The 56396-nt window shown below is 72.8% G+C and carries 52 protein-coding genes, 2 pseudogenes and 1 riboswitch; of the genes and pseudogenes, 31 read left to right on the top strand and 23 right to left on the bottom strand.

Features of this window, described 5'->3' with window-relative positions:
* The first annotated feature begins 33 nt into the window (after positions 1-33).
* From ACFPZI_RS13740 to ACFPZI_RS13725, 4 genes are all read left to right on the top strand, one after another.
* Positions 34-1596 (top strand): S8 family peptidase, encoded by a 1563-nt coding sequence (locus ACFPZI_RS13740; RefSeq protein ID WP_381362827.1) that lies wholly within the window; start codon positions 34-36, stop codon positions 1594-1596.
* A 119-nt stretch (positions 1597-1715) separates the two neighbouring features.
* Positions 1716-3200, top strand: a complete 1485-nt coding sequence (locus tag ACFPZI_RS13735) for a CoA transferase (RefSeq protein WP_381362824.1) — start codon at positions 1716-1718, stop codon at positions 3198-3200.
* A 116-nt stretch (positions 3201-3316) separates the two neighbouring features.
* A complete protein-coding gene (locus ACFPZI_RS13730; protein WP_381362821.1) occupies positions 3317-4324 on the top strand; it encodes a CopD family protein in 1008 nt (335 codons plus the stop codon).
* Positions 4325-4660: 336 nt separating this feature from the next.
* Positions 4661-5647 carry a DEDDh family exonuclease gene (locus tag ACFPZI_RS13725; protein ID WP_381362818.1) on the top strand — a complete coding sequence of 329 codons (987 nt, stop codon included), beginning with the start codon at positions 4661-4663 and terminating at the stop codon, positions 5645-5647.
* A 29-nt stretch (positions 5648-5676) separates the two neighbouring features.
* On the opposite strand, the gene ACFPZI_RS13720 is transcribed toward ACFPZI_RS13725, so the two are convergent.
* Positions 5677-5928, bottom strand: a complete 252-nt coding sequence (locus ACFPZI_RS13720) for a hypothetical protein (protein WP_381362815.1) — start codon at positions 5926-5928, stop codon at positions 5677-5679.
* Between the two features lie 228 nt (positions 5929-6156).
* Between ACFPZI_RS13720 and ACFPZI_RS13715 the strand changes: the two genes are divergently transcribed.
* Genes ACFPZI_RS13715 through ACFPZI_RS13705 form a run of 3 tightly spaced genes read left to right on the top strand, consistent with a single transcriptional unit; the run spans position 6157 to position 9578 of the window.
* The gene (locus ACFPZI_RS13715; protein WP_381362812.1) at positions 6157-6975 is read left to right on the top strand and encodes an SURF1 family cytochrome oxidase biogenesis protein; all 819 of its coding nucleotides are present in this window, start codon (positions 6157-6159) and stop codon (positions 6973-6975) included.
* A gap of 60 nt (positions 6976-7035) precedes the next feature.
* Positions 7036-8817 carry a glycoside hydrolase family 15 protein gene (locus ACFPZI_RS13710; protein WP_381362809.1) on the top strand — a complete coding sequence of 594 codons (1782 nt, stop codon included), beginning with the start codon at positions 7036-7038 and terminating at the stop codon, positions 8815-8817.
* 5 nt (positions 8818-8822) lie between these two features.
* Positions 8823-9578, top strand: coding sequence for an SDR family oxidoreductase (locus ACFPZI_RS13705; RefSeq protein WP_381362807.1), 756 nt, complete (start codon positions 8823-8825; stop codon positions 9576-9578).
* A 310-nt stretch (positions 9579-9888) separates the two neighbouring features.
* On the opposite strand, the gene amaP is transcribed toward ACFPZI_RS13705, so the two are convergent.
* The 5 genes from amaP to ACFPZI_RS13680 all read right to left on the bottom strand — a co-directional run bounded on the left by amaP (position 9889) and on the right by ACFPZI_RS13680 (position 12238).
* Entirely contained in the window at positions 9889-10476 is a 588-nt protein-coding gene (gene amaP / locus ACFPZI_RS13700; RefSeq protein WP_381362804.1) for an alkaline shock response membrane anchor protein AmaP, read from the bottom strand.
* On the bottom strand, positions 10473-11102 hold the full coding sequence (locus tag ACFPZI_RS13695) for a DUF6286 domain-containing protein (RefSeq protein ID WP_381362801.1): 630 nt from the start codon (positions 11100-11102) through the stop codon (positions 10473-10475). Before ACFPZI_RS13695 ends, amaP begins: the two co-directional genes overlap by 4 nt.
* A complete protein-coding gene (locus ACFPZI_RS13690; RefSeq protein WP_381362799.1) occupies positions 11099-11473 on the bottom strand; it encodes an Asp23/Gls24 family envelope stress response protein in 375 nt (124 codons plus the stop codon). Before ACFPZI_RS13690 ends, ACFPZI_RS13695 begins: the two co-directional genes overlap by 4 nt.
* A gap of 14 nt (positions 11474-11487) precedes the next feature.
* Positions 11488-11673, bottom strand: a complete 186-nt coding sequence (locus ACFPZI_RS13685) for a hypothetical protein (RefSeq protein ID WP_381362796.1) — start codon at positions 11671-11673, stop codon at positions 11488-11490.
* A 70-nt stretch (positions 11674-11743) separates the two neighbouring features.
* Positions 11744-12238 carry an Asp23/Gls24 family envelope stress response protein gene (locus tag ACFPZI_RS13680; protein WP_381362960.1) on the bottom strand — a complete coding sequence of 165 codons (495 nt, stop codon included), beginning with the start codon at positions 12236-12238 and terminating at the stop codon, positions 11744-11746.
* Between the two features lie 88 nt (positions 12239-12326).
* Here ACFPZI_RS13680 and ACFPZI_RS13675 point away from each other — a divergent pair, with 88 nt between their 5' ends.
* Positions 12327-13112, top strand: a complete 786-nt coding sequence (locus ACFPZI_RS13675) for a nucleopolyhedrovirus P10 family protein (RefSeq protein WP_381362793.1) — start codon at positions 12327-12329, stop codon at positions 13110-13112.
* Positions 13113-13137: 25 nt separating this feature from the next.
* Here ACFPZI_RS13675 and ACFPZI_RS13670 read toward each other — a convergent pair whose 3' ends face one another.
* From ACFPZI_RS13670 to ACFPZI_RS13660, 3 genes are all read right to left on the bottom strand, one after another.
* On the bottom strand, positions 13138-13941 hold the full coding sequence (locus ACFPZI_RS13670; protein ID WP_381362790.1) for an enoyl-CoA hydratase/isomerase family protein: 804 nt from the start codon (positions 13939-13941) through the stop codon (positions 13138-13140).
* A 147-nt stretch (positions 13942-14088) separates the two neighbouring features.
* Positions 14089-14310 (bottom strand): helix-turn-helix domain-containing protein, encoded by a 222-nt coding sequence (locus ACFPZI_RS13665; protein WP_018567695.1) that lies wholly within the window; start codon positions 14308-14310, stop codon positions 14089-14091.
* A 353-nt stretch (positions 14311-14663) separates the two neighbouring features.
* Entirely contained in the window at positions 14664-16262 is a 1599-nt protein-coding gene (locus ACFPZI_RS13660) for an ABC-F family ATP-binding cassette domain-containing protein (protein WP_381362787.1), read from the bottom strand.
* A gap of 243 nt (positions 16263-16505) precedes the next feature.
* On the opposite strand from ACFPZI_RS13660, the gene ACFPZI_RS13655 reads away from it, so the two are divergent.
* Positions 16506-16919, top strand: a complete 414-nt coding sequence (locus ACFPZI_RS13655; RefSeq protein WP_381362784.1) for a VOC family protein — start codon at positions 16506-16508, stop codon at positions 16917-16919.
* Between the two features lie 195 nt (positions 16920-17114).
* Here the strand turns inward: ACFPZI_RS13655 and ACFPZI_RS13650 are convergent, their stop codons facing one another.
* The 3 genes from ACFPZI_RS13650 to ACFPZI_RS13640 all read right to left on the bottom strand — a co-directional run bounded on the left by ACFPZI_RS13650 (position 17115) and on the right by ACFPZI_RS13640 (position 20945).
* Positions 17115-18497, bottom strand: coding sequence for a hypothetical protein (locus ACFPZI_RS13650; protein ID WP_381362958.1), 1383 nt, complete (start codon positions 18495-18497; stop codon positions 17115-17117).
* 340 nt (positions 18498-18837) lie between these two features.
* On the bottom strand, positions 18838-19977 hold the full coding sequence (locus tag ACFPZI_RS13645) for an alpha/beta hydrolase (protein ID WP_381362781.1): 1140 nt from the start codon (positions 19975-19977) through the stop codon (positions 18838-18840).
* A gap of 227 nt (positions 19978-20204) precedes the next feature.
* Entirely contained in the window at positions 20205-20945 is a 741-nt protein-coding gene (locus tag ACFPZI_RS13640) for a class II aldolase/adducin family protein (RefSeq protein WP_381362778.1), read from the bottom strand.
* 227 nt (positions 20946-21172) lie between these two features.
* Between ACFPZI_RS13640 and ACFPZI_RS13635 the strand changes: the two genes are divergently transcribed.
* The 10 genes and pseudogenes from ACFPZI_RS13635 (at position 21173) to cobC (ending at position 32088) form a co-directional block, all read left to right on the top strand.
* On the top strand, positions 21173-22441 hold the full coding sequence (locus ACFPZI_RS13635; protein ID WP_381362775.1) for an inorganic phosphate transporter: 1269 nt from the start codon (positions 21173-21175) through the stop codon (positions 22439-22441).
* Positions 22442-22473: 32 nt separating this feature from the next.
* Positions 22474-22695, top strand: coding sequence for a hypothetical protein (locus ACFPZI_RS13630; protein WP_381362772.1), 222 nt, complete (start codon positions 22474-22476; stop codon positions 22693-22695).
* Positions 22696-22938: 243 nt separating this feature from the next.
* A riboswitch (cobalamin riboswitch) is annotated at positions 22939-23077 on the top strand.
* A gap of 125 nt (positions 23078-23202) precedes the next feature.
* A complete protein-coding gene (locus tag ACFPZI_RS13625) occupies positions 23203-24204 on the top strand; it encodes a cobalamin biosynthesis protein (RefSeq protein ID WP_381362769.1) in 1002 nt (333 codons plus the stop codon).
* Between the two features lie 20 nt (positions 24205-24224).
* Positions 24225-25760 (top strand): cobyric acid synthase, encoded by a 1536-nt coding sequence (locus ACFPZI_RS13620; protein WP_381362956.1) that lies wholly within the window; start codon positions 24225-24227, stop codon positions 25758-25760.
* Positions 25757-25936 (top strand): annotated as a pseudogene (locus tag ACFPZI_RS13615) (hypothetical protein); the annotation flags it as partial. The gene ACFPZI_RS13620 and the pseudogene ACFPZI_RS13615, both read left to right, overlap by 4 nt.
* Before the next feature lie 250 nt (positions 25937-26186).
* Positions 26187-28190: a putative cobaltochelatase gene (locus ACFPZI_RS13610; protein WP_381362766.1), complete on the top strand. Its 2004-nt coding sequence runs from the start codon at positions 26187-26189 to the stop codon at positions 28188-28190.
* Entirely contained in the window at positions 28190-28789 is a 600-nt protein-coding gene (gene cobO / locus ACFPZI_RS13605) for a cob(I)yrinic acid a,c-diamide adenosyltransferase (protein ID WP_381362765.1), read from the top strand. The genes ACFPZI_RS13610 and cobO overlap by 1 nt, the downstream gene beginning before the upstream one ends.
* Positions 28786-30258, top strand: coding sequence for a cobyrinate a,c-diamide synthase (locus ACFPZI_RS13600; protein ID WP_381362954.1), 1473 nt, complete (start codon positions 28786-28788; stop codon positions 30256-30258). The genes cobO and ACFPZI_RS13600 overlap by 4 nt, the downstream gene beginning before the upstream one ends.
* Before the next feature lie 5 nt (positions 30259-30263).
* A pseudogene (locus ACFPZI_RS13595) lies at positions 30264-30965 on the top strand (cobalamin biosynthesis protein); the annotation flags it as partial.
* A 55-nt stretch (positions 30966-31020) separates the two neighbouring features.
* Positions 31021-32088, top strand: coding sequence for an Rv2231c family pyridoxal phosphate-dependent protein CobC (gene cobC, locus ACFPZI_RS13590; RefSeq protein ID WP_381362762.1), 1068 nt, complete (start codon positions 31021-31023; stop codon positions 32086-32088).
* Positions 32089-32502: 414 nt separating this feature from the next.
* Here the strand turns inward: cobC and ACFPZI_RS13585 are convergent, their stop codons facing one another.
* The 5 genes from ACFPZI_RS13585 to ACFPZI_RS13565 all read right to left on the bottom strand — a co-directional run bounded on the left by ACFPZI_RS13585 (position 32503) and on the right by ACFPZI_RS13565 (position 37526).
* Positions 32503-33516 carry an SCO1860 family LAETG-anchored protein gene (locus ACFPZI_RS13585; RefSeq protein ID WP_381362760.1) on the bottom strand — a complete coding sequence of 338 codons (1014 nt, stop codon included), beginning with the start codon at positions 33514-33516 and terminating at the stop codon, positions 32503-32505.
* 236 nt (positions 33517-33752) lie between these two features.
* Positions 33753-34844: an amidohydrolase family protein gene (locus ACFPZI_RS13580; protein WP_381362757.1), complete on the bottom strand. Its 1092-nt coding sequence runs from the start codon at positions 34842-34844 to the stop codon at positions 33753-33755.
* 132 nt (positions 34845-34976) lie between these two features.
* The gene (locus tag ACFPZI_RS13575; RefSeq protein WP_381362754.1) at positions 34977-35837 is read right to left on the bottom strand and encodes an amino acid ABC transporter ATP-binding protein; all 861 of its coding nucleotides are present in this window, start codon (positions 35835-35837) and stop codon (positions 34977-34979) included.
* Positions 35834-36667 (bottom strand): amino acid ABC transporter permease, encoded by an 834-nt coding sequence (locus tag ACFPZI_RS13570; RefSeq protein ID WP_381362752.1) that lies wholly within the window; start codon positions 36665-36667, stop codon positions 35834-35836. Before ACFPZI_RS13570 ends, ACFPZI_RS13575 begins: the two co-directional genes overlap by 4 nt.
* Positions 36668-36671: 4 nt before the next feature.
* On the bottom strand, positions 36672-37526 hold the full coding sequence (locus tag ACFPZI_RS13565; RefSeq protein WP_381362749.1) for a transporter substrate-binding domain-containing protein: 855 nt from the start codon (positions 37524-37526) through the stop codon (positions 36672-36674).
* A gap of 253 nt (positions 37527-37779) precedes the next feature.
* Here ACFPZI_RS13565 and ACFPZI_RS13560 point away from each other — a divergent pair, with 253 nt between their 5' ends.
* The 5 genes from ACFPZI_RS13560 (at position 37780) to thpD (ending at position 43163) form a co-directional block, all read left to right on the top strand.
* The gene (locus ACFPZI_RS13560; RefSeq protein WP_381362747.1) at positions 37780-38895 is read left to right on the top strand and encodes a pyridoxal-phosphate-dependent aminotransferase family protein; all 1116 of its coding nucleotides are present in this window, start codon (positions 37780-37782) and stop codon (positions 38893-38895) included.
* Between the two features lie 917 nt (positions 38896-39812).
* Positions 39813-40319: a diaminobutyrate acetyltransferase gene (ectA, locus tag ACFPZI_RS13555; protein WP_381362744.1), complete on the top strand. Its 507-nt coding sequence runs from the start codon at positions 39813-39815 to the stop codon at positions 40317-40319.
* 95 nt (positions 40320-40414) lie between these two features.
* Positions 40415-41686, top strand: coding sequence for a diaminobutyrate--2-oxoglutarate transaminase (ectB, locus tag ACFPZI_RS13550; protein ID WP_381362742.1), 1272 nt, complete (start codon positions 40415-40417; stop codon positions 41684-41686).
* A 160-nt stretch (positions 41687-41846) separates the two neighbouring features.
* Entirely contained in the window at positions 41847-42245 is a 399-nt protein-coding gene (locus tag ACFPZI_RS13545; RefSeq protein WP_381210126.1) for an ectoine synthase, read from the top strand.
* Positions 42246-42251: 6 nt separating this feature from the next.
* Positions 42252-43163, top strand: coding sequence for an ectoine hydroxylase (gene thpD, locus ACFPZI_RS13540; RefSeq protein ID WP_381362739.1), 912 nt, complete (start codon positions 42252-42254; stop codon positions 43161-43163).
* Between the two features lie 140 nt (positions 43164-43303).
* Here thpD and ACFPZI_RS13535 read toward each other — a convergent pair whose 3' ends face one another.
* The 4 genes from ACFPZI_RS13535 to ACFPZI_RS13520 form a co-directional block, all read right to left on the bottom strand.
* Positions 43304-44356, bottom strand: coding sequence for an aminotransferase class V-fold PLP-dependent enzyme (locus ACFPZI_RS13535; protein ID WP_381362736.1), 1053 nt, complete (start codon positions 44354-44356; stop codon positions 43304-43306).
* 139 nt (positions 44357-44495) lie between these two features.
* On the bottom strand, positions 44496-45206 hold the full coding sequence (locus ACFPZI_RS13530; protein WP_381362733.1) for a DsbA family oxidoreductase: 711 nt from the start codon (positions 45204-45206) through the stop codon (positions 44496-44498).
* Positions 45207-45457: 251 nt separating this feature from the next.
* The gene (locus ACFPZI_RS13525) at positions 45458-46066 is read right to left on the bottom strand and encodes a DUF1349 domain-containing protein (RefSeq protein ID WP_381362730.1); all 609 of its coding nucleotides are present in this window, start codon (positions 46064-46066) and stop codon (positions 45458-45460) included.
* Positions 46067-46168: 102 nt separating this feature from the next.
* Complete coding sequence (locus ACFPZI_RS13520; protein ID WP_381362728.1) at positions 46169-47698, bottom strand: aldehyde dehydrogenase (NADP(+)); 1530 nt, start codon at positions 47696-47698, stop codon at positions 46169-46171.
* Between the two features lie 150 nt (positions 47699-47848).
* Between ACFPZI_RS13520 and ACFPZI_RS13515 the strand changes: the two genes are divergently transcribed.
* The 7 genes from ACFPZI_RS13515 to ACFPZI_RS13485 all read left to right on the top strand — a co-directional run bounded on the left by ACFPZI_RS13515 (position 47849) and on the right by ACFPZI_RS13485 (position 53883).
* Positions 47849-48622, top strand: coding sequence for an IclR family transcriptional regulator (locus tag ACFPZI_RS13515; protein WP_381362725.1), 774 nt, complete (start codon positions 47849-47851; stop codon positions 48620-48622).
* Positions 48623-48624: 2 nt separating this feature from the next.
* Positions 48625-49107 (top strand): GNAT family N-acetyltransferase, encoded by a 483-nt coding sequence (locus ACFPZI_RS13510; protein WP_381362723.1) that lies wholly within the window; start codon positions 48625-48627, stop codon positions 49105-49107.
* A gap of 83 nt (positions 49108-49190) precedes the next feature.
* Positions 49191-50219: a hypothetical protein gene (locus tag ACFPZI_RS13505; protein ID WP_381362720.1), complete on the top strand. Its 1029-nt coding sequence runs from the start codon at positions 49191-49193 to the stop codon at positions 50217-50219.
* A complete protein-coding gene (locus ACFPZI_RS13500) occupies positions 50216-51565 on the top strand; it encodes a sensor histidine kinase (RefSeq protein WP_381362717.1) in 1350 nt (449 codons plus the stop codon). Before ACFPZI_RS13505 ends, ACFPZI_RS13500 begins: the two co-directional genes overlap by 4 nt.
* Complete coding sequence (locus ACFPZI_RS13495; protein ID WP_381362714.1) at positions 51562-52224, top strand: response regulator; 663 nt, start codon at positions 51562-51564, stop codon at positions 52222-52224. Before ACFPZI_RS13500 ends, ACFPZI_RS13495 begins: the two co-directional genes overlap by 4 nt.
* Positions 52225-52531: 307 nt before the next feature.
* Complete coding sequence (locus ACFPZI_RS13490) at positions 52532-53107, top strand: SigE family RNA polymerase sigma factor (protein ID WP_381362712.1); 576 nt, start codon at positions 52532-52534, stop codon at positions 53105-53107.
* On the top strand, positions 53104-53883 hold the full coding sequence (locus tag ACFPZI_RS13485; RefSeq protein WP_381362710.1) for a hypothetical protein: 780 nt from the start codon (positions 53104-53106) through the stop codon (positions 53881-53883). The genes ACFPZI_RS13490 and ACFPZI_RS13485 overlap by 4 nt, the downstream gene beginning before the upstream one ends.
* Before the next feature lie 178 nt (positions 53884-54061).
* Here the strand turns inward: ACFPZI_RS13485 and ACFPZI_RS13480 are convergent, their stop codons facing one another.
* Both ACFPZI_RS13480 and ACFPZI_RS13475 read right to left on the bottom strand, forming a co-directional pair.
* Entirely contained in the window at positions 54062-55147 is a 1086-nt protein-coding gene (locus ACFPZI_RS13480; RefSeq protein ID WP_381362708.1) for a dienelactone hydrolase family protein, read from the bottom strand.
* On the bottom strand, positions 55144-56286 hold the full coding sequence (locus tag ACFPZI_RS13475) for a pectinesterase family protein (RefSeq protein ID WP_381362953.1): 1143 nt from the start codon (positions 56284-56286) through the stop codon (positions 55144-55146). Before ACFPZI_RS13475 ends, ACFPZI_RS13480 begins: the two co-directional genes overlap by 4 nt.
* Positions 56287-56396 lie beyond the last annotated feature (110 nt).

Genomic DNA, 56396 nt, shown 5'->3' with positions numbered 1-56396 from the left:
GCCGGTTTTGTTTCCGGATGATGTGGAGATCCCATGGCTCATCTGCGTTCCAGACGCCGGCTCGCCCTCGCCGTGCCCGTCGCGCTGTCCCTGACCGTCTCGCTCGGCTTCCTGCCGGCAGCGGCCTCGGCGGCTCCGCAGGCGGCACCGACGGCAGTTGAACGGGCGAACGAGCAGGCGACGGAGCGGGCGACGGACGCCCCCGGTCTGGCGTACGTCGTCAACACCAGGACGGACCGCCACACGATCGCGTCGGTGAAGAAGGCGGTCGCCGCAGCCGGCGGGACCGTCGTGGTCACGTACGACCGGATCGGTGTGATTGTCGTCCACTCGGCGAACCCCGGCTTCGCCCAGGAGATGCGCACCGTGCGCGGGGTGCAGACAGCCGGTGCGACCCGCACCGCACCGCTGGTCCCCGCGGGAACGACGGACGTGGGCGCGGCGGACTACGTGACGGCCGCGGAGGCCGCCAGGACGCGGGCCGCCTCCGCGAAGACCCCCGGCAGCGAGCCGCTCGAGGCCGACCAGTGGGACCTGCGCGCGATCGGCGCCGACAAGGCCGCGCAGATCAACCCTGGCAGCCGCAAGGTCACCGTCGCGGTGATCGACACCGGCGTGGACGACTCCCACCCCGACCTCGCACCGAACTTCTCCGCCGCCCAGTCGGCCAACTGCGTCGGCGGCAAGGCGGACACCAGTAAGGGCGCCTGGCGCCCGTACACGGACGACGACTACCACGGCACCCACGTCGCCGGTGAGATCGCCGCCGCCCGCAACGGGATCGGCGTCGCCGGTGTCGCCCCCGGCGTCAAGGTCTCCAGCATCAAGGTCAGCGACCCGGACAACGGTCTCTTCTACCCGGAGAACGTCGTCTGCGCCTTCGTGTTCGCCGCCGACCACGGCGTCGAGATCACGAACAACAGCTACTACGTGGACCCGTGGCTGTACAACTGCATGGACGACCCCGACCAGAAGGCGATCGTCGACGCGGTCAACCGGGCCCAGCTGTACGCCCAGAAGAAGGGCACCCTGCACCTCGCGTCGGCCGGCAACTCCAACCACGACCTGGCCTCGGACGCGATCGACGACGCCTCCAGCCCCAACGACACCACACCGGTCGAGCGCACCATCGACCCGTCCGAGTGCTTCGACCTGCCGACCCAGCTCCCGGGCGTGGTCACGGTCAGCGCGACGGGCGTGCAGAACCTCAAGTCGTACTACTCCACGTACGGCAAGGGTGTCGTCGACGTGGCCGCACCCGGCGGCGACGGGCGCTACCAGACGCCCGACACCCCGTCGAAGAACGGCCGCATCCTGTCCACCATGCCGAACAACGGATACGCCTTCCTGCAGGGCACGTCGATGGCCGCGCCGCACGCCGCCGGTGTCGCCGCGCTGCTGAAGTCCAGGCACCCGGGGGCATCCCCGGCCCAGTTGCAGGCGCTGCTGAAGGCGCAGGCGAACAACCCGGGCTGCCCGGAGTCGTACGACCAGAACGGCGACGGCGTGCAGGACGCGACGTGCGAGGGCGGCAGCCGGGTCAACGGCTTCTACGGCTCCGGCATCGTCGACGCGCTGCGCGCGGTGAAGCGGTGAAGCACTGCGCGCTGTGACGCGTTATTCATCCTGCGTGGCCCGTGGGTGAGTAAGAGGGGCCGGACGATCATTCGTCCGGCCCCTCCGCTGTTGGCAGACCGATAGCGCATAGTGCACCCATGACCGACACCGACCGCCCCTCCCCCGGCTCCTGCATCGGCTCCGGCCCCGGGCTCGCCGCCGCCTGGTCGTCGTTGGGCGGGGACCCTGCTCTCCTCGCGCGCGTGACGACCGTCGAGCGGCCCGAGGCGCTTCCCGCGCGGCTGCCGGTACGGGAGTTGGCGCACGCCTGCGTGGGCGCGTGCGCGCTGGCCGCGGCCGAACTGGGCGTGCGACGGGCGGGACCTGCTCGTCCCGGTCACCCGCCGGACCTCGCAGTGCCCGCCGTGCGGGTGGACGACGGAGCGGTGGCGGCGGCGTTCGTCAGTGAGCGGCATCTGCTGGTCGACGGGCGGACCCCGGTGGCCTTCGCCCCGCTGTCGCGCTTCTGGCGCACGGCGGACGGATGGGTGCGTACGCACGCCAACTACCCGCACCACCGGGCCCGGCTGCTCACCGCGCTGGGTACGCCCGACGACCCGGAGGCGGTGGCGGCGGCGCTGGCCGGGCGGTCGGCCGCGGACGTCGAGGAGACCGTCTACGCCGCCGGGGGCCTCGCCGTCGCACTGCGGACGCCCGCCGAGTGGGCGGCACACGAGCAGGCGGCGGCGGTGGCACGGCGCCCGCTGGTGGAGCGCGGGCGGCTGGATTCCGCCCCCGCGCGGACACTCACCCCCGTGGACCATGATCCCCTGCTGCCCGCCGCGGGACTGCGGGTGCTGGATCTGACCCGGGTCGTCGCGGGCCCCGTCGCCACCCGCACGCTCGCCCTGCTCGGTGCGGACGTGCTGCGCCTGGACCCGCCGGGGCTGCCCGAACTCCCCGACCAGCACACCGACACGGGGTTCGGGAAGCGCTCGGCCCTGCTGGATCTGCCGACCGGCCGGGACACGTTCGAGGAACTGCTCGCGGCGGCGGACGTGGTGGTCACCGGGTACCGGCCAGGGTCCCTGGACCGCCTGGGGCTGGGCCCCGAGGCGCTGGCCGAGCGCCGGCCCGGAGTGGTCGTGGCCCAACTGTCGGCGTGGGGGGCGTACGGGCCGTGGGGCGACCGGCGCGGCTTCGACAGTCTGGTGCAGGCGGCCACGGGGATCGCGGTGAGCGAGGGTTCGACCGGGCGGCCGGGGGCGCTCCCGGCGCAGGCCCTCGACCACGGCACCGGTTATCTGCTGGCGGCGGCGGTGCTGCGGGCGCTGACCGAGCAGGCGAACGAGGGCGGCAGCCGGTTCGTACGACTGGCGCTGGCGCGGACGGCGGCCTGGCTGCTGGAGGGAACGCCCACGCGTGCGCCGGGCGGCGATCGGACCGCGGCAGCCCTCGGCCCCGCCTCCGCCTCCGCCCCCGTCCCGACCGCGGGCGGGTCCGCCGGCGACTGGCTCACGGAGACGGACAGCGCCCTGGGGAGGCTGCGGTACGCCCGGTCCCCGGTGTCGTTCACCGGCGGCCCCCGTGACTGGACCCGTCCGCCCGGACCGTGGGGTGCCGATGCGGCCCGGTGGGGGTGACGGGGGCCGGTGACGGGCGGTCGACCGGGGCAGTAAATGCGGCCTTGAAAGGAAATGCACCCCACCCCTTCCACCCCATGCTTGCCCGTTCTGTGAGCCCTTGTGAAGATCCTGGGGTGACTCTGACAAACCCCACGTCCGGGACGACCGACGCGCACAGGGGCGCGCGGCGTCCCGGCACCGGCCCGGCCGTCGCCGTCCTCGTGCTGGTGGCGCTGGCCGCGCTGATACCGCTCCTCGGCCCGTCCCCGGCCCTGCACGACACCGGTGAGGCCGCCGCGCCCGGCACCGGTGGCATAGCCCTGCTCCGGACGGTGCTGTTCGCGGCGCTGGCCGTCCCCGTCGGCGAACTGTTCGTGAGACGGCTGCTGCGTTCCGTGCCCCACGCTCCCCCGGCCGTGCCGCGCGGCTGGTCCACCGTCGCGAACTCCGTCGGTTTCGTGGCCGCTCTCGGGCTCGCCTGCGTCGTGGCCTCCGGGAACCTGGTTCCCGACAGCCTCACCGCCATCGACGTGGGCAGCCTGTACGACTCGCGGGAGGGCAAACTCGCCCTCCTGGAGGTCAACGCGTTCCTCGCCGCGGCCCTGTGCGCCGCCTCCGGCCGTCCGGATACGCAGGTCTGGCCGCTGGCCGCGGTCGTCGCCGCCGAGGCCCTGCGTGCGCATCCCGAGACCGAGTACACCCCGCTGATCGGCTCCGGGCTGACGTTGATCCATCTGGTCTGCGCCTCGCTCTGGGTGGGCGGCCTGCTGTACGCGCTGCGCGTGATGCGCGCGTGGCGGGGCTCTGCGGCGGGCGCCGTGCTGCTGGGGCTGTACGCGCGCGTGGCGGCCTTTCTGCTCGTCGCCCTCACGGCGACCGGGGTGTGCAGTTCGCTGCGCCGGATGCCTCCGGGGTCGATCCTGGAGCAGCTGACGGACACGGCGTACGGGCGTGTCCTGCTCGCCAAGGTGATCCTGATGGCCGGGGTCGCGGCCCTCGCCCTGTGGGCCAGGATCCGGCTGGCCCGCGCGGCCGATCCGCTGAGCGCCCGTGCCCCCGCGCGGGCAGAGGCGTACGTTCTGGCCCTGGTGGTGGCGGTGTCGGGCCTCCTGACGGCGCTGCCGGTGCCGATCCGCTGGTAAGGGGCGGGCGGTGGGGGCTCCCTCGCCCGCCCTGGGCACGGGCACCTGGGCACAAGCGTTCCGGCCGGGGCCCGGCCCGGCATCCCCGTAGCCCCAGCAGCGCCCCCGCCAGGCAGGTCAGGCCCATGGCCAGAGCGCCGCCCGCCGTATTGCGCAGCCCCGGCCCGGCGGGCGCAGCCCCGGCCCGTGAGGACGAGGGCGGCCGGCGCGCACCGGAGACACCGTCGGAAGCGGTACCCGGCACTCCTCTCCGCCCATTCCCGGCACCGAACAGACGTGCCCCGCGCGATGCCTGACGGGCAGGGCTGTCGGCGGGGGCCCGTATCCTCGTGAACCATGCTCGAAGACCTCACGACCGAAGCGTCCTCCCCCACCGCGTGGCCGGCCGCGTATCCGCAGGGATACGCGGTCGTCGACGTGGAGACCACGGGGCTCGCCCGGGACGACCGCATCATCTCGGCGGGCGTCTACCAGCTGGACGCGCGCGGTGAGGTCGAGGACCACTGGTACACGGTGGTCGATCCGGAGCGGGACCCCGGCCCGGTGTGGATCCACGGTCTGACGAGCGAGGCGCTCCGAGGGGCGCCCCTCTTCACCGACATCGCCGGGGAGTTCGCCACCCGGCTGGAGGGCCGGGTGCTCGTCGCGCACAACGCCGTCTTCGACTGGCAGATGATCGCCCGCGAGTACGCGCGCGCCCGCGCGCAGGCACCGGTGAAGCAGCGGCTGTGCACGATCGCCCTCTCCAAGGAGCTCGCGCTGCCGCTGCCCAATCACAAACTGGAGTCGCTCGCCGCGCACTTCGGCGTGGTCCAGCAGCGCGCGCACCACGCGCTGGACGACGCGCGGGTGCTGGCGGAGGCCTTCCGGCCCAGCCTGCGGACCGCGGCGGCGCGCGGCGTACGGCTGCCGCTGCACGAGTGCCTGCCGCTGACGGAGTGGACGGACCGGCCCCGTATCGGGCAGGAGGCGGGCCACGGGAGCGGCTACCGGCCCACCAGTTGGCGCCCGTCCCGCAAGCGGCCGACGTGCCCGTATCCCAACCCGGGCCGGTACGAACCGGGCAATCCCCTCAAGCAGGGCATGCGGGTCGCCTTCTCCGGCGACACCTCCGTGGAGCGGGACCTGCTGGAGGACCGGGCGACCGAGGCCGGGCTCCATGTCGCCACCAGCATCTCCCGGCTGACCAGTCTCCTGGTCACCAACGATCCGGACTCGGGCACGTCCAAGGTGGTCAAGGCCCGGCAGTACGGCACCCCGGTCATGGACGAGGCGGCGTTCGGGCAGCTGTTGCGCGACGTCGAACCCGCACCGGAGGGCTGACCCCGTACGCCCGGACTGCCGGACCGTCCCTAACCGCTCACGCTGCCGACCTTGTCCACGATGCCGGCCTTCCCTTCCGCGCGGGCGCAGTGCGCTCCGCAGTACCAGTGGCCATCGACCTCGACGCCCTGGCCGATGATCTGCACCCGGCAGTGCTCGCAGATCGGGGCCATGCGATGAATCGCACAGGCGAACGAATCGAATACGTGGGCGGAACCGTCCTGGGTCGTGACGGTGAACGCCAGCGCATAGTCGTTCCCGCACACTTCGCAACATGTCATAAACCGCATCGTTGGGGCCGGGTGGGGCACTGGCAAGCCGACGGGGGCTGCTGCCCGGAGGTTCTACCCGGTCGGCGCAGCGGTCGCGGAGGGGGTCGCTCCACCTCCACCGGCTCAAGAATTGCCGTCCGACCGGTCCTCGATGAGCATCAGGGCGGGGATCGTCGGCCGGATGTGAGGACGTACCCGCCTGAATGCACCCCGCGGTCCTGGTTGTACGGTCGTGGGGTGTACCGCTTCCTGTTGTCCCGCCAGTGGGTGATCCTCACGCTGCTGGCGCTCGTGCTCATCCCGACGATGGTCGAGCTGGGCTTCTGGCAGTTGCACCGTCACGAGCGCCGGGTCGCGCTGAACCAGGTGATCGCCGCCTCCCTGGCGGCGAAGCCGGTGCCCGCCGAGTCGCTGACCGCGCCCGGGGCGAAGGTCGACGGCGACGACCTGTACCGCAGGGTGACGGCGAAGGGCAGCTTCGACGCCTCCGACGAGGTCGTCGTGCGCCGCCGCACCAACGCGGACGAGGAGGTCGGCTACCACGTCCTGACCCCCTTCGCCCTCGACGACGGCAAGGTCCTGCTGGTCAACCGGGGCTGGATCCCCGCGGACGGTCCGAGCCAGACCGCGTTCCCGAAGGTTCCCGCACCGCCCGAGGGCGAGCTCACCATCGCCGGGCGGCTGATGCAGGACCAGACGACCGAGGACAGCGGCATCAAGAACCTCCAGGGCCTGCCGGACCGGCAGATCATGCTGATCAACAGCGAGCTGGAGGCCGACCGGCTCGGCAAAGAGGTCCTCGGCGGCTACGTCGACCTGACCGACCCCGGGCCGGGCGGTGACACCCCGGAGCCGGTCCCCTCGCCCGAGCACGACGAGATCGGCCCCCACATGGCATACGCCGTCCAGTGGTGGCTGTTCGCCGCGGGCGTCCCCGTCGGCTGGGTCGTCCTCGTCCGCCGCGAGGCCCGGGAGCGGGCGGAGAAGGCGGAGCGGGAGGCGGCCGGCACGGCGGACGCCGAGGACACGGAGGACACCGAACCCGCGGCGGTGTAGCCCGTCACTCACCCGGCTCCACCCGGATTGCCACTCCCGGTGGCCGGGCATCCGCACCTCGTGCACCGTATCGAGGACTACGCGCTCATCGGCGACGAACAGACCGCTGCCCTGGTGGGCGCGGACGGCTCCGTCGACTGGCTCTGCCTGCCCCGCTTCGACTCCGGCGCCTGCTTCGCCCGGCTGCTCGGCGACGAGGGCAACGGTCACTGGCGCATCGCGCCCGTGGGCGCCGAGCGGTACACGCGCCGCGCCTACCGCCGGGACACCCTCGTCCTGGACACGGAGTGGGAGACCGACGAGGGCCTGGTGCGCGTCACGGACCTGATGCCGCAGCGCGACCGCGCGCCCGATCTGGTGCGCATCATCGAGGGCGTACGCGGGAAGGTGACCGTCCGCAGCACGCTCCGGCTGCGCTTCGACTACGGCTCGGTGGTGCCCTGGGTGCGCAGGACGGACGGCCACCGGGTGGCGGTCGCCGGGCCGGACTCGGCGTGGCTGCGCAGTGTGCCGGAGGTGCCCACCTGGGGCGAGGACCGCGGCACGCACTCCGAGTTCACGGTCACGCCGGGCGAGCGGGTCGCGTTCGTCCTCACCTGGCACCCGTCCCACGAGCCGCGCCCGCCGCTGGTGGACCCGTACTCCTCGCTGCGGCACAGCATCGCCGACTGGCGCGCGTGGGCGTCCCGCTGCAGCTACGACGGGCCGTACCGGGACGCGGTCGTGCGGTCCCTGATCACGCTCAAGGCGCTCACCTACTCGCCGACGGGCGGCATCGTCGCCGCGCCCACCACCTCGCTGCCGGAGGAACCGGGCGGGGTGCGCAACTGGGACTACCGCTTCTGCTGGCTGCGCGACTCCACGCTGACCCTGAGCGCGCTGCTGGCGGCCGGCTACCAGGACGAGGCGGAGGCGTGGCGCAACTGGCTGCTGCGCGCGGTCGCGGGCGACCCGGCGGATCTTCAGATCATGTACGGGGTGGCGGGCGAGCGGCGGCTGCCCGAGTCCGAACTGCCGTGGCTGTCCGGCTTCGACGGCGCCACTCCGGTACGGGTCGGGAACGACGCCGTCAACCAGCTCCAGCTGGACGTGTACGGCGAGGTCGTGGACTCGCTGGCCCTGGCCCGCCGGTCGGGCCTGTCCCCGCAACCGGACGTGTGGGCGCTGCAGAGGGTGCTGCTGGACTTCCTCCGCTCGGCCTGGCGGCAGCCGGACGAGGGCCTGTGGGAGGTGCGCGGCGGCCGGCGGCACTTCGTGCACTCGAAGGTGATGGTGTGGGTGGCCGCCGACCGTGCCGTGCGCATCCTGGAGGAGAGCCCGGACCTCGAGGGCGATATCGAGGACTGGCGCGCGTTGCGCGACGAGGTGCACCGTGACGTGTGCGAGAAGGGGTACGACCTCGAGCGGAACACCTTCACCCAGTCCTACGGCTCGCGGGAACTCGACGCCGCGCTGCTGCTGATCCCCCGGGTGGGCTTCCTGCCGCCCGGCGACCCCCGGGTGCTCGGCACCGTCGACGCGATCCACGCGGAGCTGGGGCGGGACGGGTTCGTCCGCCGCTACACCGCGGACGCCACCGACGTCGACGGCCTGCCCGGCGTGGAGGGCACCTTCCTGGTGTGCTCGTTCTGGCTCGCGGACGCCCTGCACATGACGGGCCGGACGGCGCAGGCGCGCGAGCTGTTCGAACGGCTGCTGGGACTCGCCAACGACGTGGGTCTGCTGGCGGAGGAGTACGACCCCGTCGGCGAGAGGCTGCTGGGCAACTTCCCGCAGGCGTTCAGTCACATCGGTCTGGTGAACACCGCTCTCGCCCTGCTCGGGAACGAGGAGGCAGGATAGGGGCCATGGATCTTGGACTGAAGGACCGGGTGTACGTCGTCACCGGGGCGACCCGCGGGCTGGGCAACGCCACCGCGCGCGAGCTGGTCGCCGACGGCGCGAAGGTGGTCGTCACGGGACGGGAGGAGAAGAGCGTCGCCGAGGCGGCCGCGGATCTGGGGCCGAACGCGGTCGGCGTGGCGGTCGACAACGCCGACCCCGAGGCGGCGGCACGGCTGATCGCGACCGCGCGTGAGCGGTTCCACCGTTTCGACGGCGTCCTCGTCAGCGTGGGCGGTCCCCCGCCCGGGTTCGTCGCCGACACCACAGACGAGCAGTGGCGGTCGGCGTTCGACTCGGTGTTCCTGGGCGCGGTGCGGCTGGCCCGGGCCGCCGCGGCGGAGCTGGGCGAGGGCGGGGTCATCGGCTTCGTGCTGTCCGGCTCGGTGTACGAGCCGCTGCCCGGCCTGACCATCTCCAACGGGCTGCGCCCGGGGCTGGCCGGCTTCGCCAAGTCCCTCGCGGACGAGCTGGGCCCGCGCGGCATCCGCGTCCTGGGGATACTTCCGGGGCGCATCGACACGGACCGCGTCCGTGAGCTCGACTCCCTCTCCGCCGACCCGGAGGCCACCCGCCAGGCGGCCCAGTCCCGCATCCCGCTGCGCCGCTACGGCACCCCTGCGGAGTTCGGCCGCGCCGCGGCCTTCCTCCTCTCCCCGGCCGCCTCCTACGTCACGGGCGTCATGGTCCCGGTGGACGGCGGGGTACGGCACGGGTTCTAGGGTCTTTCGTTCGGGTCGGCCCGGATCAGGCACCGGGGCCCCAAGCCCGGCACGGCCCGAACGGGAGGCCCTGGGCTCGGCCGCCCTGGCCAGAGGTCGGCCTGGCGGCACGGCGGGCTCAGGGCACGCTCCGGGCTCGGCAACGTGATGGGAAGCCCGGGTCAGGGCTGTGCTCCGGGCGCCGGGCTCAGTGGCTCGGCCGACCGCTCCCCCAGGCTTGACGGCTGAAGGCGGGGCTCGGCCGGCAGCCCGGCTCGGGGCCCTGACCGCCGGGCCCGGCTCGGGGCCCTGGACCGCCGGGCTCGGTGGCTCAACTGACCCGTTCCGCGTGGTGTTTGACTGCTCTGAGGCGGACCTCGGCCGGGAGGGTGGCCAGGGCCGCCGACTCGCGGGCGTGGGCCAGGGCTCCGGTGGTGAGGATGTCCAGTGCGGTGCCGGGGTCGACGTGGGGTTCCAGGAGGAGGTGGACGCGGGCCCGCGGGATGCCGCGACGGCCGGTCAGCCGTACGTGGGCCCGTTCGACGCCGGCCGGCCGGCCCGCCTCCTGGGCGAGGGCGGTCTCCAGCGCCCGGCCGCGCAGCACCGCGTCGTCACCGTCGCCGGTGTCGACGAACACCTCGGCGAGCCGTCGCCGGCGCAGTACCGCGATCAGCCACCACAGGAGGAGCAGGACGAGGACGGCGAGCGCGGCGATCACGACCGGCCACCACCAGCCCTCGTCCCGCCACCGGGTCCGCTCGGCCTCGTTCAGCAGCACGTCGTGCCGCCCGTCGTGCAGCCACCAGGAGGGCGCGGGCGCCCCCAGACCGACGGCCAGCACGGACCCGCCGAGGGCCATCAGCAGCAGGCCCACGATCGCGAGCAGAACGCGGTTGACGATCCTGATCACCGCTCTCACCCCTTTCGACCGGGACGTCGCACCCGTACCGCGAGCACCGGCGGCCGGGACAGCGCCATGCGCCTGACCACGTCGGCGAGTACCGCGCGCAGGTCGGCCCGTACGTCGTCCAGTTCACGGAAATGCGACACCGCGCGGACGTCGGCCCGCCTGCGGGTCACCCGTACGCGTACCGACCGCACCCCGGCGATCTCCATGGCCCGGTCCCGCAGTACCGTCGCCGCCGCGTCGCGGTCGAGACCTGCGCGTACGTCGGGGTGGGTACGGCGCATCGGGAGCAGGGACCGCAGCCCGGGGGTGAGGGCCAGCAGGAGCAGCCAGAGTCCGAGGACGGCGGCGACTCCGGCGCCCACCAGCACCCAGATGTCGTCCAGGGGCCGCCTGGCCAGCTGGTGGGCAAGCTCCCGGCGCCAGCTCATCGCGGGCCGGCCGGCGCGTACCGCGGCGATGTCGTACAGGAACGCCGCCGCCACCACCAGGAGCAGCAGCGCGAGCAGGCCGGCGGGAATCCTGCGCGCCGACCAGAAACGCCGGGAACCTCCCTCGACGTCGTCGGCCGGCTCGGACGGCCGTGTCTTCTCCAGGACGGTGCCCGTGGTGACCTCGGCAGGCCCGGATTCGCTCATCGGGTCCTCCCGCGGCTCTCGTCGAGCGCCGCCGGATGCAGCCGTTCCACCCGGACGGCGACCTCCGGTACCTGCATGCCCACCAGCCCGGACACCCGTTCGATCACCTGGCGGCGCACCTGGCCGCACCGGCCGCCGATGTCGCCGGGGTAGCCGAGTTCGAGATGGACGCGGACCCGCGCGGTGTCGTCGTGGTGGACGACGACCGAGGCGTACGGCGGCTCGGCGTCCTGGGGCAGCGGTCCGACCGCCTCGCGGGCCGCCTGGGAGGCGATCTTCGCGACCACCCGGTCGGCGATCCTGGTCGCGCCGCGCTCACGCGGCGGCACGAGGCCCGGGGCGCCGTCGGCCTCACCCTCCGCCGTGCTCACCGGTCCCACCGGTGTCACCGCCGCCGATCGTTACGGGGACGGAAGAAGTCGCCGAACTCCACGTCTCCCTCGAGGAACCGCCCGACGACGAAACCGACGGCCCCCAGGGCCGCCACCAGCAGGAAGGCCCCGAATCCGCCGAAGTATCCGGCGAAGCCCAGCGCCATGCCGGCGATCATGCCGACCACGGCCATGCTCATGGTGTGCTCCTCAGTTGCTCAGCGGTTCGCCACCCTCGCGGTCCCGGGCACCCGTTCCCCGCCCGGTTTCTCACTGGAGGCGGCTCTCCGGCTCCTCGTCCTCCTCGTCCGGCAGCTTCACGTCGCTCACCGCGATGTTGACCTCGACCACCTCGAGGCTGGTCATCCGCTCGACCGCCGCGATGACGTTCTCCCGGACGGCCCTGGCGACATCGCCGATGGACACGCCGTAGTCGACGACGATCTCCAGGTCGAGCGCGGTCTGCACCTCGCCGACCTCGGCCTTCACACCACGGGTCACCGATTTCGACCCGCCCGGCACCCGGTCGCGCACGGCCCCGAAGGTCCGGGACAGGCCGCTGCCCATGGCGTGCACGCCGAGCACGTCCCGCGCCGCCATGCCCGCGATCTTCTCCACGACGCCGTCGGCGATCGTGGTGCGGCCGCGCGTGGCGGGGTCGCCTCCGCCGCGCCGGACGCCCGGACCCTTGCGCGCGGAGGTGTCCGGCACGGTCTTCTCGAGGTCGGCGGCCCGCGTCGAGCCGCCGTCCGTGATGTCGCTCATCGCCGTACGTCCCTTCCGATCGTCGTCCACAGGACCACCGTATGCGCCGATGCGTGGTTGCGCGCCAGGGATACGGCAGGCTGGAGGAATGACGGCGGACCGATGGACTCGGACAGTGCGGCAGCAGTTGGGACTGGGCAGGCTTCTGCCTCTGGGCGGACCGCGCGACGGCGCGTGGATCTTCGAGCGGGCCGCCGGGGCGGTTCTGCGACGCGCGGTGGCGCGGGCCGAGCCGGGCGTGCGCCTGGACGGTCTGAGGATCGCGCTCGCCGCTCCGGAGGACACCGTCGAGCCGGTGGTGCCCGCTCCGCCCAGCGCCCTGCGACCGGGATCGCTGCGGGTGACGGCCTGGTTCGCGGCCACGGCGGCGGAGCCTCTGCCGGTGACGGCGGACCGGCTGCGGGCGGTGTTGTCGCGAGCCGCGGCGGAGCGGATCGGGCTGGTGGTGACGGAGGTGGACCTGAGGGTGACGGAGCTGCTGGACGCGGAGGCCGGGACGGCGGCGGGCCCGGCGACGGAGAGCAGGGCGGGGGACGCAGCGAACGGACCGGCCGGTGCTCCGTTCGAGGACCGGGCCGATGCTCCGTTCGAGGCCCCGGACTCCGGTGGGTCCGACGAGGACCGGGTCACCGCCGCGGCGCTCGCCGTACCGGGGGTGTCCCGGCTGACGGGCGCGCCCGGCCGGGCGGTGCACCTCGCGCCGTCACCGCAGGCGCCCGACGGCGTCTCCCTGACCGGCCGTCACGCGCGCGTGGACCTCGCCGTCCGGGCGGACCCCCGGGCCCTGGACGTGACCCGGTCGGTCCGTTCGGCGGTGTCGGCCGCCCTGCCGGATCGTCCGACCGTGGCGGTCCTGGTCACAGCGGTCGACTGACGCTCCTCAGCACATCACCGGTCGCTCATTCGCCGAGACCGGCCAGGTCCCGCAGCCGGCGGCCCTGGGCCGCTCGCTCGGCGACTCGCTGCTCCTCGTACGTACGCTCCACGGCCCCGCTCAGCAGCGCCTTCGTCTCGATCACGGCGTCCCGGGGCGCGGCGAGCAGCGCCGCCGCGAGGTCCTGTACCGCTCCGTCCAGCTCGTCGCCGGGTACGGCGATATTGGCGAGTCCGGTGTTCACGGCCTCCTCGGCCGTGACGAACCGCCCGGTCGCGCAGATCTCCAGCGCACGGGCGTACCCGACGAGCCCGACCAGCGGGTGCGTGCCGGTCAGGTCCGGGACGAGTCCCAGACCGGTCTCGCGCATGGCGAACTGGACATCGTCGGCGACGACCCGCAGGTCGCAGGCGAGGGCCAGCTGGAAACCGGCCCCGATGGCATGCCCCTGCACGGCCGCGATGGACACGATGTCGCTGCGCCGCCACCAGGTGAACGCCTCCTGGTAGACGGCGATGGTCGCGTCGAGGTCGGCCTCGCTGCCACGCGCCATCTCGACGAACGACGGATCGCCCTCGATTCCCTCGGGGGTGAGCATCTGCCGGTCGAGCCCGGCGGAGAAGGACTTGCCCTCACCGCGGAGCACCACGACACGCACGGAGCCCGGCAGCAGCCGGCCCGCCTCGGTCAATGCGCGCCACAGAGCGGGGCTCTGCGCGTTGCGCTTGGCCGGGTTGGTCAGCGTCACCGTGGCGATCGCGTCGTCGACGGTGAGCCGTACGCCGTCCTTGTCGAGTACGGGACCAAGGTCCTGGGCGGGCGAAGCCATGGGGCGCCTCCGAGGGGTGCGGTCGTCCTCCGTACCGTACGGCGGGACCGGGCCCGCCCTGCGGCACAGCTAAGTGACTGCACAGTAACCACCCGTCCGGCCTGTCGGCCGACCGGGTGGTCACCTCGGATCGTGGGCGCCCGGGGGTCAGGCCGAAGCGGCCTTCTTGCCCCGGGTCGCCCCGCCACGCCCTCGGAGCGTGACGCCCGACTCGCTGAGCATGCGGTGCACAAAGCCATACGAGCGGCCGGTCTCCTCGGCCAATGCCCGGATGCTCGCACCGGCGTCGTACTTCTTCTTCAGGTCTGCCGCGAGCTTGTCGCGCGCGGCGCCGGTCACCCGGCTGCCCTTCTTCAGAGTCTCGGCCACCCGTGCCTCCTCATGGGAAGTGCGCTCTGGTCCCCTCATGATCACCCCTCTTGGGCCCGATGGCCACCCATTCGGCAAGGTCCGTGCGACAAGGTTGTGACGACAGGAGTGCATCCCCACATACGGAAGGAGGGATTCCACGGGATGCCGACCACACCACCGGACGCGTTCCGCCGCGAAGTACCAGGTCAGAAAGACGTGACGGCCGAGCCCCGGACGATCGGGGGCTCGGCCGCGAAATCGGTGCAGGACACACCTGGGTACGAGGAGATCTCACACGAATGGGGGATCACCGATGGGCCGAATGATCCAGCCGCAGTGGATCATCCTACGACCGGCCGGTCCGGGGTCACTCAGGCGAGGGCGACGAGGTCCGCGTAGTCGGCACCCCACAGGTCCTCGATGCCGTCCGGCAGCAGGATGATCCGCTCCGGCTGGAGCGCCTCGACGGCGCCCTCGTCGTGCGTGACCAGAACCACGGCGCCCTTGTAGGTGCGCAGCGCGCCGAGGATCTCCTCGCGGCTGGCCGGGTCGAGGTTGTTGGTGGGCTCGTCGAGGAGGAGCACGTTCGCCGAGGAGACCACGAGGGTCGCGAGCGCGAGACGGGTCTTCTCTCCGCCGGAGAGGACACCGGCGGGCTTGTCGACGTCGTCACCGGAGAACAGGAACGAGCCGAGCACCTTGCGGACCTCGACGAGGTCCATGTCGGGCGCGGCGGAGCGCATGTTCTCCAGCACCGTGCGATCCCGGTCGAGGGTCTCGTGCTCCTGGGCGTAGTACCCGATCTTGAGCCCGTGGCCGGGTACGACCATGCCGGTGTCGGGCTGTTCCACTCCGCCGAGGAGGCGCAGCAGGGTGGTCTTGCCGGCGCCGTTGAGACCGAGGATGACGACGCGGGAGCCCTTGTCGATGGCCAGGTCGACGTCGGTGAAGATCTCGAGCGAGCCGTACGACTTCGACAGGCCCTCGGCGGTCAGCGGGGTCTTGCCGCAGGGGGACGGGTCGGGGAAGCGCAGCTTGGCGACCTTGTCGGCCTGGCGGACGCCTTCGAGGCCGGACAGCAGGCGCTCCGCGCGGCGGGCCATGTTCTGCGCGGCGACGGTCTTGGTGGCCTTGGCGCGCATCTTGTCGGCCTGGGCGTTGAGAGTGGCGGCCTTCTTCTCGGCGTTCTGCCGCTCGCGCTTGCGGCGCTTCTCGTCGGCCTCGCGCTGCTGCTGGTAGAGCTTCCAGCCCATGTTGTAGATGTCGATCGTGGAGCGGTTGGCGTCCAGGTAGAACACCTTGTTGACGACCGTCTCGACCAGGTCGACGTCGTGGGAGATGACGATGAAGCCGCCGCGGTAGGTCTTGAGGTAGTCGCGCAGCCAGACGATCGAGTCGGCGTCGAGGTGGTTGGTCGGCTCGTCGAGCAGGAGGGTGTCCGCGTCGGAGAACAGGATGCGGGCCAGTTCGATACGGCGGCGCTGACCACCGGAGAGCGTGTGCAGCGGCTGGCCGAGCACCCGGTCGGGCAGGTTCAGCGCGGCGGCGATGGTGGCGGCCTCGGCCTCGGCCGCGTATCCGCCCTTGGTGAGGAACTCGGTCTCCTGGCGCTCGTACTGCCTCAGCGCCTTCTCGCGGGTGCTGCCCTGTCCGTTCGCGATGCGCTGCTCGTTCTCGCGCATCTTGCGGATCAGGGCGTCCAGGCCGCGGGCGGACAGGACGCGGTCACGGGCGAGCACGTCGAGGTCGCCGGTGCGGGGGTCCTGGGGGAGGTAGCCGACCTCGCCCGAGCGGGTGACGTTGCCGGCGTCGGGGACGCCCTGGCCGGCGAGGACCTTGGTGAGAGTGGTCTTGCCGGCGCCGTTGCGGCCGACCAGGCCGATGCGGTCGCCCTTGGCGATACGGAAGGTGGCGCTCTCGAGGAGAACACGGGCACCGGCGCGCAGCTCGATGCCGGAGGCGGAGATCACGGACAGGCTCCAGGGCTTTGGGTGGCGGTGGGCGGCTGAGGGCGTTCCCGCCGTCTAATGCGCGAGGAGAATGGCCATGGGAGTCATTCTAACGGGGCCGCGCAACCTCTTTCCCGACGCACGGGTGTGTGGTGCCGGGCGCCCGGTCGGACCGGGCGGCGTTGTCGGTGGTGGGTGCCAGACTGAGCGACAGGTCGAATTTCTGGCGATCTTCCGGCTTGTGGGACACGAGGAGTGATGACCATGACAGGCACGGGTGGCGGGCGTCCGAGCATCTTTCCGACCCTGCTGTACGGGGACGCTAAGGCGGCGATCCGGCAGCTCACCGAGGCCTTCGGGTTCACCGAGTTGTCGGTGTACGAGGACGGGGGCGGCGGGGTGGCCCACGCCGAGCTGGTGCAGGGCAACGGCGCGGTGATGCTGGGTTCCAAGGGCACCGGCAGCGCGTTCGGCAAGGCGATGGAGGGCTCGGGCCCGGTCGGTGTCTACATCGCCGTGGACGACGTCGACGCGCATCACCGGCGGGCGGTGGAGCAGGGCGCGGAGATCCTGATGCCCCCGACGGACCAGGACTACGGCTCGCGGGACTACATGGCCCGCGACATCGAGGGCAACATCTGGAGCTTCGGCACGTACACGCCCGAGACCGGGGCGTGAACGGGGGCGAGGAAGGCTGCGCCGGGCCGGGAAGGGCTGCGCTGGAAGGGCCGGGAGCGGTGGGGCCGACGGCCCGCAGGACCGCGTGGGCGGTCCTGCGGGGGTCATTCGGGTCGTGTCGGCCCTGCGAGGCGGGCGGTTCGTGCGAGGCGGGCGGTTCGTGCGAGGCGGGCGGTTCGTGCGAGGCGGGCGGTGTCAGCCTCCGGTGTGCACCTGGAAGGCAGCCCTGCGGACGGCTTTGGCCAAGGCCGGGTCGGGGTGCGCGGCGGCCAGGGCGACCAGGACCTGGACGGTCCGCGGGTGTCCGACGGCGCGCACCTCGTTCAGCAGCGCGGGGACGGTGGGCTGGACCGCGGACTCCAGATGCCGCACCAGCAGCGGGGCCTCCCCGTGGTCGGCGACCGCGGCGGCGGTGTCCACCCACAGCCAGGTGGCCTCCGCCCGGGTGAGGACCTCGTGGGCGTCCTCGGGGTCGGCGCCCTCGTGCTCGGCGAGCCACAGCAGGGCGTAGGGCCGCAGCGTCGGCTCGTCGTGCACGGCGCGGACCTCGGGTTCGGCGGGGGCACCGACGACCCGCAGCGCCTCGAAGGCGAGGCCGCGCAGCAGGGCGTCCTCGCCACGGGCGGCGTCGAGCAGTTCGGTGACGGCGCTGCCCACCGGGCGGGCGGCGAGCCAGGCGCGGTACTCGGCGCGGGCCGCGTTGGGGCGCAGTTGGGCGCAGCCGCGGAGCATGTCCTCGGCGCCCTGCTCGATGTTCCCGGCGGGGCTCTGGGCGGCGACGCAGATCTGCTCCAGCTTGACCCAGACCGCCCAGCTGCCGAGTGGGGTGAGGGTGGCCTGTCCCTCACCGTAGGTGAGGGCGCCCACGGCGGCGAGGGCGCGCAGGGCCCAGTCGAGGAGCGGGGCGAGCGGGACGTCGTCGGCACCCGGCCCGGTGAGGGCGAGGCTGGGCGCGGGCGGTCTGAGCTCAGGCTCGGGCGAGCGCTCGGGGTGGGCGATGCCGGAGGAGCGGGGCCCGTAGTCGACCTCGCAGCGCTCCGTACGCAGTTCGGTGACCCGCTGCTGCAGGAGGTCGAGGAGCTGCGGGACGGGGACCGGGCCGGCCGACAGCTGGAGGAAGGAGAGGACCTGCGGCATGGCCGAGACGACCTCGCCCACGGCGGCGGGCCCGTGGTCCTCGGGTTCCGGGTGGGCGAGCGACCAGGCGTCGAACAGAGCGACCCAGCCACGCAGGACGGCGCTGTCGTCACGGTCCCAGGCGCGCAGCCGCCAGCCGGGGCGGGCGGTGTCGCCGTGCACCTCGACCAGGCCGGCGAGCCGGGCCGTGTCCCAGTCGGCGCGGACCTGAGCCGGGGTCAGGTCCAAGTCGTCGGCCGCCCATCCGACGGTCGTGTCGGAGAGGATGGCCTGACCGGCGGCGGTGGCGCTGCCCCGGCCGGGGCCCAGTGCGGCGTCGGCCCAGCGGGCAACGCGGGCCGCGCCGGCCAGACCGGAGCGCGCCATTCGGGCCAGCTCCGCGGGTGCCGGTGTGCCTTCCGGCGGGCGTGGCGCGGGGCGGCGCGAGCGCTGCTGGTTCATCGCCCTGGGGGCGGCGGCCAGGGGTCGCGGGCGGACAAGTCGAAGCCTGGAGTCGCGCGGGATACGGGACGTCACGGGTGCAGTCTCGCGGTTGACGGTCCGAAAACCCAAACGGAATGTCACAGGCGGCGAGGGGGATGGCCAACGCACGAGGTCGCGCGGCAGTCGGAGGCAGGAAACGGGCCGGGGACGGGCGGGGAACACGCCGCGGAGCGGAATCCCCGGCGACGGCCCGCGGGACTGGCGGCACGGGCCGCCCCGGTCGGCGCGGCGGGACGGGACGAGCGGGACGGGCGGGACGGGCGCGGCGGGACGGGACGGGACGGGACGGGCGCGGCGGTCACATGAAAGGGGTGAGGAAGCGGCGCAGCGCCTCTTCGTAGGTGTGCGGGTCGGCGTTCCACATGGCGCCGTGCGGCGCGTCCGCGACCATGTGCAGGATGGCCATGTTGGGCTGGGCGGCGGCCAGGCGACGGGAGAGCTGCCAGGGGGCCACGGTGTCGCCGGAGCCGTGGACGATCAGGGTGGGGATGCCGAGGCGCTCCGGCCCCGGCGTGCCGAGGTGATGGCCTCCGTGGTGGTCGCCGTGGCGGCCGATGCGGCCCTGGGCGGCGCGGACGGCAAGCGGCAGCAGCGCTCCGGGGGTGCGGCGGGCCGCGGCCAGGGCGCGCAGCGTCGACTCCCAGCTGAGCACCGGGGAGTCGAGGACCAGCCCGGCGACGTGGTCACGCAGTGTGGAACGGGCGGCGGCGTGCAGCGCCATGGTCGCGCCGGTGGACCAGCCGAGCAGGACGACCTGCCGGGCACCGGCGTCCACCGCGTACCGGATCGCCGCGTCGAGGTCGCGCCACTCGGTCTCGCCGAGGTGGTTGAGGCCGTCGGGCGAGCGCGGTGCGCCCTGATCGCCCCGGTAGGAAGGGACGAGCACCGGGAAGTGGTGGCGGTGCAGGAACTCCATGAGGTTCATGGCGTGTTCCCGAGTGGCGCCGAGGCCGTGCACCGCGAGCACCCAGGTGTCCCGGACGCCCGGCACGAACCAGGCGGGGAGAGGGCCGAGTTCGCCGGGGACATCGACGTCGGTATGGTCCAGGCCCAGGGCGGTCCCCGGGTCGCCGACATAGAGGTTCGGGGTGAGCCAGACCCGGTCGCCGGGCTCCAGGGTGCCCCGTACGACGCGTTCCAGGTGGCGTACGACGGTGTCGGCGGAGTCCGGAACGCCCTCCAGGACGGGTCCGACGATCGCGTGGGTGCCGTCACCGGAGAGGCCGTAGCGGCCGGGCCGCAGCGTGGCGAGGTGCCGGGTGAGGGTGACCTGGCCGGCGGCGGTGCCGTGCACGGTGAGCCGGGGCTCGGTGGGCAGGGGTCTGCCCGGCGGCGCCTTGAGGGCGGCGTCGCTGGCGAACCGGCCGACCGCCACCGCGGCGACGGAGGCCCCTATCACGGCGGTGACGGCAGCGGCCGTCGCTCTGACAGTACGCACCCACCCAGTGTCCCGGCCGACCGGCCGACCGGCCACCCCAGCGACGGTCCGGGACCCGAGCCAACGGGACGCCGGGCCTCGGGTCACCAAGGCACCGGGCCACCGGGTCGCCGGGTCGCCGGGTCACGCGGTATCGATCGGTCGAGGGGCGCCGTGCCAGGGCATCGCCACCCGCGTCGCCCGACCGCTCCGGAGGACGCCACCGCCCGCCTCCGTCGCCGGGCAGGTCAGCCGCGCTGTCCGTAGCTCCGCAGGCGGTCGGTGACCTCCGCCAGGTGGTCGGCCGACAGGAGGTTCGGGGAGCGGCCGGGGACGGACGAGGCGGTCAGCCAGAGCCTGCACATCCATTCCAGTTGGGCGGTGCGGTCGTAGGCCTGGTCGAGGGTCGCGCCGTGGGTGACGGTGCCGTGGTTCTGGAGGAGGCAGCCGGTCCGGTCCTCGAGGGCGCGCAGCATGTTCTCGGCCAGCTCGTCGGTGCCGTACGTCGCGTAGGGAGCCACCCGGACGGGTCCGCCGAGCGCGGCGGCCATGTAGTGGATCAGCGGGAGTTCGTCGACGAGCGTGGAGACGGCCGTCGCGTGCACGGCGTGCGTGTGCACCACCGCGCGGGCGCCGGTCGTGCGGTACACCGCGAGATGCAGGGGCAGTTCGCTGGTCGGGACCAGGGTGCCGAGGACCTGCCGGCCGGTGAGGTCGACGCCGGTGACGTCGTCCGGCGTCAGCCGGTCGTAGGGCACTCCCGACGGTGTGACCAGCACGGTCTCCCCGACCCGCACCGAGACGTTGCCGGAGGTCCCGACGACGAGCCCGTCCGAGACGGTCCGGCGGGCCGCCCCGACGAGGGTGGTCCAGGCACGCGCCTCCTCGCCGCTCACGGCTCTGTCCTGCCGCTCCCTCACGCGCTGCGGGCGGTCCTCGGCGCGTGCTGCGCCCTCCGCGCCCCGCCGGTCCCCCTGTCGCTCAGTCATGCCGCGATCCTGCCGGGTGACCGAGATCTCTTCAACGGCGTCTCGTCGGCTCCCTCGACTGCCCTCGACTGCCCTCGGCCGCCCTCGGCCGCCCTCGGCCGCCCTCGGCTCACTGTGGAGCAGTCGGCTTCATCACAGTCACCCTGTCGCCCATTCCAGTTCATCTTCCGTTCATCCAGGTTACCTACGTTCAACGCGCCAATGACTTCGAACGATTGCCTGGGTAAATGGAAAGCTTCTCGCTGATCCTCGCGATTGTGGTGGTAACCGCACTCGCGTTTGATTTCACGAACGGTTTCCACGACACCGCGAACGCGATGGCGACGACCATTTCGACCGGTGCCCTCAAGCCCAAGGTCGCGGTGGCGATGTCCGCCGTGCTCAACCTGGTGGGCGCCTTCCTCTCCGTGGAGGTCGCCAACACGATCTCCAAGGGCCTCGTCGACGAGGCCGGCATCCGTCCCGAGGTCATCTTCGCCGCACTGGTCGGCGCGATCCTCTGGAACCTCCTGACCTGGCTGGTCGGTCTGCCGTCCAGCTCCTCGCACGCCCTGATGGGCGGCCTGATCGGCGCCACCGTCGCCTCGGCGGGCTTCGGCGCGGTGCACGGCGACGTCCTGGTCACCAAGGTGCTGATCCCCGCGATCGTCGCGCCGCTGGTCGCCGGCCTGGCCGCGATGTTCGCGACCCGGCTGACCTACCGCATGGGCCGCAAGTCGGCCGACAGCAAGGCCTCCGAGAAGGGGTACCGGGCCGGACAGATCGCCTCCGCCGGTCTGGTCTCCCTGGCCCACGGCACCAACGACGCCCAGAAGACGATGGGCATCATCACCCTGGCTCTGGTCGCCGGCGGCACCCTCGCCCCGGACTCCGACCCGCCGATGTGGGTCATCCTCTCCGCGGGCATCGCCATCGCGCTCGGCACCTACCTCGGCGGCTGGCGCATCATCCGCACCATGGGCAAGGGCCTGACCGACCTCCAGCCGCAGCAGGGCTTCGCCGCCCAGACCAGCGCCGCGACGGTCATCCTGGCCTCCTCCCACCTCGGTTTCTCCCTGTCCACCACGCACTCCGTCTCCGGTTCCGTGATGGGTGCGGGCCTGGGCCGCAAGGGCGGCGTGGTCCGCTGGTCGACGGCCACCCGGATGTTCGTCGCCTGGGGCCTGACGCTGCCGGCGGCGGCCCTGGTCGCGGCGATCGCCGAGTGGGTCTGCGGCTTCGGCAGCTGGGGCACCGCCCTCGTCGCCGTCTTCCTGATCGCCTCCAGTGCGGCGATCTGGAAGATCTCCCGGCGCGAGGTCGTCGACCACACCAATGTCAACGTCACTGACGCCACTGACGCCACTGACGCCACTGACGAGGAGCAGAGCGGCGTCGTGACCGCGGCCATGGCCGCGGTGGCGCCCCCGCCGGCGAGCCCCGCGGCCGAGGAGCTCTCGGCCACCATCCCGGCCCCCACCGACCCGATGGCCCCTCCGGCCAGGACCACGGTCTGACCCCGCAGGAAGACACGTAGGAGAAGAGCACCATGAAGATCGACTGGGCGGCCCTCGGTTCCGTCTTCGGCGTCAGCCTCGTGGTCACCGTGGCCCTGGTGGCTCTGTTCACCCTGGGCATTACCGGACTGTCCCGCCGTGAACGGGCCGCCGCCCAGGGCGAGTCCGCGGTCCTGGCGGTCACCGGCGCCTACGCCTGCTTCGCGGCCTGCGCGGCGGCGGTGACGTACGGGATCTATCTGATCATGGCCTGATGACTTCCTGACGGCTGCCTGATTCCGGGGCCGGGGCCCGGGCCGGCGTCCCGGTCGGGTTCATGCCGTCCGGCGGGCGGTGCGGGGCACGTTGCCTCCGTACCGCCCGTTTCGCGCTTCCCGGACCATCCGTCGACCGGACCCGGACCGCCTGCCGGCCGTTTCCGCTCCGCCCGTCACGCCGCGGAACCCCTCTGTGGGCCTCAGCACACTTCAGCCTCGCAGGTCAAAGGCAAGTTGACGGTTCTTCCGGACCGTGGTGAACTGCCGGAGCCATTACGGCGGCAGGAGAGGAAGCCGGTGTGAATCCGGCGCGGTCCCGCCACTGTCACCGGGGTGAACGACCCCGGGAGCCAGGAACTCCCACCGCCGGTCTCGTCGAACCAGGGCGTGGACACCCTGAGTGAGGACATACCGCCATGCCCGGCTGCCTGTTGAGGTCGACCAGCGATGCTCCGCCCCGGCTCGGGGCGGCCACTCCCACCGGATCCCTCACCGGCTGAACCCATGGGTGCCGATCGCGAGTTCGCGTACGGCGCCGCCGCCGGCCTTCTCGGCGACCTGTTTCTCGGCGATCCCCGCCGAGGGCATCCGGTCGCCGCTTTCGGGCGGGCCGCGGCTGCCGTGGAACGGGTTCTGTGGCAGGACGACCGGGGTCGGGGCGCGCTGCACACCGCCGTCTGCGTCGGCGGGGCCGTCGCTCTGGGGAGCCTGGCCGCCCGCCTCGTACGGTCCTCCCCCGCCGCCTCCGTCGCCCTGACCGGCGCGGCCACCTGGGCCGTCGTCGGAGGGACGTCGCTGGCCCGGGAGGCCCGCGCCATCGGGCGTGCCCTGCAGTCCGGGGACGTCGAGGCGGCGCGGGCGCGGCTGCCGCACCTGTGCGGGCGGGACCCGCAGGCGCTGGACGCCGAGGGGATCGCCCGCGCGGTCGTGGAGTCCGTCGCCGAGAACACCTCCGACGCCGTGGTGGGCGCCCTGGTGTGGGGGGCCGTCGCCGGTGTGCCGGGGCTGCTCGGGTTCCGGGCCGTCAACACCCTGGACGCCATGGTCGGCCACAAGTCCCCCCGCCATCTGCGGTACGGCTGGGCCTCCGCGCGCCTCGACGACGTCGCCGGGTGGCCCGGGGCGCGGCTGACCGCCGTACTCGCCGCGGTCGCGGGGCCGGATCCGCGGGGTGCCGTCCTGGCCTGGCGCGCGGATGCCGCGAAGCATCCGAGTCCCAACGCCGGGCCCGTGGAGGCGTCCTTCGCGGGCGCGCTCGGCGTGCGGCTCGGCGGGACGCTGTCCTACGCCGGGCGGGTCGAGCACCGCCCCGTCCTCAACAGCGGCGGCCGTGCCGTGACCGTGGCGGACATCGACCGCTCGGTACGGCTCTCGCGGCGCGTCGGCTGGCTGGCACTCGGCGTCGGCGCCGCCGCGCGCATCGGCGTACGAGCCGTTGTGCGGGCCGGCGTACGGGCCGGTGTGCGAGGCGTCCCGAAGGCGCGCGGAAAGGGGCGTACGGCATGACAGGCGGTATGACGGGCGGTATGACGGGCGGCGGCCTGCTGGTCGCCGGTACGACGTCGGACGCCGGCAAGAGTGTGGTGACCGCCGGGATCTGCCGGTGGCTGGTGCGGCAGGGCGTCAAGGTCGCGCCGTTCAAGGCGCAGAACATGTCGCTGAACTCGTTCGTGACGCGGGAGGGCGCCGAGATCGGGCGGGCGCAGGCCATGCAGGCCCAGGCCTGCCGGGTCGAGCCGACCGCGCTGATGAACCCGGTGCTGCTCAAGCCGGGCGGAGAGCGGAGCAGCCAGGTCGTGCTGCTGGGCGAGCCGGTCGGTGAGCTGAGCGCGCGCGGCTACCACGGTGGGCGGCAACAGCAGCTCCTGGGCACGGTGTTGGACTCGCTCGCACAGTTGCGGGCCACGTACGACGTGGTGATCTGCGAAGGGGCCGGCAGCCCGGCCGAGATCAATCTGCGGCGCACCGACATCGTCAACATGGGGATCGCCAGGAACGCCTCGCTCCCCGTCCTCGTCGTCGGCGACATCGACCGCGGCGGGGTCTTCGCCTCCTTCTTCGGCACCGTCGCGCTGCTGTCACGCGAGGACCAGGAGTTGGTCGCCGGCTTCCTGGTGAACAAGTTCCGGGGCGATGTGTCGCTGCTGGAGCCGGGCCTGGACATGCTGCACGGTCTGACCGGGCGGCACACCTACGGCGTGCTGCCCTTCCGGCACGGGCTCGGCATCGACGAGGAGGACGGACTGGCGGTGTCCCTGCGGGGTGCCGTGCGGGAGTCCGCGGTCGCCGCGCCGGTCGGTGAGGACGTGCTGCGGGTCGCCGTGTGCGCGGTGCCGCTGATGTCCAACTTCACGGACGTGGACGCGCTGGCCGCGGAACCGGGCGTCGTGGTCCGTTTCGTGGACCGGCCCGAGGAACTGGCCGACGCCGACCTCGTGGTGGTGCCGGGCACGCGCGGCACCGTACGGGCGCTCCAGTGGCTGCGGGAGCGCGGGCTCGCGGACGCCCTGAAGCGGCGGACCGCCGAGGGGCGGCCCGTGCTCGGGATCTGCGGGGGCTTCCAGATCCTCGGCGAGCACATCGAGGACGACGTGGAGAGCCGCGCCGGCCGGGTCGACGGGCTCGGGGTCCTGCCCGTACGGGTGCGGTTCGCACGGGAGAAGACGCTCGAGCGGGCCGTCGGGGAGGCCCTCGGGGAGTCCGTCGAGGGCTACGAGATCCATCACGGGGTCGCCGACGTGCGGGGAGGGACGGCGTTCATCTCCGATGACAGTGGACACAGCCTGGACGGCTGCCGGGTCGGGCAGACCTGGGGCACGCACTGGCACGGTTCGCTGGAGTCGGACGGCTTCCGCCGGGCCTTCCTGCGCGAGGTGGCCGCCGCCGCGGGACGCCGTTTCGTACCGGCCCCCGACACCTCGTTCGCCGCGCTGCGCGAGGAGCAGCTCGACCGGCTCGGCGATCTGATCGAACAGCACGCGGACACGGACGCGTTGTGGCGGCTCATCGAGTCCGGTGCCCCGCAGGGACTGCCGTTCGTTCCACCGGGAGCGCCCGCATGAGCGCTGTGTTGTTGTCGACCGTCGACACCGATCTGCCGGCGGCCCGCGCCTCCACCGGCGTCTCCTACCGGATCGGCAGCCCGACCCGCGTGAACCTGGCGGCGGAACTGCCCGCGCTGCTGGACGGCGTGGAACTCGCCGTCGTACGGCTGCCGGGCGGCAAGCGTGCCTGGGAGGCGGAGCCGGACCAGAAGACCCTGGACCGGTTCCAGGCAACCTACCTCGAACATGAGGGCGACCCGGAGGAAGACCAGTGCTGTCCCTCGGAACCCCCGCATCGACGGGGGCAACCTGGCCCTGCCCCCACGCCGTCGGCGCAACTCAGGACCACCCCCGCGTCGGCGGGGAGCAGGCTTTGATCCTGCCGCTCTTGTGTTCCGCGCTCGCACCCATCCCCCAGGATTCACCCGAAGGAGTGTTCCGCGCATGAGTACGCCCTACCCTTTCACTGCGATTGTCGGCCAGGACGACCTGCGTCTCGCCCTGCTTCTCAACGCGGTGAGCCCAGCAGTGGGCGGAGTCCTGGTACGAGGCGAGAAGGGCACCGCGAAGAGCACCGCCGTACGTGCCCTCTCGGCACTGCTGCCGACGGTGGACGTGGTGTCCGGATGCCGTTTCTCCTGCGCCCCGGCCGCACCCGCCCCGGAGTGCCCTGACGGTCCTCATGAAGTGGGCGCCGGGGTGGACCGGCCGGCGCGGATGGTCGAACTGCCCGTCGGCGCCTCCGAGGACCGGCTGGTGGGTGCGCTCGACATCGAGCGGGCGCTCTCCGAGGGCGTCAAAGCTTTTGAGCCGGGCCTGCTCGCCGACGCGCATCGCGGGATCCTCTACGTCGACGAGGTCAATCTTCTGCATGACCACCTCGTGGACCTCCTGCTTGACGCCGCGGCCATGGGCGCCTCGTACGTCGAGCGCGAGGGTGTCTCCGTGCGTCACGCTGCGCGGTTCCTGCTGGTCGGGACCATGAACCCCGAGGAAGGCGAGCTGCGACCCCAGTTGTTGGACCGTTTCGGGCTCACCGTGGAGGTGTCCGCCTCGCGGGAACCGGACCAGCGGGTCGAGGTGGTCCGGCGGCGGCTCGCGTACGACGACGAACCGGCCGCCTTCGCAGCCCGGTGGGCCGACGAGGAGGCCGCGCTGCGGCAACACATCGTCTCCTCCCGGGGGTTGCTGCCGTCGGTGCGGCTCGGGGACGCGGCGCTGCGGCAGATCGCCGCGACCTGCGCGGCTTTCGAGGTGGACGGCATGCGCGCAGACATCGTGATGGCGCGCACCGCGACCGCGTTGGCCGCGTGGGCGGGGCGGACCGATGTGCTCGCCGAGGATGTGCGACAGGCCGCGCTCCTGGCCCTGCCGCACCGCAGACGTCGTTCACCTTTCGACGCGCCCGGCCTGGACGAGGACAAACTCGACGAAACGCTGGAGGAGTTCGGCGACCGGGGCGAGGGCGACGACGATCCCGACCCGGGACCGGGCGGTGGCCCGGGCGGGCAGCCGGCACCCGGGGACGGCCCTCAGGGGGGTGACACCTCCGCGCGGCCCGAGGTCGGCGAGGGCGGGGAACCGCAGGCGGGGCCCGGTGCCGGGGAGCAGTCCGCCGTACGGGCCGCCGAGCCTTTCCGTACGAAGGCGCTGAGTGTCCCCGGCATCGGTGAGGGTGCCGCCGGGCGGCGGTCGCGGGCGCGGACCGAGCGCGGGCGGACCACTGGGGCGCGCCGGCCTCGGGGTGCGCTGACCAGGCTGCATCTGGCTGCCACGGTGCAGGCTGCGGCGCCGTATCAGCGGGCCCGGGGGCGCAGCGGCCCGGGGCTGGTGGTCCGGCGGGACGATCTCAGGCAAGCGGTGCGGGAGGGCCACGAATCCAATCTCGTGCTGTTCGTGGTCGACGCCTCCGGGTCGATGGCCGCGCGGCAGCGGATGAGCGCCGTGAAGGGTGCCGTGTTGTCACTGCTGCTCGACGCCTACCAGCGGCGGGACAAGGTGGGGCTGGTGACCTTCCGCGGGACGGCCGCCGAGGTGGCGCTGCCGCCGACCTCGTCCGTGGACGCGGCGGCGGCCCGGCTGGAGTCGCTGCCGACCGGCGGGCGTACGCCGCTCGCGGCAGGGCTGCTCAAGGCGCACGACGTGTTGCGCGTGGAGCGGCTGCGGGATCCGGCGCGGCGGCCGCTGGTCGTGGTGGTGACCGACGGGCGGGCCACCGGTGGCCCGCAGCCGGTCGCCCTCGCCGGGCGGGCGGCGCGGCTGCTGGCCGCCGAGGGGACGGCCTGCGTGGTGGTGGACTGCGAGGCGGGGCCGGTGCGCCTGGGTCTGGCGGGGCAGCTCGCGGGCGAGCTGGGCGGTACGGCGGTGACGCTGGACGCGTTGCGGGCGGACTCTATCGCCGGGCTGGTCAGGGATGTGCAGGGTGCCGGAACAAGGAGGGCGGCGTAATGCCGAAGGGACAGCCGAGTGTCGTACCGCAGGACGGGCTGACGACGCGTCAGCGACGCAACCGGCCGCTGGTCGTCGTGCACACGGGCGTCGGGAAGGGCAAGTCGACGGCCGCCTTCGGGCTGGCGCTGCGGGCCTGGAACCAGGGCTGGCCGGTCGGGGTGTTCCAGTTCGTCAAGTCGGCGAAGTGGAAGGTCGGCGAGGAGAACGCGCTGCGGGTGCTCGGCGCCTCCGGCGAGGGAGGCAGCGTCGACTGGCACAAGATGGGCGAGGGGTGGTCCTGGGTGCAGCGGGACGCCCAGCTGGACAACGAGGAGAAGGCCCGGGAGGGCTGGGAGCAGGTCAAGCGGGACCTGGCCGCCGAGACGTACCGGCTGTACGTGCTGGACGAGTTCGCGTACCCGATGCACTGGGGCTGGGTCGACACCGACGAGGTCGTGTCGGTGCTGCGCGAGCGGCCCGGGACCCAGCACGTCGTGATCACGGGGCGGAACGCTCCGGAGAAGCTCGTGGACTTCGCCGACCTCGTGACCGACATGTCCAAGGTCAAACACCCGATGGACGCGGGGCAGAAGGGGCAGAGGGGCATCGAGTGGTGAGGGCGTCGGCGCCGTCGGCGGCGCAGACGTCTTCGGCGCCGCCCCGGCTGGTCATCGCCGCGCCCTCGTCGGGCAGCGGCAAGACGACCGTCGCCACGGGGCTGATGGCCGCGCTCGCCGCGCGGGGGCTCGCCGTGTCCCCGCACAAGGTCGGGCCGGACTACATCGATCCCGGGTACCACTCGCTGGCCACCGGGCGCGTGGGGCGCAACCTGGACGCGTACCTGTGCGGGCCCGACCTGATCGGTCCGCTGTTCCTGCACGGGGCGCGCGGGTGTGACATCGCGGTCGTCGAAGGCGTGATGGGGCTGTACGACGGGGCCGCGGGGCAGGAGGAGCTGGCGTCCACGGCCCAGGTGGCGAAGCTGCTGCGGGCGCCGGTGGTGCTGGTCGTGGACGCGTCGTCGCAGTCCCGGTCGGTGGCGGCGCTGGTGCACGGGTTCGTGACGTGGGATCCGGAGGTGCGGATCGGGGGCGTGATCCTCAACAAGGTCGCGTCGGACCGGCACGAGGCTTTGCTGCGGGAGGCGTTGGAGTCGTCGGGGGTGCCGGTGCTCGGTGTGGTGCGGCGGGCTCCGCAGGTCGACACACCGTCGCGGCATCTGGGGTTGGTGCCGGTCGCCGAGCGGCGGGACAGTGCGGTGGAGGCGGTTGCGGCGATGGCCGCGCAGGTGGCCACCGGGTGTGATCTGGAGGCATTGGTCGGACTGGCGCGCAGTGCGGGTGCGTTGACCTGTGCGGGTTGGGACGCGGCTGAGGTTCTGAGTTCTTCGCCCCCGCCGCCCCTTCCCGTCCCGACCCCGGGGGCTGCCGCACCCGGACCCCCGCTTCGGCCTGAACGGCCTCGTCCTCAATCGCCGGACGGGCTGGTAGTGGTCGCCGTTGCCGGTGGGGCCGCGTTCTCGTTCTCCTATGCGGAGCATGCCGAGCTGCTTGCTGCTGCCGGGGCCGAGGTCGTCGTCTTCGACCCTTTGCGGGACGAGGAGTTGCCCGAGGGGACGCGGGGAGTGGTCGTCGGGGGCGGGTTTCCCGAGATGTACGCCACCGAACTGTCGGCCAACGAGCCGCTGCGGAAGGCCGTCGCCGAACTGGCTCTGAGCGGTGCTCCGGTGGCCGCCGAGTGTGCGGGACTGCTGTATCTGTGCCGGGAGCTGGACAGTCTGCCCATGTGCGGGGTGCTGGACGCCACCGCGCGGATGACCGAGCGGCTCACCCTCGGTTACCGGGACGCGGTGGCCGTGTCGGACAGCGTGCTGGCCGGGGCCGGGACGCGGATGCGGGCTCACGAGTTCCACCGCACCGTCGTCGAGCCCGGCGCGGGGGACGCACCCGCGTGGGGTGTGCGGACACCGGCACCGCGCGTCGAAGGCTTCGTGCGGCGCGGTGTGCACGCCAGCTATCTGCACACGCACTGGGCGGCCGAGCCCGGTGTGGCCCACCGGTTCGTGGAGCGGTGCCGGACCTCATGAGCGGCGGCGGGACGAGCGGCCGCGCGTGCGAGGCCGCCGAGGTGGTGGGCGCCGAGGTGCTGGGCGCCGTGCCGGTGGTGACCCCGGCGACCGGTCCACGGATGCTGGGCCTGCCGGCGGAGGGCGACGTGGCCGCCGTGTCGCGCGCCCTGCTGGACGGTGAAGCGGTGGCGCTGCGTGCCGACGTGACCTGGCCGCTGCCGCCGGTGCCGGTCGCCGACGAGGGGGCGTACACGATCCGCCTCACGGACCGTCTGGTCGAGCCGCGCGCGGGGGAGGCCGTCCTCCGGCCGCCGTCCCTCGTCGTCGGGGTCGGTGCCTCGAAGGGTGTCCCGGTCGACGAGTTGCTCGCCCTGATCGGGGCGGCCCTGCACGACGCCGGGCTGTCCGCCGCGTCACTCGCCCACCTGGCCACCGGGGACGCGAAGGCCGAGGAGCCCGGCATCGTGGAGGCGGCCCGGCGGCTGGGTGTGCCCCTGGTGGTCCACGGCGCCGGGGAGCTGGCGCGCGTCGAGGTGCCCCACCCGTCCGACGCGGCGCTGGCCGCCGTCGGCACCCCGTCGGTCGCGGAGGCCGCCGCACTGGTGGGCGGGGGCGAACTCCTCGTGCCCAAGCGCACGTCGGAGCGTGCGGACGGGCAGCCCGCGAAGGCGACCTGTGCCGTCGTACGGCGGCCGGCGACGCCGGTGGGTGTCGTACCGAACGCCTCACGGCCGGACGACGACGGACACGGCCGGCACACGCACACGCACACGCACTCCCATGCGAGCTGAACCGGAGGGCAGCATGCACGACCTGCGACACCACGGGGACGCCGAGGTCCGCGACGACGGCTCCGCGCTGGTCGACCTCGCCGTGAACGTCCGCTCGGGCACTCCCCCGGCGTGGCTGCGCGAGCACATCGCCGGATCGATGGCCGGCCTCGCCGCCTACCCGGACGGGCGTGCGGCGCGGGCCGCGGTGGCGGCGCGGCACGGGCTGCCGGTGGAGCGGGTGCTGCTGACGGCGGGGGCGGCGGAGGCGTTCGTGCTGTTGGCGCGGGCGCTGAAGGTGCGCCGGCCGGTGGTGGTGCATCCGCAGTTCACCGAGCCGGAGGCGGCGCTGCGGGACGCGGGACACACGGTCGACCGGGTGCTGCTGCGGGAGGAGGACGGTTTCCGGCTGGACCCCGACGCGGTTCCCGAGGCCGCGGACCTGGTGGTGATCGGCAACCCGACGAATCCGACGTCCGTACTGCACCCGGCCGCCGACATCGCCCGGCTCGCCCGGTCGGGGCGGACCCTGGTCGTGGACGAGGCCTTCCTGGACGCGGTGCCGGGCGAGCGGGAGGCACTGGCCGGACGGACGGACGTACCGGGGCTGGTGGTCCTGCGCAGCCTCACCAAGACGTGGGGCCTGGCGGGGCTGCGCATCGGGTACGTCCTGGCCGGGTCGGAGACGATCGAACTGCTGACGCGGGCCCAGCCCTTGTGGCCGGTGTCCACGCCCGCGCTGGCGGCGGCGGAGGCATGCGTCGGACCCAGGGCCCTGGCGGAGGCCGCCGAGGCGGCCCGCCGCGTCGCCACGGACCGCTCCCGCCTCCTCACCGGTCTCGGGGAGTTCGCCGACCGCGGGGTACGGGCCGTGGAAGGCGCCGAGGGCCCCTTCGTCCTCCTCCGGCTCCCGCACGCGGCGGCCGTACGGGAGCGCCTGCGCGCACGCGGTTTCGCGGTACGGCGCGGGGACACCTTCCCGGGCCTCGACCAGCGCTGGCTGCGCGTCGCGGTGCGCGACCGTGGGACGACGGACGCGTTCCTGGAGGCGCTGGGCCGGGCCCTGGACGGGGGCTGAGCCGAGCCGCACACGGCAACGGCCCGCCCCTCACCCACCGTCGAAGGGTGAGGGGCGGAGGCGAAGCACCGGACGGGGCCTCCGCGTCCGTCCGTTCCGGGCATCGCCGGAACGCGCCACCACGCCTGCCGGCCCTGCCCGCCGGCAGGTCGACACGAGAACGCCGGCCCTCGGGGCAGTCCGCCGTTCGGACGTGCGGCGCGAGAACCCGGACCACCGACGACGACGGGCCCGGCGGTGGGAGCACCGGACCCGTGAGGCCATGGCCTCACGGGCCTCTGCTGCGGCGCCCCGTGCGGGAACAGCAAGGGGGCCGCGCGGCATCGGGGCCGGCGGTGGGAACGCCGGACCCGGGTCGCCGATGTCGTCGTCGTGGCCGCCGATGTCAGGTGCGGCGGCCACGACGCGCCGGTGTCAGGTGCGGCGCCCCCTGCGGGACAGCAGGACCGCCGCGCCGCCCGCCGCGAGGAGGGCGAGGGCGCCGCCCGCGACGTACGGAGTCGCCGAATCGCCACCCGTCTCGGCCAGGTCCGCCCGGGCCGGTGCCGCCTGTTCGGCCCGTGCGCCCTGGGGCTTGACGTCGGCATCACTCTCGCTGTCGGCCGGGGATGCGCCCGCGTCGGCCCGCTCCTCCTCCTGCCGCTGCTCCTGCTCCGGCTCCGGCTCCTGCTGCTCGCCGGGAGCGGCGGGTGCGGGGGCCGCGTCGGCGCCCGGGGCCTCGCACGTGGCCTCGGCGAGGGTGACGGTGCCGTTGACCTCGGCGACGTTCAGCCTCAGCGGGTTGACGGACACCTTGAGCTGCAGTGCGGTGGCGGCGGCCGTACGGGAGGTGGTCTCCGTCTTCGACAGGTCCAGGCGGACCTCGCCGACGCCCGGCACCTTGACCTCTGTGGGGCCGGAGGCGGTCAGTTTGACGCGCTTGCCGAGCACCGTCACCGTGCCGGGCAGGGTGGCCGAGGCGAGCGGGGTGCGGCCGGTCTCGCAGACGGCCTTGGAGGTGACCGTCTCGAGCTCGATGAGCGACAGCAGGGGAAGTCCGGGCAGATGGACCCGGGCCTTGGCGAGGGTGGTGGAGGACTCGGCCCTGTTCCCCTCGACCGTCGCCTTCGCGTCGGCCACCTCCGCGCGCAGCACGCTGAAGGGCTTGCCCTTGTCGACGCCCTCCAGGTCCGCGGTGAGGGCGGTCCTGCGCGCGCTCTGCGGCGCGTGGACCTCGTTGAGGGAGACGGTGAGCGGGACGTTCACGGTCTTGTCGAGCAGGGCGACGTCGAGCCCGGTGCGCAGGACGGCCGCGCTCGCGCTGCCGTGTTCCCCGGTGGCCTGCGCCGTGCCCGCTCCGGCCAGCGCCGCGGGACCTGCGGCAAGGACGGTGGCCGTGGCGACGACGACCCAACGGCGTGCGGGCATAAGAAAGTTGGTGCTGTTCAAGGTGGTGGGACCCCCATGAGACGTGGGTGGGACCCGGAAAGAATGACCGCGCCCGGAGGTGGACGTCAGCAATCCGACGACACTTCACTCCTTCGTGGCGAGTCCGCCGATGCATTCGATTCCTGGGGGCCCCAGGGGCACGACCGTTCCCCTCCGTCGCCCGAGTGCCACACGGTGGGTGGGTTTCGGCCACCGAACCGTGTCGTGCGGGCCGTGGCACCCGAGCCGTGGCGTCCCTACGCGACCACGCGCCCGTTCAGTACCACCTGGCGCGGATCCGCCAGCACCCGTACGTCGGCGCGCGGGTCCGAGGCGTAGACGACGAGGTCGGCCGGGGCGCCCTCGTCCAGGCCGGGGCGTCCGAGCCAGGCGCGGGCCGCCCAGGTGCCGGCCGCGAGGGCGTCGACGGGCGGGATGCCGGCGGTGACGAGTTCGGCGACCTCAGCCGCCGCGAGGCCGTGCGGGAGGGTGCCTCCGGCGTCCGTACCGACGAAGACGGGGATGCCGGCGTCGTAGGCGGAGCGCACGGTGTCGTAGCGGCGCTCGTGGAGCCGGCGCAGGTGGGCCGACCAGCGCGGGAACTTGGACTCGCCGCCGTCGGCGAGGTCCGGGAAGGTGGCGATGTTGACGAGGGTCGGGACGATCGCCACGCCTCGTTCGGCGAACAGCGGGATGGTGTCGTCGGTCAGGCCCGTCGCGTGCTCGACGCAGTCGATGCCGGCCTCGACCAGGTCCCGCAGGGAGTCCTCGGCGAAGCAGTGCGCGGTGACGCGGGCGCCCAGCCGGTGCGCCTCGGCGATCGCCGCCTCGACGGCGCCGCGCGGCCAGCAGGCCGACAGGTCGCCGAGGTCACGGTCGATCCAGTCGCCGACGAGCTTCACCCAGCCGTCGCCGCGCCGGGCCTCCTGGGCCACGTACGCGACGAGGTCGTCCGGTTCGACCTCCCAGGCGTAGCCGCGGATGTAGCGACGGGTGCGGGCGATGTGCCGGCCGGCCCGGACGATCTTCGGGAGATCGTCACGGGCGTCGGTCCAGCGGGTGTCGGACGGCGAGCCGGCGTCCCGCAGCAGCAGGGCGCCGGCGTCGCGGTCGGTGAGCGCCTGCTTCTCGGCGACGTCGTCGGGGACCGCTCCGTGCCGGTCGAGGCCCACATGGCAGTGGGCGTCGACCAGTCCGGGCAGCACCCAGCCCTCGGCGGTCGTCACGTCGCGGGCGCCGGCGGGGCGGTCGTAGGAGATCCGGCCGTCGACGACCCACAGCTCGTCGCGTACCTCGTCGGGCCCGACGAGGATCCGCCCCTTCACGTGCAGCACCGCGCGTTCGCTCATGCACGGCACCCTAGGGCCTGCCGCCCGGACCGTGCCGGGCCCCCGGGACCCGGCACCTCCGCCGGCTCCGGGGGCCCGGCACGGTCCGGGCGGAGGACCCGGTGAGCCGGCGCCCGCCGCACCCGCTGTCCGCTAGCCGGACTTGCCCACCTGGTCCGAGGTCTCCTCCTCCACCTCCGCCATGGCGGGGTCGAGGAGCCGGGAGAGGAAGTGCCGGGTGCGTTCGTGCCGCGGGGCGCCGATGACCTGCTCGGGGCTGCCGTCCTCGACGATCACCCCGCCGTCCATGAAGACGACCCGGTCGGCGACCTCGCGGGCGAAGGTCATCTCGTGGGTGACGACCATCATCGTCATGCCCTCGTCGGCCAGCATCCGCATCACCGCCAGCACGTCGCCGACCAGCTCGGGGTCGAGCGCCGAGGTCGGCTCGTCGAACAGCATCACCTCGGGGCCCATGGCCAGCGCGCGGGCGATGGCGACGCGCTGCTGCTGGCCGCCGGAGAGGGAGGACGGGTAGGCGCCCGCCTTCTCCGCGAGACCGACCCGCTCCAGGTTCGCGGCGGCGGTCCGGGCGGCCTCCGCCTTGCCCCGCTTCAGTACCCTGCGCTGCGGCAGGGTGAGGTTCTCGGTGACGGTGAGGTGCGGGAACAGGTTGAACTGCTGGAAGACCATGCCGATCCGGCGGCGGGCCGCGTCGATGTCGACGTCCAAGTCGGTGAGTTCCGTACCGCCGACGTACACCTGGCCCTTGGTGGGCTCCTCGAGCAGGTTCACGCACCGGAGGAGGGTCGACTTGCCCGAGCCGGACGGCCCGATCACGCAGACGACCTCGCCCCGGCGGATCTCCAGGTCGATGCCGCGCAGCACCTCGTTGCTGCCGAACGACTTGTGCAGCCCGCTGACCCGGATCTCCGGATTCCCGGGCCGGCTCTCCGGCTGCTGCTCCGGCCGGTTGCGCGGCTGTTCGCCCGGCTGCTTGTCCGGTCGGCTCATTTGACGGCCTCCTGGGCCTTGGCCTCCATACGGCGTACGACGAAGCCGAGCGGAATGGTGATCAGCAGGTAGCACAGGCCGGCGACCAGGATCGGGGTGGAGTTGGCGGTCTGGCTGGCCAGGTCGCGGCCGTACTTGGACAGTTCGCGCTCCTCCAGGGTGACGCCGAGGAACAGCACCAGCGAGGAGTCCTTGAAGAGCAGGATGAGTTCGTTGGTGAGCGGCGGCAGGATGATCCGGAAGGCCTGCGGGATGATGATCGAGACCATGGCCCGCGCGGGCGAGAAGCCCAGTGAACGGGCCGCCTCCATCTGCCCCTTGGGCACCGCCTGGATGCCCGCGCGGATCGTCTCGGCCATGTAGGCGGCGGCCACCAGGCCGAGCGCGAGGGCGACCTTCCCGTAGGTGCCGCCGATGATCTCCGTGCCGGGGAAGGCGAGCGGCACGGCCACGCCGATGAAGATGAAGATCAGCAGGGCGGGCAGGCCACGGAAGATCTCGATGTAGATGCCCGCCAGCCAGCGGTACGGGCCGACCGACGACAGCCGCATCAGCGCGATGACCAGGCCGAGGGCGAGCCCGACGACGAAGCCGGTCACCGTGTAGAGCACGGTGTTCTTCAGCGCCAGGGTGATGATGTCCGGGAACATCCGCTCGGCGATGTCGAGCTGAGCGAACTGGTTCTTCAGCCTGCCCCAGTCCGCCGAGGCCGCGAAGGCGGCCACGGCGGCGACGAAGACGACGTACTGGGCGCCGCGCGACAGACGGCGCTTCCGGCTCCGGGTCAGGCCCTTCTTCCTCAGCTCCGGTGGCACCTTCGTGTCGGCCATCGGATCAGGCGGCGGACGGTGAGGCGGCGGACGCGTCGTACGGGCCGATCCACTGCTCGTACAGCTTCTTGTACGTGCCGTCGGCCTTGGCGTCCGAGAGCGCCTTGTCGATGGCCTTCTGCAGCGCCGTGTTGCCCTTCTTCACCGTGAAGCCGTACTGCTCGCCGGTGTCGAGGTTGTCGACGACCTCGAAGGCGTTGGCGGTGGCCTTGTCCTTCAGCCAGCCCTGCACCACCGGGAAGTCGATGACGACGGCCTTGACCTGGCCGGTGCGCAGGCCGTTGAGGACGGCGTCGGAGGACTCGAAGGAGACCGGGTCGAAGCCCTCCTTCGTGACGTAGTCCTCGCCGGTGGTCTGTGCCTGGGCGCCGAGCTTGAGGCCCTTCGACTTCACGTCGGCCAGCGAGGTCACGCCGGCCTTCTTGTCGACGAGGACGGCCTGGGTGGCGTTGAAGTACGGGTCCGAGAAGTCGACGTTCTTCTTCCGCTCCTCGGTGATGGTCATACCGGCCGCGGCCAGGTCGCACTCGCCGGAGTTGAGGAAGGCTCCGGTCTTGAAGTTCTCGAACGGCGTGTCGAGGATTGCCTGCTTCACACCGAGATCGGCGGCGACCAGGTCGATCAGGGCCACGTCGAAGCCTTGCACCTTGCCGTCGATCTCCGACTGGAAGGGCGGGTACGGGAGGTGGGTGCAGGTGGTGAGCTGCCCCGCCTTGGCGAGTTCGACGCCGCCGGCCGCGGTCTTGGAGGCACCGCCCTTCCCGTCGTCGCTGGAGGTGCAGGCGGACAGGAGCACCAGCCCGGCCGTCGCGGTGGTGGCGGCCAGAACGCGGGTCCTGCGGCCGAGGAGCGTCTTCACTGAGGCCTCCTGGTAGGAAACAAATGAGGTTCCGATTATAAGGAGAAGTTTGGGTTCCTCAAACCAAACCGATGGCTGTGGCGCCGTCCGACCTAAGAACCGCGCGTCGGACCGGGTTTGCCGAGGGCGGCCGGACCGGGGTCACCGGCGGCCGGACCGGGTTCGCCGGGGCCGGATACGCTCGACTCCGTCGAAACCGCGCCCGTGCCCGTGCCCCGTGGCGCCGTAGAGCCGTGATCTGGAGAGCAACGCTGTGAGCACCGCCGTGAGCACCCATCCCTTCCTCGGTCTGGCCCCGCTGAGCGCCGCGCACTTCGCCTCGATCGAGGACCGCGTGGCGCGACTGCTGTGCACCACGCAGGACGTCGTGATCATGCAGGGTGAGGCGCTGCTTCCGCTGGAGGGCGCGATCCGCGCGACCGCCGGCCCCGGCACGACCGCGCTGAACGTCGTCACGGGCCCGTACGGGCAGACCTTCGGCGACTGGCTGCGGGACTGTGGCGCCACAGTGATCGATCTGGCGGTGCCGTTCCACACCTCGGTGACGGCCGGGCAGGTCCGCGAGGCCTTCGCCGCACACCCGGAGATCGACTTCGTCTCCCTGGTGCACGCGGAGGCTGCCACCGGCAACACCAACCCGGTCGCGGAGATCGGCGAGGCCGTGCGGGCGCACGGGGCACTGTTCTCTCTCGACGCGGTGGCGTCGATCGGAGCGGAGCCGGTGCTGCCGGACGCGTGGGGCGTGGACCTGTGCGTGATCGGGGCGCAGAAGGCGATGGGCGGCCCGGCCGGCGTGTCGGCGGTGTCGGTGAGCGAGCGGGCGTGGGCCCGGATGGCGGCGAACCCGCGGGCACCCCGAAGCTCGTACCTGTCCCTGCTGGACTGGAAGCAGCGCTGGATCGACGGGGGCCGCACGGCGCTGCCGCACGCGCCGGCGCAGCTGGAGATGCTGGCGCTGGAGGCGTGCGTGGAGCGCATCGAGGCGGTGGGCCTGGAGGCGGTGACGGCCCGGCACGCGGCGGCCGCGGCGGCGACCCGGGCGGGTGCGCTCGCGCTGGGCGGCGGCCTGGAGCCGTACGTCCACGACGCGGCGGACGCGGCCCCGGTCGCCACGACCCTGCGGGTTCCGTCGGGCACGGTGGCCGCGGAGCTGGTGGCCCGCGCCCTGGCCGTGGACCCGGCGCTGCCACTGGCGGCGGGGGGCGGGGTACTGGCGAAGGAGATGATCCGCGTCAACCACTACGGTCCCGACGCCACCCGGGGCGTGGTCCGGGCGAGCCTGACGGCCCTGGGCACGGCGCTGGCGGAACAGGGGCTGCCGGTGGACGTGCAGGAGTCCCTGCGAGCGGCCGACAACGGCTGGCATTGACTTCCGCTCCCCGCCCTGAAGGAGCGGGGATTCCTGCCACGGTCGGCTGACCGTCTCGGTGGGTTCCGGTTTCTTTGCGCTGCGCCGGGACGAGTCCCGGTCCTGCCCGCGCTCCGCAGGCTGATACCGCCGGCCCGCCGGCCCGGCGGGCCGGGCGACGTTGACCGCCGCGTTGATGTCCCGATCGAGGACGGGCCCCGCACGCCCCGCATTCCCACCCGCGGATGTGCAGGGATCTGGGGCCCTCCTTGCCGTCGCCCCGAGCGGATCCGCCGTGGGTCCCGCGCGGGGGATCGACGAGGCGCTCGAAATCCGGCGCGGGGAGGCCGAGCGTGAGCGGAACTGCGCGCAGAGCGGAAGCCACGGAGCGGGAGCCGGACGACGTCGGGCAGATCGCGGACGGGCCGCTCCCGGGCCGAGGCCGGACTGCGCCGGGCGCTCGTGCATCCGACCGGGGCGCGCTCGGCCGTAACAGTCAGCGCCGGGCATGTTCCGGAGCGCATTGATGCGACACCGCAGTATGACGATGGTGCGACCGACCGGAACACGAGGACCCCAGCACAAATTCATTGGATTATCGGAAACCGTTCACGGGTATTCTCGACCGCCATTTTCACGCTTATTTCAATATTACCTTCCAGGGCAGCTTCCCGTGTTCTTCTGCCCCCTGCCCTCGACCTTAAACGCATCGATTTTCCGCAAACAAGAACCGGGCATCCCGGACATCATCGCGGACGTTATGGACTTGTGATCAGCCCCACAAGCTGCCTGATTCACGCCTTAAATCCCGCTGAAACAGGGGCATTCCACCAGGCTCCAGCTTGCGGCTTCACGCTCGCGCGATAACATGGACGAGCCACTCAGGTAACCCCGCCAGCCGATGCAATTTCGAATTTACCTAGGTAAGTTCAATTCACATGACTGCCGCACAAGCAGACCCTCAAATCGACCGCCCCGCCCTGGCGGACGGAGCCGCGCTGTGGCGGATAGCAAGGGACTCAAAAACCCTCGACCTGAACTCGTCGTACAGCTATCTCCTGTGGTGCCGGGACTTCGCCGCCACATCCGCCGTCGCACGTGACGCCGGCGGGGAGCCGATCGGCTTCGTCACCGGCTACGTACGGCCGGACAGCCCGCACACCCTGCTTGTCTGGCAGGTCGCGGTGGACGAGACGCACCGCGGCCGTGGCCTGGCCGCCGCTCTGCTCGACGGTCTGGTCGCACGGACCACAGCGGAACACGGAGTGACCACCGTGGAGACCACCATCACACCCGGGAACACCGCGTCCGAGCGCCTGTTCACCGCGTTCGCCGAGCGCCACGGGGCCCGGCTGGAGCGCGAGGTGCTGTTCGAGGCGGAGCACTTCCCCGACGGACCGCACGACCCCGAGGTCCTGTACCGCATCGGTCCCCTCTCCCCCTGACCACGACCACCGGCCCCACGCACACGGACCCGTGCGTCACTCCGAACGACCCCAGACTCCCTCTGACCTCCCACGCCACCGAGGAGCGATTCGTCGTGACCATCACCCAGCCCGATCTGAGCGTCTTCGAGACTCTTGAGTCCGAGGTGCGCAGCTACTGCCGTGGCTGGCCCACCGTGTTCGACCGCGCGCACGGCAGCCGCATGTACGACGAGGACGGCCATGAGTACCTCGACTTCTTCGCCGGAGCCGGCTCACTCAACTACGGCCACAACAACCCCGTACTGAAACGGGCGCTGATCGACTACCTGGAGCGGGACGGCGTCACGCACGGGCTCGACATGTCGACCACGGCCAAACGCGCGTTCCTGGAGTCCTTCCAGAACTGGATCCTGCGTCCGCGCGACCTGCCGTACAAGGTCATGTTCCCGGGCCCGACCGGCACCAACGCCGTGGAGTCGGCGCTGAAGCTGGCCCGGAAGGTGAAGGGCCGCGAGGCGATCGTCTCGTTCACCAACGCCTTCCACGGCATGTCACTGGGCTCGCTCGCCGTGACCGGCAACGCCTTCAAACGCGCCGGGGCGGGCATCCCGCTGGTGCACGGCACGCCGATGCCGTTCGACAACTACTTCGACGGCAAGATCCCCGACTTCCTGTGGTTCGAGCGGCTCCTGGAGGACCAGGGCTCCGGCCTCAACAAGCCCGCCGCCGTGATCGTCGAGACGGTGCAGGGCGAGGGCGGCATCAATGTCGCCCGGCCCGAGTGGCTGCGCGCCCTGGCCGAGCTGTGCGAACGCCAGGACATGCTGCTGATCGTCGACGACATCCAGATGGGCTGCGGCCGTACCGGCGCCTTCTTCTCCTTCGAGGAGGCCGGCATCACGCCCGACATCGTCACCGTGTCCAAGTCGATCAGCGGCTACGGACTGCCGATGTCACTGTGCCTGTTCAAGCCCGAACTGGACGTCTGGGAACCGGGCGAGCACAACGGCACCTTCCGCGGCAACAACCCGGCCTTCGTCACGGCGACCGCCGCCCTGGAGGCGTACTGGGCCGACGGGTCGGCGATGGAGAAGCAGACCCGTGCGCGCGGCGAGCAGGTCGAGCAGGCGATGGCCGCCATCGCCGAGGAAAACCGCGCAGCCGTGAAGGAATACCGCGGTCGCGGGCTCGTGTGGGGCATGGAGTTCCACGACAAGGCGCGGGCCGGGCGCATCGCCGCACGCGCCTTCGCGCTCGGGCTGCTGATCGAGACGTCCGGCCCGGAGGGCGAGGTCGTCAAACTTCTTCCGGCCCTGACCATCACCCCGGAGGAGCTGGACGAGGGGCTGACCACGCTGGCCCGCGCCGTCCGCGAGACCGCCTGAACCGTCCGGACCACCGGAATACTCCGGTCCGTCCGGGCCACCCGAACAGGGTGGACCCCCTGAACCGTCTGCTGAACCGTCCGGGTCCCGGGCCTCGGCCCAGGACCCGGACGGCCCGCAGGCACCACCAGCACCACCACCGAGGAGGCATCGCAGCACCGTGATTGTCCGTTCCTTCAAGGAGATCGAAGGTACCGACCGGCACGTGAAGTCCGCGTCCGGTACCTGGGAGAGCAAGCGCATCGTCCTCGCCAAGGAGAACGTCGGCTTCTCCGTGCACGAGACCATCCTGTACGCCGGTACGGAGACATCGATGTGGTACGCGAACCACATCGAGGCCGTCGTCTGCGTGGAAGGAGAGGCAGAACTCACCGACCACGACTCCGGGCTGACACACACGATCACGCCCGGGACGATGTACCTCCTCGACGGGCACGAGAAGCACACGCTGCGGGTGAAGAAGGACTTCCGCTGCATCTGCGTCTTCAACCCGCCCGTGACCGGACGGGAGGACCACGACGAGAACGGCGTCTACCCCCTGCTCACCGAGGAGGTGTGAGGTTCCATGACCACCGCTACCGTCAGCACCCAGACTCACGTCCCCGACCTCTATCCCACCCGAGGCAACGCCGAGGTGCTCACCCCGCGGCAGGACCCGGTCGTCTGGGGTGCCCCCGACGCACCCGGCCCGATCGCCCCGGCCGACCTGGGGTCGTTCGAACGTGACGGTTTCCTCGCCATCGATCAGCTGATCACCGACGACGAGGCCGCCGTCTACCGGGACGAACTGAACCGGCTGGTCTCCGACCCGGCGATCCGGGCCGACGACCGGTCGATCGTCGAGCCGCAGTCCAAGGAGATCCGGTCGGTCTTCGAGGTCCACCGGATCAGCGAGGTGTTCGCGCGGCTGGTGCGTGACGAGCGCGTCGTCGGCCGGGCCCGGCAGATCCTCGGTTCCGACGTGTACGTCCACCAGTCGCGGATCAACGTCAAGCCGGGCTTCGGGGCCAGTGGCTTCTACTGGCACTCGGACTTCGAGACCTGGCACGCCGAGGACGGTCTGCCGCGGATGCGGGCGGTGTCGGTGTCGATCGCGCTCACCGAGAACTTCGACACCAACGGCGGGCTCATGATCATGCCGGGGTCGCACAAGACGTTCCTCGGGTGTACGGGGGCCACGCCGAAGGACAACTACAAGAAGTCGCTGCAGATGCAGGACGCGGGTACGCCCTCCGACGAGGGGCTGACCTCGCTGGCGTCCGAGTACGGCATCAAGCTGTTCACCGGCAGGGCCGGCTCGGCGACCTGGTTCGACTGCAACTGCATGCACGGCTCCGGGGACAACATCACGCCGTTCCCGCGCAGCAACGTGTTCATCGTGTTCAACAGCGTCGACAACACGGCCGTGGAGCCGTTCGCGGCGCCGATCCGGCGGCCCGACTACATCGGGGCGCGGGACTTCACTCCGGTGAGGTGAGCATGTCGGCGTGAACGCGCCGACGTGGCCATGACTGTGGGCCGGGCCTCCTCGTGTGGGACGGGGGGCACCGGCCCGCTGCCGTGCCCGTCCGTGCCCACCCGGGCGGGCACGGACGGCACGAGTGGGCACAAGTTGACTCAGCCGGGCAGCGCGTCCAGCAGGCGGTCCACGTCGGCCGGGGTGTTGTAGAGGTGGAACGACGCCCGCAGATGGCCGGCCCGGTCGGACAGGGCGAAGCCCGCCCTGCTCAACTCCGGCTGGAGACGGCCCAGTCCCGGCACGGACACGATGGCCGAACCGGGCGAGGGCACGGGCTCGTGGCCCAGCGCGACGAGCCCGGCGCGGAAGCGGTCGGCGAGGGCGACGTCATGGGCGTGGGCGGCGTCCACCCCGATCTCCTCGACGAGTTCGAGGGAGGTCCGCAGCCCCGCGTAGGTGAAGAGGGCGGGGCTCACGTCGAACCGGCGCGCGGAGTGGGCGAGTTCGGCGACGGGCCCGTAACAGCTGTCCCAGGGCTTCTCCGCCGCGGCCCACCCTGCCTGTACGGGGACCAGGTCGCCGAAGTCCTCCGGTACGGTCAGGAAGGCTCCGCCGTGCGGGCCCAGCAGCCACTTGTAGACGATGGTGACGGAGTAGTCGAAGGCGCCGGCGTCGACCGGCAGCCAGCCGATCGCCTGGGAGAGGTCGACGTAGGTGCGGGCGCCGTGCTCCCGGGCCGCCTCGCGCAGCGCGGGCAGATCGGCGATCCGGCCGTCGGCGGACTGTACGGCGCTGACGGCGACGAGGGCGGTGTCCGGGCCGACGGACTCGGCGATCCGCTCCAGCGGCACGGCCCGCACCTTGAGGTCGCCTCGGACGTGGAACGGGTTGAGCACCGAGGCGAAGTCGTTCTCCACGGTGAGCACCTCGGCGCCCGGTGGCAGGGAGGCCGCGATCAGCCCGGTGTACAGGGTGACGGTGGCCCCGACCGCCACGCGCTCGACGGGGACGCCGGCCAGCCGGGCGTACGCGGCCCGGCTCGCCTCGACGTCGTCGTACAGCGGATCCAGCGGACCGCCCTCCGCCCTCAGCCGCACGGCGTTCCCGAGAGCGGTCACCGTACGGGCGGGCAGGAGAGCGTTGGCGGCGGTGTTCAGGAAGGTGTTCTTCGGGGTGAACTCGGCACGGACGAGATGCTCGAAGGTCTCCATGGGACCACTCTGCGGCCCCGGCATCTCCCCGTCCATTGGCTTGTTCTGCACGATATCGCCAAGGACCCCTTATGAATACACCCTGACCTGCGGAAAGAGCGGGCGGAGGGTTCGGCTCGGCGGTTTCGGCCCGGCCTGTTCAGGTCTGCGGCACCGCGCAGCCGTCCGGGCCGCAGGCCTCCGCGTCACCGTCGACGATCTTCAGGGCCGGGCGCTCGCCCCAGGCCTGGGTCAGCGCCTGGGTGAACACCTCGGCGGGCTGGGCGCCGGAGACGCCGTACGTGCGGTCGAGGACGAAGAAGGGCACGCCCCGCGCGCCGAGTTCCGCGGCCTCCCGCTGATCCTCGCGCACCTCGGCGGCGTACGCCTCCGGGTCGGCGAGGACCGCGCGGGCGGCGTCGGTGTCGAGGCCGGCGGCGGTGGCGAGGTCGAGGAGGCGTTCGTCGTCGCCGAAGACGGACCGCTCCTCGGCGAAGTTCGCCTTGTAGAGCAGGTCGAGCAGCTCCACCTGGCGGCCCCCCTCGCGGGCGAAGTGCAGCAGGCGGTGCATGTCGAAGGTGCCGCCGTGGTCACGGCCCCGGGGGCGGTACGGCAGCCCCTCGGCGGCGGCCTGGGCGCCCAGGTTGTCCTCGCCGGCCTCGGCCTGCGCCTGGCTCATGCCGTACTTCTTGGTGAGCATCGAGAGCACGGGCTGGATGTCGCCCTTGGCCCGGCCCGGGTCCAGCTCGAAGGAGCGGTGCACCACCTCGACGTCGTCACGGTGCGGGAACGCGCTGAGCGCCTTCTCGAAGCGGGCCTTGCCCACGTAGCACCAGGGGCAGGCGATGTCCGACCAAATCTCGACACGCATCGTTCAGGCACTCTCCCGGTCGTAGGGCACGGAGACTCCCTCCGCCGGGTGCGTGAACCTTCAACCGGTGCGGTTCATTCCCCGGGCACCGCGAAGCGCGGGTACCGGTGGAGCGGGCCCGCAGGTGCAGCGCGGCAATGTCGGCGGCCTCGGCCGCCAGGGCGGTTCTGATGACCGGGGAGTCCGCAGTCCGGTGCGCTCTGATCACGCGGTGCTGGACGTCACCGGGCGGGGCGGTGGTTCCCCGCATGTCAACTGCCGTCGCGCAGGTCCTGCGGCCAGTTCGGCCGGAACTCGATGTGGTCGTAGGTGACCACGCAGCCCTCGCCCATCGGGGACTGGGTCATGAAGCCGACGAGGGCGGCTCCCGTCTCCTTCTCCGCGTCGAGGGTGAAGAGGCGGACGAAGGTCCAGCGCTTGCCGTCGCGGGAGGCGTGGAAAGCGAAGGCGCGCCCGGTGCGGCTCACCCGCAGCCAGACGGAACTTCCCTCCACGGTCAAGGAGTTGGCGTCGTCGGAGTGGCCCCGGGTGACGACCGTGCAGACGGTGGGCACGTCCGGGGAGTACTCCAGGCACAGCTTGGCCCAGTTCCGCTCGCCGGTGTGGACGTAGAGCACCCCGGCGTCGAAGGCGGTGGAGAAGCCGACCGTGACCCGGGCGATCAGCTGGAAGTCGCCTTCGGGGGCGCCCAGGAGGCGGGGTGCGTCGGCGGCGGGGTCCAGGGCCTCCCCGGTGGGCGGTACGAAGCGGTCCTGGCGCGGTCCGGCCCAGCCGGTGAGGACGCCGTCCTCGTGGGACCAGTGCCCGTCGGGGCCGTAGGTGCGCAGGGGAAACGGCAGTTGGGGAAGCTTCAGGTCCATGGGGCGAGTCTCGCAGGTCCCCCCATCCGCGCGGGGCCCGTCCGACGGATCGTGCCGGACGGGCCCCTGTGCACGCGGTGAACCCCGCTCCGTCGTGCGCGCTCAGCGCTCCAGGTGGCCGTTGAACCGGCGCGGCAGCCCGAGCGGGTTGTCGTCCCGCAGTTCCGGCGGCAGGAGGGCTTCCGGGCTGTTCTGGTAGGCGACGGGGCGCAGCCAGCGCTCGATGGCGGTGCCGCCGACCGAGGTGGAGGTGGAGGTCGTCGCCGGGTAGGGGCCGCCGTGGTGCTGGGCCGGGGCGACCGCGACACCGGTCGGCCAGGCGTTGACGAGCACCCGGCCGGCGAGCGGGGTCAGCTCGCCGAGGATCTCCGCGCCCCGGCCCTGCCCCGCGCCCTCCTCCTCGGAGAGGTGGACGGTGGCGGTGAGGTTGCCGGGGAGGCGGGAGAGGACGGAACGGGCCTCCGCGTCGTCCTCGTAGCGGACCACGACGGTGACCGGGCCGAAGCACTCCTCCAGGAGCAGGTCGTGCTCGCCTTCCGCGGCGAGCCTGCTCGCCGGGACGGTGAGGAAGCCGGCGCTGACGGTGTGCTCACCGCCCGCGCCCGGCGTCACCGGGGACTCCACGTCGGGCAGCCGGCCCCGCTCGGCGACCCCGGCGACGAAGGTGTCGCGCATGCGGTGGTCGAGCAGGACACCGGCGTCGGTATCGCTGACGGCGTCGGTCAGGGACTTGACCAGACGGTCACCGGCCGCGCCCGCCGGGGCGAGGACGAGGCCCGGCTTCACGCAGAACTGGCCGACGCCGAGCGTCATCGAACCGGCGAGCCCGGCGCCGATCGCCTCGGCGCGTTCGGCGGCGGCGGCCTCCGTGACGAGGACCGGGTTCAGGGAGCCCAGCTCGCCGTGGAACGGGATCGGGACCGGGCGGGCGGCCGCCGCGTCGAAGAGGGCCCGGCCGCCGCGTACCGAGCCGGTGAAGCCGGCCGCCGCGACCAGCGGGTGCCGGACCAGCTCGACGCCGGCCTCGAAGCCGTGCACCAGGCCGAGCACGCCCTCGGGGATGTCGTGCCGGGCGGCCGCCCGGCGCAGCACCCTGGCGACCAGCTCGGACAGGCCGGGATGGTCGGGGTGGGCCTTGACGACCACGGGGCAGCCGGCCGCGAGGGCGCTCGCGGTGTCGCCGCCGGGGACGGAGAAGGCGAAGGGGAAGTTGGAGGCCGAGTAGACGGCGACGACGCCCAGCGGGACCTTGTAGCGGCGCAGGTCCGGGACGGGGGGGGTCGCGGTGTCGTCGGGGTGGTTGATGACGACGTCGAGGAAGGCGCCCTCGTCGACGAGGTCGGCGAAGGCGCGCAACTGGTAGCAGGTGCGGGCGAGTTCGCCGGTGAGGCGGACCGGTCCGAGCGCGGTCTCGGCATCGGCGACCTCGACGAGCGTGCTCTTGGCGGCCTCGAGTTCGTCGGCGGCCGAGCGCAGGAAGGCCGAGCGGACGGTGCGGTCGGCCAGCGCGCCCCGCGCCTGGTGGGCGGCCCGGACGGTGCCGTCCACCTCCTGGGCCGTGGCCTCCACCGCGACCTGTTCCCGCTGCTTCCCGGTTCGGGGGTCGACACTCCAGACTGGTGCTGCTGCCACCGCGAGTCCCTCCGCTTGACTGCCGCTTGCAATGCCGCAGTATGTACGTCATCCACCAGGAGTGTTCGATATACTGAACGCTGTCTCTGATGATGAATATGCTGTTGGAGACTATAACTTCAGCTCCTCGTCGAACGAAGGGTCAAGGGCATGTCGGCTGGCGGGACGGGCGGCGGCGCGCAGGTCAAATCCGCGGTGCGGACCGTTGAACTGCTCGAGTACTTCGCCGGGCGCCCCGGCATGCATTCCCTGGCGGCGGTCCAGGAGGCCGTCGGCTACCCCAAGTCGAGTCTCTACATGCTGCTGCGCACCCTCGTCGACCTCGGCTGGGTGGAGACGGACGCGACGGGCACGCGGTACGGCATCGGCGTGCGGGCGCTGCTCGTGGGCACGTCGTACATCGACGGGGACGAGGTCGTGGCGGCGGCCCGGCCCACGCTGGACCGGCTGTCGGACGACACCACGGAGACGATCCACCTCGCCCGGCTCGACGGCACCAACGTGGTGTACCTGGCCACCCGGCAGTCGCAGCACTATCTGCGCCCGTTCACCCGGGTCGGCCGCCGGCTGCCCGCGCACTCGACGTCGCTCGGCAAGGCGCTGCTGAGCACGTACACGGACGAGCAGGTGCGCAAGATGCTCCCTCAGACGCTGCCCGCCCTCACCGAGCACACGATCACCGACCGGGAGAAGCTCATCGAGGAGCTGCACCAGGTGCGGGAGCAGGGCTTCGCGGTGGACCGCGAGGAGAACACGCTGGGGCTGCGCTGCTTCGGGGTGGCGATCCCGTACCGCACCCCCGCGCGGGACGCGATCAGCTGCTCGGTGCCGGTCGCCCGGCTCACCCCCGCGCACGAGCAGATGGTCAAGGACGCCCTGTTCGACGCGCGCGACCGGCTGACGCTGGCCACCCGGAGGCTCTGATCGTGACCGGCCAGGAGATCGCGCTGCGCGCGGTGCACGACAGCGATCTGCCGGTCTTCTACCGGCAGTCGAACGACCCTCAGGCGCTGCGCATGGCGGCCTTCACCGCCGAGGACCCGGCCGACCGGGGAGCGTTCGAGGCCCACTGGGCGCGCATCCGCACCGCGCCGGACGTCGTCGTGCGCACGGTGCTGTGCGACGGCGACGTGGTGGGCCACGCGGCGGTGTACGGGGCGCCGGGCGAGCGCGAGGTGACGTACTGGGTCGACCGCGCGTACTGGGGCAGGGGCATCGCCACCGCCGCCCTGCGCGCCCTGCTGGCCGAGGTGACCGAGCGCCCGCTGCACGCGCGCGTGGCAGCGGACAACGCGGGGTCGCTGCGGGTCCTGGAGAAGTGCGGCTTCCGGGTCGTCGCGCGGGAGACCGGGTACGCGCCCGCGCGCGGCACCGAGACCGACGAACTCGTCCTCAGGTCGGCCGGCTGACGCCTGCCCCTCCCCCGCCCGGCGGAGACGGATCGTCTCCGTGCGGGACGTGGCCGCGCGGGGTGCCGCGCGAGTCTGAGGACATGCCACGGACACGCGTCTCCTCAGCCACCGCCCCCGTCACCGTTCCCGCCTCCTCCCCGGCCGCCGTCAGCCGTCCCCGCCGACTGCTGCGGGCGCTCGCCATCGTCTCCTGTGTGCCGTACATCGGGCTCAAGACCGTCTGGATCGCGGGGAGTCGGACCGGCATCCCGGACGGCAGCGTGCTGCTGGACCACCGCGTGCAGATGGCCGTGGTCAACGGCCTGTCCCTGCTGATGGACAGCGCGGTGATCGTGCTGGCCCTGGTCCTGACCCGGCCCTGGGGTCTGCGGACCCCGGCCTGGCTGCTGGCGTTCCCCGTGTGGGCCGCCACCGGGCTGCTCGCCCCGATCATGGCCGGGTTCCCGTTGCAACTCCTGGCCCGGCTGGCGGGTGGCAGCAGCGGCACGGCGGGCAGTGGCGAGCCCTTCCTGGAGGAGTGGGTGTTCGGCGTCGTCTACACCGGGTTCATCCTGCAGGGGCTCGCCCTCGGAGCCCTGTTCGTCCTCTACGCCCGTGACCGCTGGGGGCACCTGTGGCGCGGCCGGGTGGGGGAACTGCCCGCCGGGAACGTCGGAGCCGCGCAGCGGGCCCTTGCCGGGGCGGCCGCCCTGCTCGCCCTGTTCCCGCTGACCGCCCGTCTGTGGTGGGCGGGCGGCGGCACGGCCGGGCTCAGCGAGGGCCGGGCGGCGGAGCGCGGCAGCGACTTCTACGTCCTGGAGGTCGTCTACATCGGGTTCCTCGCCGCGGCCGTCGTCGGCGGCCTGATGCTCGCCTTCCGGTCGGGCCGGGTGCTGCCGGTGGCGGTACCGCTGGGTCTGACCTGGGTGGGCTCCGCCGCCGTGGCCTGCTGGGGCGGCTGGATGTCCATAGCCTCCGTCGGGGCCGTGGACGATGTCGCCGACCAGCCGACCGCGCTGATGCATCTCACCTACTCTGGCCAGATGATCGTCGGTATCCTGGTGGCCGCCATCGGCGCCCACCACTTCGCGGAGCGGTCGGCCGGGACGGCACAGCGGCGGGCGGCGTGAGCGGTATCCCTCGCCTGCTCTTCGGCCGGCGGGCGCGCCTGCGCTGGATCCACCTGATCCTGGGCGGCGCGCTCGCGATGCCGTACGTCCTCGTCGGCTCGGTCGTCATCAGTCCCCTGACCGGCACCTCCGACGTCTTCTCGTCTCCCACCCTCCAGCTCGCCTCGTTCGCCGTCGGCCTGCCGCTCGCCGCCGTCACCTCCCTGTTTCCGCTGACCCGGCCGCTGGAGACCGCCACCGTGCGCTGGCTGTGCGGGGTGGACGCCGCCCGGCTGGCCGACGGGCCCGCCCGCACCCGGGCCGCGAAGGGCCGTACGGCGGTCTGGTACACGGTGCATCTGGGGCTGGGCGGGGTCATCGCCGGGATGTCGCTGGCGGTGCCGCCGTTCGCCGTCGGGCTGATCGTGCTGCCGCTCTTCGCGGGGCTGCGCGACTCCCCGCCGGGCCTGCCGGAAGTCCTGGACCGCACCTGGGCCTTGGCACTGTCGCCGGTCGTCGGCGTGGCATCGCTCCTGGCGCTGGCCGGCTGCGCGGCCGGCTGCGGCGCGCTGCTGGCCCGCTGGGCGCCGGCGCTGCTCGGCCCCACCCCCGAGGACCGGCTCGCCGCCGCCGAGGCGCGCGCCGCCGACCTCGCCGTCCGCAACCGGCTGGCCCGTGAGCTGCACGACTCGGTGGGACACGCGTTGAGCGCGGTCACACTCCAGGCGAGCGCGGCGCGCCGGGTCCTGGACACCGACCCGGAGTTCGTCCGGGACGCCCTGGCCGCCATCGAGGACACCACGCGCCGCACCGTGGGCGAACTCGACTCCGTGCTGGGTGTGTTGCGCGACGGCGAGGCTCAGGGCACCCTGCCCGCGCCCACCCTCGCCACCGGCCTCGACGATCTGCTGCGCGGTACCCGGGCGAGCGGGCTGAAGGTGACGGCCACGATCGGGACACCGCTCCACGCCCTGCCGTCGTTGGTCTCCCGGGAGGCGTACCGCATCGTGCAGGAAGGGCTGGGCAACGTCCTCAGGCACGCCGGCGAGGGGGTCGCCGTGACGCTGTGCGCCGAGGTGCGCGACGGCCGTCTGACGATCACCGTCAAGAATCCCCTCTGCACCTCCGTGGCCGCCCCCCGTCCGGCCGCCGCCACCCGCCCCGGCGGCGGCCACGGTCTGCGCGGCATCCGGGACCGGACCCGCCTGCTGGGCGGCACCACCGAGGCCGGCCCGGAGAACGACACCTGGCGGCTGCACGTGGAACTCCCTTTGCGGGATGACGACATGACCCGCGGGCCGTCCCACGCGGGACGCACCGCACCCGGTCCTCCCGGACCGCCGACCGAGCCCGAGGACACCCCATGACCGGCCCTGCCCCGATCCGTGTCGTTCTCGCCGACGACGAGCGCATGGTGCGCACCGCCCTGCGTGCCATCCTCTCCGCCGAGCCGGATCTGGAGGTGGTGGGCGAGGCAGCCACCGGCTCGCAGGCCGTGTCGGTGGTGCGGGAGCACCGGCCCGACGTCGTCCTCATGGACGTACGGATGCCGGAGATCGACGGCATCCGCGCCACCGAGCAGATCCTCACCGGCCTCGACGACCCGCCCCGGGTGGTCGTCGTCACCACCTTCGAGAACGACTCCTCCGTGTACGACGCGCTGCGCGTCGGAGCCGCCGGGTTCCTGCTCAAGCGGGCGGAGGCCGAGGCGCTGGTGGGTGCGGTCCGGCTGGTGGCGCGCAGCGACAGCCTGCTGTTCCCGGAGGCGGTGCGCGCGCTCGCCGCCAAGCACACGCGTGCGTCCCGTACGCCGCCGCCCTGGGTGGCCAGGCTGACCGGACGGGAGCGCGAGGTGCTGCGGCACATGGCGGCCGGGCGGACCAACGCGGAGATCGCCGGGCTGCTGAGAGTCGGCCCCGCCACGGTGAAGACCCATGTGGCACAGGTCCTGGCGAAGACCGGCACCCGGGACCGCACCCAGGCAGTCATCGCGGCGTACGAGTCGGGCTTCCTGCGCGGTTTCTGAACGGCTGATCCGGAACGGTGGTTACTGACCAGCGGTTGCCGAACGGCGGTCGCCGAGCGCTCAGTTGCCCAACTTCCGGTTCCGGGCGCCCCATTCGTCAAGGCGCTGAACCTTTCCGGCCGAACAGCCGTCTGAAAAGGTGACGGGCCGCCCCATCCCCCCGGGGCGGCCCGTCACCTTTCCACACGGCGTTCGGTCATCTGTACGATCCGCATGGAATCCGCATGGGATCCGAACGAAGCCTGTACGCAAACGAGTTGACGCCCGCCGGGCGTCCGGGGTCCGCCGCGAGGGGAGGTGGTTGCCCGTGGGCACCGTCGTGGACGGCAGCGCCGCCGCGGAGTTCCATGCCTTCTTCGAACGTCACTACGCCGAACTGTCGCGGCTGGCCGTCCTGCTGACGGGTGAGGCGGACACCGCCGACGACCTGGCGGCGGACGCCCTGCTCGCGTTGTGGCACCGCTGGGACCGGGTGCGCGCCGCCGACCGTCCGGCGGCGTACGCGCGGGGCGTGGTCGCCAATCTGGCCCGCACCCGTATACGCAGCGCGGTGCGCGAGCGGCGCCGGATCGCCCTGTTCTGGTCGCAGCGCGAGGAGCGGGCCGAGAACCCGGATGTCGCGGGGGTGGTGGATGTGCGGGAGGCGTTGCGCCGGCTGCCGTTCCGCAAACGGGCGTGTGTGGTGCTGCGGCACGCCTTCGACCTGTCGGAGAAGGACACCGCGCTGGCCCTGGGTGTCTCGGTGGGTACCGTGAAGAGCCAGACCTCGAAGGGGATGGCCGAACTGCAGCGACTGCTGGGCACGTCGACGCCCGAGGCGCCGCGACGGGTGCACGCGGCGCATGCCGCGTGGGGCGAGGCTGCCCTGGGAGGGGACCGGTGACGACGCGGCGGGGCGATGTGCCCGAGGAGGTGCGCGCCCGGCTGCGGGAGGCGGCCGGGGTGCACCGGCCCGACCGGGAGCGCATGCTGGCCCGGGTGGAGCGCGGCATGGCCGGGCCGGACCGGCCGGTCCGCCGGGCGGCACGTCCCCGGGAGCCGGGCTGGGTCCGGGTGGTGGGCGCGACGGCCGCGGTGGCCGGGGTGCTCGCGGCGGGTGGTTACACGGCGGCATCCGCGGTGAAGGACGCTCGGACTCCCCCGCAGCGCCAGGTGGCGGTCTCCCCGACGACGGCCCCCGCACCGGCACCGGGCGCACCCGACGCGGTGCGCCCGCCCGCCGGCTCCGGGGACGGCCCGCTGGGGGCCGACGGTGCGGTGAACCCGCACAGCAACGAGTTCTGGGCGCAGAGCGATGTCACCCTGCGCACCGGCGAACGGCTGACCGCGCTGACCGTGCGGCTGCGCGTCGCGCAGACCGGCGGGGTCTCGTCGACGGGCGCCTGGCGGTCGTTGCCCGAGGAGGACTTCGGCCTCACGGTGGGCGAGCGGGGCGGGTTCCTCGTCTACACCTGGACACTCAGGAAGGGCCGCACGGTCCCGCCGGGCGAGTGGGTGTTCGCCGGCCAGTACGACCATGCGCGCGGCGGCCGCGACGCGCGGAAGGACACCTACACGGCGACGGCCGCCACCACGGGAGCCGAACAGCTCTCCGTGGACGGCGGATTCACCACTGGAGACGTCAACGACGTGAACGGCGGCGGGGGTTCGGGTCCGTAACCGGAGCCGTCCTGCCCGACTGACGACCGACCTCGCCTCGGGTCGCTGGACCCCGTCCACCACCTGCCGGCTGCCCGCCGGTCCCCGGCACGGCACGGTGATCCCGGTGACGCGGGCGGAGCACGACCGGCTGCCGGCCGCGTACCCGTAGAGGCCTGGGCCGCCCGGCCGGCCACCGTCACAGCACGGAGGCGAGCCAGGCATACACCTCGTCCTGCATCGCGTCGTCGAAGACGTGGCCGCGGTCCGGCCACGTCTTCAGCCGCAGCCGGTGCCCGGCGTCCTGCGAGCGCCACACGGCACGCAGCTTGTCGTAGGCGGTCCGCACCCCGTCGGCGGGGAACAGCGGATCGAGCCCGCCGTGGAAGAACAGCATCGGCCGGGGTGCGGCGATGCTCGCCACGTCGGGGATGTCCAGGTGCCGGGTGAGGCCGGGGTGGAGCATGTGGAACGCCGACTGCCCGCGCAGCGTGTTGTTGCCGGGCACCATCATGTCCTTCAGCCCGGTCATCCAGCACACGCTCGCCGCGGCCGCGATGTGGTCGCTGAGCGCGGCCACCTGCCAGGCCCGGTAGCCGCCCATGGAGAAACCCAGGGCGGCCACCCGGCGGGCGTCCACCCGGTCGAGGCCGGCCAGGAAGGCGGCGGCGCGCTGGTCCTCGCGGGCGTGGAGTCCGGCGAGCGAGGAGCCCAGGTGGAAGAGGTTGCTCGCCAGTTCCTGCTGCCGCTCGTACGCCAACGGCCCCCGCTCGCCCCATCCGAGGGCGTCCAGGCAGAGCACGACGTAGCCGCGCCGGGCGAGTTCGTCACCGACGAAGCGTCCGCCGAAGTACCGTGCGGCCCACTGCTCGGCGGAGGCGAGCCGGGTGTCGTCGTACCAGGGCCGGACGCACTTCTCCTTGCCGATGTCGAAGCGGGAGCCGTGGTCGTGCAGGAGCAGCACGGCCGGGAAGGGCCCGGCGCCGCGGGGGGTGAGCAGCACGCCGCGGGTCCTGCCGTACCGGGTGAGCGAAAGGGTCACCGACTCGCGGGCGCAGCCGTCCTCCTGGGCGCCGGCCGGGCCCGCGGCGAACTCGGGTGCGTACGGTGTGCCGGCCTGGTCGTCGACGACCAGCAGGTCCTCGACCTTGCCCCGGGCCGCCCGCCGCCACGCGTCGAAGTCCCGGACGGGTGAGGTGCCCCAGGCGAGCGGGAACGTCAGGTCGTCCTTGAGCACGTGGTGGAGTCCGGGCGGGCCGGGGACGGGGGCGGAGGGAGAGGTCACTTTGCGGTCGGCCGGGGGTGCCAGTCGCCGAGGTAGGTCTCGGGAGTGTGGGCGGCGGCCTGGGCCCGGGTGAGCTGGGGCCGGTTCTCGGGGACGGTGACCACGGCGCCGGGACCGCTGTTGCGGTACTCGGCGAAGCGCTGGTCCTGCCAGGGGTGGCCGCCGGCCATGGTGGTGTAGGGCGTGACGGCGTCGATGCCGGGGCCGAGGTGGGTGTCGCGGACGGTGAGCATCGGGCGGGCGGTGGTGTCGGAGCTCGGCACCCAGGGGCGGGCCAGCTTGTAGTGACCGTCGGGCGCCTCGCTGCTGATGGTGCTCCTGGTGACGAGGTAGCCGCGCGGATTGGCGCCGGCGGTGGAGGGCGCGAAGACGAAGCCGTACGGGGCGCCGGTCAGGTCCGGGCGGATCAGGGTGCGGAAGTGGCAGTGCTCGAAGACGGCGGTCGCCCGGCCGAAGACGAAGTCGACGTCGCCCTCGGCGTAGCAGTGGGAGAAGTACTGGCGGGCGAACGTGTCCAGGGACAGGGAGTCGGCGTACAGGGTGTCCTGGTGGCCGAGGAACCGGCAGTGGGTGAAGGCGCTGCGGTCGCCCTGCACCTTGAGGGCGACGGCCTGGGTGCCGCTGGTGCCGGGGAGGTCGCTGCGCAGCCAGTCGTTGGCGAAGGTGATCCGGCGGGCGGTGAAGCCGTCGGGGCGCACGGTGGTGGTGGCGGAGCCGGAGGTGCCGTGGTTGCCGGAGCCGTCCGGCTTCGGGGTGCCCGCCGCGTTGTTGTGGACGATCACCGTGTCCCGGGCGTCGCGCGAGGCGCCGATCCAGGTCATGCCGGTGCGGTCGGCGTCGACGGAGACCGTCTCCCGGTAGGTGCCGGGGGCCAGGACGAGGACGCGTCCGGTGCCGGTCGCGGCGGTCACGGCCGCCTGGACGGTGGTGAAGTCGCCTGCGCCGCCGGGGTGGACGTACAGGGTCCCCGGGGTCAGACGGTCGGCCGGCGAACCGTACCGGCCGAACGGGCGGCGCGGGCCGTGGGCGGCCTGGGCGGGGACGGCCTGGGCGGGGACGGCGGCCAGGGCCAGGGCGGTCGCGGTGGCGGCCGAGGCGCCCGCGAGCAGGAGGCCCCGTCGGGAGACGGGCGGGGACATGCGCGAGGAGAACGGCAGCGGGCGGCCGTGGGGCGAGGGCATGCGGATGCTCCTTCGGTACGGGACCGGGGCGGGGGTGGGGCCGGCGGGCCGGCGGGCCGAGGAGGTGG

The organism is Streptomyces chlorus, from assembly GCF_042655885.1.
Lineage (GTDB): Bacteria > Actinomycetota > Actinomycetes > Streptomycetales > Streptomycetaceae > Streptomyces > Streptomyces chlorus.
The sequence above is the reverse complement of the archived record's forward strand: the minus strand, read 5'-3'. Positions and strand labels throughout refer to the sequence as shown.

What these genes read in the sequence shown, in the direction of transcription:
- ACFPZI_RS13740 (WP_381362827.1), top strand. Translation starts at nt 34, where the DNA reads ATGGCTCATCTGCGTTCCAGACGCCGGCTCGCCCTCGCCGTGCCCGTC.
- ACFPZI_RS13735 (WP_381362824.1), top strand. Translation starts at nt 1,716, where the DNA reads ATGACCGACACCGACCGCCCCTCCCCCGGCTCCTGCATCGGCTCCGGC.
- ACFPZI_RS13725 (WP_381362818.1), top strand. Translation starts at nt 4,661, where the DNA reads ATGCTCGAAGACCTCACGACCGAAGCGTCCTCCCCCACCGCGTGGCCG.
- ACFPZI_RS13720 (WP_381362815.1), bottom strand. Translation starts at nt 5,928, where the DNA reads ATGACATGTTGCGAAGTGTGCGGGAACGACTATGCGCTGGCGTTCACC.
- ACFPZI_RS13705 (WP_381362807.1), top strand. Translation starts at nt 8,823, where the DNA reads ATGGATCTTGGACTGAAGGACCGGGTGTACGTCGTCACCGGGGCGACC.
- ACFPZI_RS13695 (WP_381362801.1), bottom strand. Translation starts at nt 11,102, where the DNA reads ATGAGCGAATCCGGGCCTGCCGAGGTCACCACGGGCACCGTCCTGGAG.
- ACFPZI_RS13685 (WP_381362796.1), bottom strand. Translation starts at nt 11,673, where the DNA reads ATGAGCATGGCCGTGGTCGGCATGATCGCCGGCATGGCGCTGGGCTTC.
- ACFPZI_RS13680 (WP_381362960.1), bottom strand. Translation starts at nt 12,238, where the DNA reads ATGAGCGACATCACGGACGGCGGCTCGACGCGGGCCGCCGACCTCGAG.
- ACFPZI_RS13675 (WP_381362793.1), top strand. Translation starts at nt 12,327, where the DNA reads ATGACGGCGGACCGATGGACTCGGACAGTGCGGCAGCAGTTGGGACTG.
- ACFPZI_RS13670 (WP_381362790.1), bottom strand. Translation starts at nt 13,941, where the DNA reads ATGGCTTCGCCCGCCCAGGACCTTGGTCCCGTACTCGACAAGGACGGC.
- ACFPZI_RS13655 (WP_381362784.1), top strand. Translation starts at nt 16,506, where the DNA reads ATGACAGGCACGGGTGGCGGGCGTCCGAGCATCTTTCCGACCCTGCTG.
- ACFPZI_RS13650 (WP_381362958.1), bottom strand. Translation starts at nt 18,497, where the DNA reads ATGAACCAGCAGCGCTCGCGCCGCCCCGCGCCACGCCCGCCGGAAGGC.
- ACFPZI_RS13640 (WP_381362778.1), bottom strand. Translation starts at nt 20,945, where the DNA reads ATGACTGAGCGACAGGGGGACCGGCGGGGCGCGGAGGGCGCAGCACGC.
- ACFPZI_RS13635 (WP_381362775.1), top strand. Translation starts at nt 21,173, where the DNA reads ATGGAAAGCTTCTCGCTGATCCTCGCGATTGTGGTGGTAACCGCACTC.
- ACFPZI_RS13630 (WP_381362772.1), top strand. Translation starts at nt 22,474, where the DNA reads ATGAAGATCGACTGGGCGGCCCTCGGTTCCGTCTTCGGCGTCAGCCTC.
- ACFPZI_RS13625 (WP_381362769.1), top strand. Translation starts at nt 23,203, where the DNA reads ATGGGTGCCGATCGCGAGTTCGCGTACGGCGCCGCCGCCGGCCTTCTC.
- ACFPZI_RS13620 (WP_381362956.1), top strand. Translation starts at nt 24,225, where the DNA reads ATGACGGGCGGCGGCCTGCTGGTCGCCGGTACGACGTCGGACGCCGGC.
- ACFPZI_RS13610 (WP_381362766.1), top strand. Translation starts at nt 26,187, where the DNA reads ATGAGTACGCCCTACCCTTTCACTGCGATTGTCGGCCAGGACGACCTG.
- cobO (WP_381362765.1), top strand. Translation starts at nt 28,190, where the DNA reads ATGCCGAAGGGACAGCCGAGTGTCGTACCGCAGGACGGGCTGACGACG.
- cobC (WP_381362762.1), top strand. Translation starts at nt 31,021, where the DNA reads ATGCGAGCTGAACCGGAGGGCAGCATGCACGACCTGCGACACCACGGG.
- ACFPZI_RS13580 (WP_381362757.1), bottom strand. Translation starts at nt 34,844, where the DNA reads ATGAGCGAACGCGCGGTGCTGCACGTGAAGGGGCGGATCCTCGTCGGG.
- ACFPZI_RS13575 (WP_381362754.1), bottom strand. Translation starts at nt 35,837, where the DNA reads ATGAGCCGACCGGACAAGCAGCCGGGCGAACAGCCGCGCAACCGGCCG.
- ACFPZI_RS13570 (WP_381362752.1), bottom strand. Translation starts at nt 36,667, where the DNA reads ATGGCCGACACGAAGGTGCCACCGGAGCTGAGGAAGAAGGGCCTGACC.
- ectA (WP_381362744.1), top strand. Translation starts at nt 39,813, where the DNA reads ATGACTGCCGCACAAGCAGACCCTCAAATCGACCGCCCCGCCCTGGCG.
- thpD (WP_381362739.1), top strand. Translation starts at nt 42,252, where the DNA reads ATGACCACCGCTACCGTCAGCACCCAGACTCACGTCCCCGACCTCTAT.
- ACFPZI_RS13535 (WP_381362736.1), bottom strand. Translation starts at nt 44,356, where the DNA reads ATGGAGACCTTCGAGCATCTCGTCCGTGCCGAGTTCACCCCGAAGAAC.
- ACFPZI_RS13530 (WP_381362733.1), bottom strand. Translation starts at nt 45,206, where the DNA reads ATGCGTGTCGAGATTTGGTCGGACATCGCCTGCCCCTGGTGCTACGTG.
- ACFPZI_RS13525 (WP_381362730.1), bottom strand. Translation starts at nt 46,066, where the DNA reads ATGGACCTGAAGCTTCCCCAACTGCCGTTTCCCCTGCGCACCTACGGC.
- ACFPZI_RS13515 (WP_381362725.1), top strand. Translation starts at nt 47,849, where the DNA reads ATGTCGGCTGGCGGGACGGGCGGCGGCGCGCAGGTCAAATCCGCGGTG.
- ACFPZI_RS13505 (WP_381362720.1), top strand. Translation starts at nt 49,191, where the DNA reads ATGCCACGGACACGCGTCTCCTCAGCCACCGCCCCCGTCACCGTTCCC.
- ACFPZI_RS13495 (WP_381362714.1), top strand. Translation starts at nt 51,562, where the DNA reads ATGACCGGCCCTGCCCCGATCCGTGTCGTTCTCGCCGACGACGAGCGC.
- ACFPZI_RS13475 (WP_381362953.1), bottom strand. Translation starts at nt 56,286, where the DNA reads ATGTCCCCGCCCGTCTCCCGACGGGGCCTCCTGCTCGCGGGCGCCTCG.